Here is a 57,671-nt window from a genome sequence, read left to right on the forward strand (position 1 = left end):
GCAGGGCGGTAGGACCCGTTCAACACCCGTTCGGCCCAGCACCGATTCCCGAGCACGGCGGAGGTGAGACCCCATGAGCCCGATCCCGGCCCCGGTCGTCGGCCGCGTCCCCGTCAGGGACGTCCGCCCGTCCGTCGAGTGCGGCAGGCGTCCCGCGAAGGCGGTCGTCGGCGAGACCTTCGAGGTCACCGCGACGCTCTTCCGGGAGGGGCACGGCGTGGTCGCCGCCAACGTGGTGCTCAAGGACCCGGAGGGCCGCCCGGCCCCGTGGACCCCGATGCGTGAACTCGCCCCCGGCACCGACCGCTGGGGCGCCTGCGTCACCCCGACCGCCGAGGGCCGATGGACGTACCGCGTCGAGGCCTGGAGCGACCCGATCGCCACCTGGCGCCACATCGCCCACATCAAGGTCCCGGCCGGTATCGACACCGGACTCGTCCTGGAGGAGGGCGCCGAGCTGTACGCACGCGCCGCCGCCGGGGTGCCCGAGACAGACCTCCACGCAGCCCTGGTGACGGCCGTGCGGAAGCTCCGTGACGACACCCTTCCGGTCGCCGACCGGCTGGCGGCGGCGTTGGCGCCGGAGGTGGACGAGGTCCTGACCCGCCACCCCCTGCGCGAACTGGTCACGTCCTCCGAGCCGCTGCCGCTGCTGGTGGAACGGGAACGGGCCCTGTTCGGCTCCTGGTACGAGTTCTTCCCACGGTCCGAGGGCACCCCCGAGCAGCCCCACGGCACGTTCCGCACCGCCGCCCGCCGCCTGCCGGCCATCGCCCGGATGGGCTTCGACGTCGTCTACCTCCCCCCGATCCACCCGATCGGCACCACCTTCCGCAAAGGCCGCAACAACACCCTCTCCCCCACCCCCGACGACGTCGGCGTGCCCTGGGCGATCGGCTCCCCCGAGGGCGGCCACGACGCCGTCCACCCCGACCTGGGCACCCTCGAGGACTTCGACTTCTTCGTCGCCGAAGCCCGCGCCCTCGGCCTGGAAATCGCCCTGGACTTCGCCCTGCAGTGCTCACCCGACCACCCCTGGGTGCACAAACACCCCGAGTGGTTCCACCACCGCCCCGACGGCACGATCGCCTACGCGGAGAACCCGCCGAAGAAATACCAGGACATCTACCCCATCGCCTTCGACGCCGACCTGCCCGGCCTCGTCGCCGAGACCACCCGGATCCTGCGCCACTGGATGGACCACGGCGTACGGATCTTCCGCGTCGACAACCCCCACACCAAACCGGTGCTCTTCTGGGAACAGGTCATCGCCGACGTCAACACCACCGACCCCGACGTCATCTTCCTGGCCGAGGCCTTCACCCGCCCCGCCATGATGCACACCCTGGCCGCCACCGGCTTCCAGCAGTCCTACACCTACTTCACCTGGCGCACCACCAAACAGGAACTCACCGACTACGCCACCGAACTCGCCGGGGACGCCGCGAGCTACATGCGGCCCAACTTCTTCGTCAACACCCCCGACATCCTCCACGCCTTCCTCCAGGAAGGCGGCCGCCCCGCCTTCGAACTCCGCGCCGTCCTCGCCGCCACCCTCTCCCCCACCTGGGGCGTGTACTCCGGCTACGAACTCTGCGAGAACACACCCCTCAAGCCCGGCAGCGAGGAATACCTCGACTCCGAGAAATACCAACTCCGCCCCCGCGACTGGGACACAGCCGCACAAGACGGACGTACGATCGCACCCCTCATCACCGCGCTCAACGACATCAGACGGCGCCACCCCGCACTGCACGGGCTCAGGAACCTGCGCTTCCACCACACCGACAACAACGCGGTGATGGCCTACAGCAAGAGCGCGGGCCCGGACGCGGTCGTGGTGGTCGTGAACCTCGACCCCCACCGCGCCCAGGAGGCCACGGTCACGCTCGACATGGCTCAACTCGGCCTGGGCCCGGACGAGAACGTGCCGGTGCACGACGAGTTGACGGGGGAGACCTACCGCTGGGGAAGGACGAACTACGTGCGCCTGGACCCCGGGCGGGCGCCCGCGCACGTCCTCCACGTCCAACTCCCTGCCGGGAGCACGTCCTCCTCGTCGCAGATCGGAGGGTCAGGCACGCCATGACCATGAACAAACCCATCCCGGACACCTTCGAGGACACTCCGCAGAAGGACCGGGACCCCGACTGGTTCAAACGCGCCGTCTTCTACGAGGTCCTCGTCCGCTCCTTCCAGGACAGCAACGGCGACGGCATCGGCGACCTCAAGGGCCTCACCGCCAAACTGGACTACCTGCAGTGGCTGGGCATCGACTGCATCTGGCTCCCGCCCTTCTTCACATCGCCCCTGCGCGACGGCGGCTACGACGTCTCCGACTACACCGCCGTCCTCCCCGAGTTCGGCGACCTCGCCGACTTCGTCGAGTTCGTCGACGCCGCCCACCAACGCGGCATGCGCGTCATCATCGACTTCGTCATGAACCACACCAGCGACCAGCACCCGTGGTTCCAGGAATCCAGGAACGACCCCGACGGCCCCTACGGCGACTACTACGTCTGGGCCGACAAGGACGACCAGTTCCAGGACGCCCGCATCATCTTCGTCGACACCGAAGCCTCCAACTGGACCTTCGACCCCGTCCGCAAGCAATACTTCTGGCACCGCTTCTTCTCCCACCAACCGGACCTCAACTACGAGAACCCGGCGGTACAGGAGGAGATCATCTCAGCGCTGCGGTTCTGGCTGGACCTGGGCATCGACGGCTTCCGCCTGGACGCGGTGCCCTACCTCTACCAGCAGGAGGGCACCAACTGCGAAAACCTTCCCGCAACCCACCACTTCCTCAAGCGGGTACGGAAGGAGATCGACGCGCACTACCCCGACACCGTGCTGCTGGCCGAGGCGAACCAGTGGCCGGAGGACGTCGTCGACTACTTCGGCGACTTCCCCAGCGGCGGCGACGAATGCCACATGGCATTCCACTTCCCGGTGATGCCGAGAATCTTCATGGCGGTCCGCAGGGAATCCCGCTACCCCGTCTCCGAAATCCTCGCCAAGACCCCCGCCATCCCCTCCAGCTGCCAATGGGGCATCTTCCTGCGCAACCACGACGAGCTCACCCTCGAAATGGTCACCGACGAAGAACGCGACTACATGTACGCGGAGTACGCCAAAGACCCGCGCATGCGCGCCAACATCGGCATCCGCCGCCGGCTCGCCCCCCTCCTGGACAACGACCGCAACCAGATCGAACTCTTCACCGCCCTGCTGCTGTCCCTGCCCGGCTCGCCGATCCTCTACTACGGCGACGAGATCGGCATGGGCGACAACATCTGGCTCGGCGACCGCGACGCCGTACGCACCCCCATGCAGTGGACACCCGACCGCAACGCCGGCTTCTCCTCCTGCGACCCCGGCAGGCTGTCACTGCCCACGATCATGGACCCCGTCTACGGCTACCAGGTCACCAACGTCGAGGCGTCCATGTCGTCGCCGTCGTCACTGCTGCACTGGACCCGCCGCATGATCGAGATCCGCAAACAGAACCCCGCGTTCGGCCTCGGCACCTACACCGAACTGCAGTCGTCCAACCCGGCCGTCCTCGCCTTCCTCCGGGAGGCGCCCTCGACCGAGGGCGACGGGGACGACCTGGTGCTGTGCGTCAACAACTTCTCCCGTTTCGCACAGCCCACCGAACTCGACCTGCGCGCCTACGAAGGACGCCACCCCGTCGAACTCATCGGCGGAGTGCGCTTCCCCGCCATCGGTGAACTGCCCTATCTCCTCACCCTCGCGGGCCACGGCTTCTACTGGTTCCGGCTCTCCCGAGTCCTCTCCCGCACCGCCCGAGGGCGTTGAGGCGCGGGCCGGCGAAAGGACGCGTCACCATGTCGAAGACCGCAACCGCACTGCTCCGGCCGAGCAGCGCCGGGGTCGCCGCCGACCTCATGACCTCGCTCGCCGGGCTGCTGCGCAAGTGGCTGCCGCGGCAGCGCTGGTTCGCCGGCAAGGACCGCCCCGTCGCGGACCTGGCCCTGCTGTCGATGACCGAGCTGTATCCGGGCTGTCTGCACCTGCTCGTGCACACCGGCCAGCAGAGCCACACCGGCCACGGCGGGGTGCCCGCGCCCGGCGGCACTCCCCCGGCCGGTGACTGCTATCAGCTGCTGCTCGGTGTGCGCGAGCATCCGGTGCCGCACCTCGGCCGGGCGCTCATCGGACAGGCGCACGAAGGGCCGCTGGCGGGTCTGACCGTGTACGACGCGCTCTACGACCCCCGCTCGGCCCAGTTGCTGCTCGAACGACTGCGCCACCCCGGTACGGCCGGCCCTCTGTGCTTCGAGGCGGACCCGGACGTACGGGTACCGGCCGGGCTGGCTCCTCGGCTGCTGGACGCCGAGCAGTCCAACTCCTCGCTGGTGTACGGGGACGCGTTCATCCTGAAGGTCTTCCGGCGCATCCAGCCGGGGGTGAACCCCGATCTGGAGGTGCCCGGCGCGCTCGCCGGGCAGGGGTGCGGCAGGGTGCCTGCGCCGGTGGCCTGGTTCCGGACGACCTATCCCTTCGCGGCGACACTCGGCGTACTGCAGCCGTTCCTGCCCGACGCGTCCGACGGCTGGACGCTGGCGCTCGGCGCGCTCGCAGCCGGCCACGACTTCACGGCGCAGGCGCGCGAGCTGGGCCGGGCAACGGCGGAGGTGCACATGGCGCTGGCCTCGGCCTTCCCCTCCGGGGCCCATGACGAGAACGGACGGACGGCGGCCACGATGACCGAGCGGCTGGACGCCGCAGCGCGCTGTGTACCGGCGCTGCTGCCGTTCGTCCCCGGTCTGCGCACCGCCTTCCGTGCCCTGCTCTCCTGCGATGCCGGGCCGCCCGCCCAGCGCGTCCACGGCGATCTGCACCTGGGGCAAGTGCTGCGGGCCGGCCGGGAGTGGTTCGTCATCGACTTCGAGGGCGAGCCGTCCCGTCCGCTGGCCGAACGGTGCGGCACCCAGTCACCGGTGCGGGACATCGCCGGGATGCTGCGCTCCTTCGACTACGCCGCGCGGCAGCGCCGCCCCTGGCGCCCGGAGTGGGCACGCCGCTGCCGGGAGGCGTACTGCGCGGGTTATGCCGCCCACGCCGACTGGGACCCGCGCGAGAAGCACGGGCTGTTGCGCGCCTACGAGACGGACCGGGCCGTGTACGAGGTCCTCTACGAGGCCCGGCACCGCCCCGACTGGCTTCCCGTACCCATGGCGGCGATCGAGCGTCTCGCCGTGAGAGGAGACTGAGACCGTGGCCCTGCGCGACACCACTCCCCCCGAGGCGGCGGGTCCGCCCCCGCGCAGAGCACGGCTGACCGTGGCCGCCCCTCCGCTCGACCCTGGCGACCGTACGCGACTGCTCTCCGGCGCCCACCATGACCCGCACGCCCTGCTGGGCGCCCACCCGGCGCCGGGTGGGATCGCCGTACGGGCACTGCGTCCTTACGCCCACGCCGTGAGCGTCGTGATCGACGGCGAGCGTACATATCTCGCCTCGGAGGGCGACGGCCTCTTCTCCGTCCTGCTGCCGCTCGACACCGTCCCGGAGTACACGCTGCTCGTCTCCTACGAGGACACCGCCCAGGAGGTCCACGACCCGTACCGCTTCCTTCCCTCGCTCGGCGAGCTGGATCTGCATCTGATCCGGGAGGGGCGGCACGAGCAGCTGTGGAAGGCGCTCGGGGCCGAGCCGATGACCCACCAGGGCGTGACCGGCACCCGGTTCACCGTGTGGGCGCCGAACGCCCGGGGGGTGCGTGTCGTCGGAGACTTCGCCTGCTGGAACGGGACGGCGTTCCCGATGCGGTCCCTCGGTTCGTCCGGGGTCTGGGAGCTGTTCCTGCCGGGGGTGGGCGAGGGCGCCCACTACAAGTTCGAGATCACCTCGCGCCACGGCCACCGTCTCCTCAAGGCCGACCCGATGGCCCGCCAGGCGGAGGTGCCCCCCGCGACGGCGTCCATCGTGACGGTCTCGCGCTACGAGTGGGGCGACGCGAAGTGGATGGCCGGGCGCGGGGACATCCCGGTGCACGAGGCCCCGTTCTCCATCTACGAGATCCATCTACCCTCCTGGCGCCCGGGGCTGACGTACCGTCAACTCGCCGATGTGCTCCCGGAGTACGTCCGTGACCTCGGCTTCACCCACGTCGAGCTGATGCCTGTCGCCCAGCACCCCTTCAGCGGCTCCTGGGGCTACCAGGTCACCGGCTTCTACGCGCCCACCGCACGGCTCGGCACCCCCGACGACTTCAAGCACCTCGTCGACGCGCTGCACCGGGCGGGTATCGGCGTGATCGTGGACTGGGTGCCCGCCCATTTCCCCAAGGACGACTGGGCCCTCGGCCGCTTCGACGGGGAGCCCCTCTACGAACCCGGGGACAGCCGACGGGCCGAACATCCGGACTGGGGGACGTACGAGTTCGACTTCGGCCGCACCGAGGTGCGCAACTTCCTGGTGGCGAACGCCGTCTACTGGTGCGAGGAGTTCCATGTCGACGGGCTGCGGGTGGACGCGGTCGCGTCGATGCTCTACCTCGACTACTCACGTGACTCCGGGCAGTGGTCCCCCAATGTGTTCGGCGGGCGGGAGGACCTGGACGCGGTCGCCTTCCTTCAGGAGATGAACGCGACGGTGTACCGGCGCGCGCCGGGTGTGGTGACCATCGCGGAGGAATCCACGGCCTGGGACGGCGTGACCCGCCCGACCGACAGCGGTGGCCTGGGCTTCGGGCTGAAGTGGAACATGGGGTGGATGCACGACTCGCTGGGTTACATCCAGCACGAGCCGGTGCACCGCAAGTACCACCACGACGAGATGTCGTTCTCGATGGTGTACGCGTACAGCGAGAACTACGTGCTGCCCATCTCCCACGACGAGGTCGTGCACGGGAAGCAGGCGCTGGTGTCGAAGATGCCGGGCGACTGGTGGCAGCGGCGGGCGAACCATCGCGCGTATCTCGGGTTCATGTGGGCCCATCCCGGCAAGCAACTGCTCTTCATGGGGCAGGAGTTCGCGCAGGGGGCGGAGTGGTCGGAGCCGGACGGACCCGACTGGTGGCTGCTCGATCCCGCGTACGGTGCCGAGGCCGACCACCGGGGTGTGCGCGACCTCGTCCGTGACCTCAACACGGTCTATCGCCGTACGCCCGCCCTCTGGCAGCGGGACACCGATCCGGACGGTTTCCAGTGGGTGAGCGCGGATGCCGCGGAGGACAACGTGTTCGCGTTCCTGCGGCTCGACGCGGAGGGTGTGCCTCTGTTGGCGGTGTCCAACTTCACCCCTGTGGTTCGGGAGGATTACCGGCTGGGGGTGGCCGATGGCGTGTCGGCGTGGGGTGAGGTGCTGAACACCGACGCCGTGGTCTACGGGGGGAGCGGGGTTACCGGCTCGCGGCCCGTCGAACGCGAGCCGCATGCCTGGCACGGGCGAGCGTGCAGCATCCGGGTGACCTTGCCGCCGCTGGCGACGGTCTGGTTCCGCCCGGCATAGCTCTCCTCGCCCCCGCCGCCCCTACCCGTCCCATCCCCAGGGGCTGCGCCCCTTCGACCCCCACCCGCGGGTCCGTCGTGGTTGCTCGCGCAGTTCCCCGCGCCCCTTTCCAGGGGCGCGGGGAACTGCGCGAGAAGCCCCACCCACCCGCACCCGACAACGAACCCCCACGGGGTCGAAGGGGCAGCGCCCCTGGGGACGGGACGGGTAGGGGCGGCGGGGGCGAGAAAAGGCCGGCCCGGGCAACCCGTCAGGATCGGAGAAGCCACCCGGCCCTCCCGCGTCCTAGCGTTGACGGCAGATCCCAACGACCGGAAACAACCACCGAGGAGTACGCCATGACCGCCGGACTCAAGACCGTCATCTACCCCGTCAAGGACCTGGCCGCCGCGAAGGCCCTGTTCAGCGCCCTGTTGGAAGTCGAACCGTACGCGGACTCGGCGTACTACGTCGGATTCAAGGACGCGGGGCAGGACGTGGGCCTGGACCCGAACGGGCACGCGAAGGGGATGACCGGCCCGGTGCCGTACTGGCACGTCACCGACATCCGGTCGACGCTCGCGGGTCTGCTCGGGGCCGGCGCGGAGACGTTGGAGGACGTGCACGAGGTGGGCGGCGGCCGGCTCGTCGCCTCGGTGAAGGACACGGACGGGAACCTGGTCGGGCTCCTGCAGGACACGGCGGCCGAGTAGCGCGAGGGCGGTGGTTGCACCTGCACTAGTTGCACGGACAACGATCGTTTCGCTCTCTGTTACCGTGCACATATGGCAGCGAACACGACCGGTGTCCGGCTCGAGGACCAGTGGCGGGACATCCTGTCCGTGCACGCCCGCACGATGTGCGAGATCGACCGCGTACTGCATCCGCACGGGCTCGGCGCCAGCGACTTCGAGGTGCTCGACATCCTCGCGTCGGGGATGGCCGCGGCCACGGCGGCCGGCGACCTGTGCCGGGTGCAGAACATCGCGGAGAAGGTCCACCTCAGCCAGAGCGCGCTGTCCCGGCTGATCGGCCGCCTGGAGAAGGACGGCCTGGTGGAACGGTCCGTCTGCGCGGAGGACCGGCGCGGTGTGTGGGTCACCCTGACGGACAAGGGCCGCGACCTGCACGCGGAGGTCCTGCCGTTGCAGCGGGACGTCCTGGCCCGCATGTTGCAGCAGGGCTGACGCCCACCGCCGCTCCGCACACCGTTCCCTCAGCGCAGCAGGTCCCGTACGCCTTCGAAGGCGGCCTCCACCTCAGCCGGATCCGCGCCGGGGAGGGCGAGGGCACTCATCGGGATGGGGGTGACGGGCGGGAGTCCGTCGCACGGGACGAGCCCGTCGGGGGCGGCGCCGACCGCGGCCAGGAGGGTGGTGCAGTGCGACGGGGCGGGGGCCGCGGTCGAGGCCGAGACGGTCGCCCGGGCTGTCGCGCCACTGGCGGCGACGGTGGAGACGGCCGCCGACCCGGTCGAGGCGAGTCCCTGCCGGCCGCGCGGCGGCTGGCGCTGCCCGCGATGGAAGGGCTGGGGCGGCCTCTGATCGAGGACATCGCGGTGCCGCGCTCCCGCCTCGCGGAGGCGGTCCGGGAGATCCGGGCGATCTCCGTACGGCACGACGTGCCGGTGTTCACCGTCGCGCACGCGGCCGACGGCAACCTCCACCCGATCGTCGTCGTGGACCCGGCCCTGCCTGAGCTGCCGGACGCGGCCTGGGAGGCGGCGGGCGAGATCTTCGCGCTGGCCCTGCGGCTGGGCGGAACACTGACCGGGGAGCACGGGGTGAGGGTGCTGAAGCGGCAGTGGGTGGCGGAGGAGCTGGGTCCGGCCGCCCACGGGCTGCAGCGGTGGATCAAGGAGGTGTTCGACCCGCACGGGATCCTCAACCCGGGGAAGGGGTTGTGAAGCCGTGAGGGCCGTTCCCTCGGCTGTTGTCGGTGGATGTCTGCGGTTGTCCGTGGGTGTTCTGCGGCTGTTCTGCGGGTCAGATGCCGTGTCGTCCCAGGAGGGTGCCCACGTCGTGGGCGTCGAGGGTGAGGCCGTGCGGGGATCCGGCGTCGATGGTGAGGGAGAGGTCGACGTCGGCCGGCCACTGCGAGGCCAGGGCGCCCAGGGGTACCAGGCGGTAGCGCGACACATAGGGCAGGAGTTCGGCCATCGCGGGTTCCGAGGTGAAGACCGGCACGATCTGTTCGCCGCCCGGCTGCTCCAGGACGGGCAGCGCCACGGCCGTCGGGTCGCTCACGGCCGCCTCGTCGGCGTCGTCCGGCACGGGAATCAGCACATCGCTTTCGGCGAGCGTGTTCAGCGCGGCCGTGTCGTGGGTGTCGAAGGCGAGCACGGTCAGCGCGCGCTGGGCCGGCGAGGCGGCCTGGGGCGCGTGGTGGCCGTTGGAGGATATGTCCATGGAAGATCCCAGGTAGTGATGGAAAGGCCGCCCGGAACGGCGTCCGTTCCGGGCGCGTCGCCCCTCGCGTACCCGACAGGGGCGCGGGCATTCCTCTACGTCACTTCAGGTACGGCCGTAACTTCAGGTACGGGCCATCACTTCAGGTACGGGCCGTCACCGCCGATCTTGCCGGGGCCGTTGAGCACGTACACCCGCAGGTTGCCCTTGCCGGGTGCGCCGACGCTCAGGGTGCCGGTGGAGACGGTTCTCACGTCACCGGTGACGGCGTCGCGGTAGGTGCCGTTCGGGATGCCCGTGTAGGTGGCGCCGCCGGTGACGGTGACGAGAGCGAAGCTGTCGGTCGAGCCGCTGGTGTAGCGGCGTTTGAAGGCCATCTGGCCGCTGATGCCCTCGGTGGAGTACTGGCCCGTCTGCAGGGCGGGGACGGCGCGGCGGATCTGGTTGAGGCGTTGCAGATGCTTGACCAGCGGCTGGGAGAGTGTCGTGGCGACCTGTCCGCTCGCGGAGTCCGCCCTGCCGAAGTCGGAGGCGGTGACGGTTCCGGCGAGATGGTCGCCGTAGTAGGCGCGTCCGGTGGTGGCCAGTGGGCATGTCGGCCCGCAGTCGATCTTCCGGCCCGCCTGGAACTCGATCTCGGAGCCGTAGTACAGCGTGGGGATGCCGCGGAAGGTCCACATCAGGGCCATGCTCTCGGCCCAGGCGTCGGTGCCGCCGCTGTAGCGGTTGCTCGACTTGTTGGGCCCGTAGTCATGGCTGTCGACGTAGACCACGTTGTACGTGGCGTCGTTGACGCTGTCGTCGGAGTCCTTGCCGTTGCCGTAGGCGTTCTGCGCGTCGCCGAAGTTCATGTGCATGCGCATGTCGATGATGTTCATGCCGGAGAACCGGCTGTGGTCCGGTGCGTGGTAGCTGTTGCCGTTCAGGAAGGCGTTCGTGGACGTGGGCTGGTTGCCGGTGCCGAGGCCGTTCTCGTAGTCGAACTGTTCGAGTGCCGCCTTCTCGTCGTCGGCGCTGTACTCCTTGCGCTCCTTCCAGGTGTAGAACTGCGCCGAGTGGTTGACCGAGCCCCGGTTCCACTTGTCGTTGACGAAGGCAGCGACCTCGCCGAAGACGAAGAAGTTCCTGGCCGCCTCCGCGCCGAACCTCTGGGTGACCCGTTCCTGGATGGCGGGCAGGAAGCGGCGGTTCCAGGTGACGCGCGGGATGTGCACGGCCGTGTCGACGCGGAAGCCGTCGACGCCCATGTCGATGTACTTGTCGTAGGCCCCGATCAGATAGTTCTGGACCGTCGTGTTCTCGGTGTTGAAGTCGGCGAGGTCCTCGTGCAGCCAGCACGAACGTGCGTCCTCGCCCTCCCAGTTCCCGATCCAGCACTGGTGGTAGTACGCCTTGGGGAACATGCCCGACGTGGGGCTCGGCCACTGGCAGTTGTAGAGCGCGTAGCCCTCCGCACTCTTGCCGCCCGTGGGCTTGCCCCAGTTGACGCAGGTGTTGCCGGTGGGCTCGGCCGTGGACCACAGGTCGCCGTTGTAGTACGACTTCCCGGACTTGGGTTCGACGGTGAGGCCGTCGTACTCGAAGCCCTCGTTCTTCTCGTCGTAGTACCAACTCCACTGGGCGTCCCGGACGCCGTAGACCTTCGGCGTGGACAGGCCCTTGGCGCCCCAGCGGGAGCTGTGGTTGTAGACGACGTCCTGGTAGATCTTCATGCCCTTGGCGTGGGCCGCGTTGATCAGGTCCTGGTAGCTCGCGCCGGCCGATTCGAGGCGCGGATCCACCTTGTAGAAGTCGTAGCCGTGATAGCCGTGGTAGTCGTAGTCGGATCGATTCAGGACCACCGGTGTGATCCACACCGCCGAGAATCCGAGCGCCTTGATGTAGTCGAGTCTGTCGACCAGGCCCTTGAAGTCGCCCCGGAACATGGGGTCGTCGCCCGCCGCGTTGCCGGACTTGGTGTGCTGGCTCCCGCCCCGGTTGTTGGCACTGTCACCGTCGAAGAAGCGGGCGGTGAGGACGAAGTAGATGGGGTCCTTGCGGGGGTCGGTGCCAAGAGGGGTGCCGGAGGCGGGCTCGGGGGTCTTCTCGCCGGTGGTCGCCCCGGCCCCGGCGGAGGCGGGCGAGGTGTTGCCGGCCGCGTCCACCGCCTTCACCGTGTACGTGTAGGCGGTCCTCTCCTCGAGTCCCGTGTCGGAGAGGACGGTTGCCCCGACGTCCGTGACGGTCGTGCCCTTGGTGCCGCCGGTGCGGGTGACCTGGTACTTGGTCACGCCCTTGTTGTCGGTCGAGGCGTCCCAGCTCACCACGATCGAGGTGTGGGTGGCGCTCGCGGTGACCTTGGTGGGCGTGGTCGGTGCCTCGGTGTCGGGTTCCTCCGCCGCGCAGGGGTCCTTGGCGTCCCGGGTGACCGTGCGGTCCTTCACCGTCGTCGTCCCGGCCGGGATCGTGTAGTCGGCGCTGTTGTTGTTGTCCCAGACGCCGTTGCCGTTGTTGAAGGCCGCCTTGAGGGAGGTGGCCGTGCCGATGTCGAGGGTCTTCCTCCACCAGCCGGCGCAGGCGGACTCCATGCCCACGCCCGGCGCGGTCGTCCAGGAGCCGCCGGTGGGCTGGTAGTGGATGTTGGCGGTGGTCCAGCCGGTCGTCGCGGTCGAGTAGTAGACGGTGGCCCTGGTGCCCTCGACGGGGTCGGTGCCGGCGCAGGGGTCGCTGTGGGCGATCACGCCGTCCTTGACGGTGATGTTTCCCGTGCCGAGGGCGTAGTCGGCTCCGCCGTTGTTGTCCCAGGTGCCGCTGCCGTTGTTGAAGGTGGCCGCCAGTCCGGTGGCCGAGCCCAGGTCGACGGTCCTCTTCACCCAGTCCGTACAGGCGGTCTCCATCCTGGTGCCGGGGACGGTGGTCCAGGCGCCGCCGTCGGGGGCGTAGTGCAGGTAGGTGGAGGACCAGTTCTTGGTCTTCGTGTAGTAGAAGACGGTCGCCGTGTTCGCCTCGGCGGCGGTCCGCTCCATGGGGAGGGAGCCTGCCTCCGGGACCGCCGCGAGCGCCGCGAGCAGGCCGGTCGCGGCGAGGAACGCCACGAACGGGCGCCGTGGCCGGTCAGGGGGTGTACGTCTCATGAGCCGTCTCCAATGGGGGCCGGGGTGTGGGGAGTTGATCCGCCGGGCGATACGCGCGGCGATCTGCAAGCAGAACCGGCAATTTCCTGAAAGCCCTTGCAGCGCGGAAGCTACAGGGACATGACATCCGCGTAAAGGGATCGCGCGGCGAACGCATCGCCGAAGCGCCTCGGGGTGAAAACGAACCAGTACTGGTGACCGGCGCCCACGCGCCCGCCGGGGCCCGCCGCCTAGCGTGGCCGCATGACCATGCAACCCTGGTTTCCCGCCGCCAAACTGGGCATCTTCATCCACTACGGCATCTACGCCGTGGACGGGGTCCCGGAGTCCTGGTCCTTCTACTGGGGCGAGGTGACGCACGAGCAGTACATGAAACAGCTCGACGGCTTCACCGCGTCCGCGTACGACCCCGCGGCCTGGGCCGAGTTGTTCGCCCGGGTGGGCGCGAAGTACGCGGTGCTCACCGCACGCCACCACGACGGCGTCGCCCTGTGGGACACCGCCCGGGGTGACCTGGGAGTCGTCCGGCGCACCCCGGCGGGCCGGGACCTGATCGCCGGATACGTCGACGCGCTGCGCGAGCGGGGCCTCAAGGTCGGCCTCTACTACTCGCACTCCGACTGGAACCACCCGGACTACGCGAGCGTCCGCCACCCGGAGATCGACCAGTGGTCGAACACCCACCCGGGCGGCAACGATGCCAACCCCTACTCGCATGCCGCGCACGGCGAGGAGGACCCGGCGGCCTGGGACCGCTACCTGGCCTACCGTGACGGTCAGGTGAGCGAGCTGGTGGAGCGGTTCCGCCCCGATCTGCTGTGGTTCGACGGCGAGTGGGAGCGCACCGAACAGCAGTGGCGGATCCGGGAGTTGGCCGAGCTCATCCGCGCGGAGAACCCGGACACCGTCCTGAACGCCCGCATGCTCGGCCACGGCGACTACGCCACCCCCGAACAGGGGGTGCCGCTGGAAGCCCCGGACGGGCCCTGGGAGTTGTGTCTGACCATCAACGACTCATGGGGCTTCCAGCACGCGGACCACAACCACAAGTCGGTGCGCCAGCTGGTGCGTTACTTCGCCGAGACGATCGGCATGGGCGGCAATCTGCTGCTGGACGTCGGGCCGAGGGCGGACGGATCGATCCCCGCCGAGCAGGTCGAGCGGCTGGAGGGACTCGGCGCGTGGATCGGGCAGCATCGCGACGCCGTGTACGGGACGGTCGCCGGGCTGCCCGCCGGGCACCACTACGGCCCCAGCACCCTTTCCGCCGACCGGCGCACCCTGTATCTGATGTGCTTCGACGTGCCGCGCGAGTCCGTGGCGGTACGGGGGCTGCGCAACCCCGTCAGGAAGGTCACGGTCCTCGGCACGGGCACCGAGCTGGGCCACCGGGTGATCGGCGGCCTGGACGCCGTGCCCGGCGTGACCTGGATCGACGCCCCCGAGGAGACCGACCTCGACGCTTACGCGACCGTGCTCGCCCTGGAGTTGGACGGGGAGCTGGACCTCTACCGGGGTTCGGGCCGCGACTGAGCGAGGACCTCGTCGACGGTCACGACCCGGACCAGCGGCCGGTACAGGTCCAGTACGTACAGGGCCTTGGCGTGCGACTCGTCGTCCGCTCCCGCGCAGGCATCGGCGACCACCAGTACCTCGACGCCCGCGTCGGCCGCCGCGAGGGCGGTGGACAGCACACAGCAGTCGGTGCTGACCCCGGCCAGGACCAGCCGCCCGCCCGTTCCCAGGCGGGCGGACAGCTCCGGGCCCCACTTGCCGAAGGTCGGGGCGTCGACCACGTCCCGTGCCTCGCCGGAAAGTTCGTCGACCAGTCGCCACAGGCGCGCGTCGGGGGGCTGCAGCGCGAAGGGCGCCTGGGCGTAGTACGCCCGCCAGGCCCCCTCGGGCCGCTCCGGCGCGACGAAGCGGGTGAACACGGACCGTCCGGCGAACGCCGGCAACAGACGCCGTACGCCTGCCGCGGCCTCGGCGAAGCGCGGGGCCGCCCAGGGGCTCGCGGGCTCGGCGAACACGCGCTGCATGTCGATGACGGCGAGCAGGTCGGGCGGGCCGGACGCGCTCATGGGCGACCCTCCTGCGCCCGTACCCGCCCCCGCGACAGGAGCAGTGTGCCGAGGAAGCCGGCCGCCAGAGCCACCAGGACGCCCAGGTTGGCGTAGGCCCAGTCACCGTTCCTGCCGCCGAGGCCGAAGGGGCCGAGAAGGTAGCCCTGCCAGTCGAGCCAGCCCGCGGCGGAGTTGGTGACCAGGCCCCAGCCGAGGGCGGTGGCGGCGACGGTGAGGAGAAGGGGGAGCGGCGGGAGGTCGCCGTAGCGGCCGTCCGGGCGGAACAGGTCGGCCTCGGCGTAGTCGCGGCGGCGCAGCAGGAGGTCGGCGAGCATGACGCCGCACCAGGCGGCGATGGGGACGCCGAGGGTGGTGAGGAAGCCGATGAACGGGCCGAGGAAGTCGTCGGCGACGAAGACGATGTAGACGGCGCCCGCGATCATCAGCACACCGTCCACGAGTGCGGCCAGCGGGCGCGGCACGCGCAGGCCGGCCGCGAGCAGGGCGAGGCCGGAGGAGTAGATGTCGAGGACGGCGCCGCCGACCAGGCCCAGCACGGCGACGGCGGCGAACGGGACCAGGAACCAGGTGGGCAGGAGCGTGGTCAGCGCGCCGATGGGGTCGGCGGCGATGGCCTCGCCGAGGTCGGCGGACGAACCCGCGAGGAGCAGACCGAAGACCAGCAGCAGGAGCGGGGCGAGCGAGGCGCCGAAGGTGGTCCAGGCGACGACGCCCCGACCGGAGGAGTCACGCGGCAGATAGCGGGAGTAGTCGGCGGACGCGTTGACCCAGCCGAGGCCGAAGCCGGTCATCAGGAAGACGAGGGCCCCGATGAACTCCTGGGCGGATCCGGCCGGTACGGCACTGACGGCGGACCAGTGGACGTGGTCGGCGACCAGTGCGACGTAGACGACCGTCAGCACGCCGGTGACCACGGTGATGACGGTCTGGAATCTCATGATCAGGTCGAAGCCCATCACGCCGACGACCACGACCAGTGCGGCGACCAGGACGAGCGCCATCACCTTGGTCCCGGTGCCGCCGCCCGTGCCGAGCCGTCCGAAGACCGTGGCGGTGGCCATGGTGGCGAGCGCGCACAGCACGGTCTCCCAGCCGACCGTGAGCAGCCAGGAGACGACCGCGGGCAGCCGGTTGCCGCGCACCCCGTACGCGGCACGGCTGAGCACCATCGTCGGGGCCGAGCCGCGTTTGCCGGCGACCGCGACGAAGCCGCAGAGCAGGAACGAGAAGACGATGCCGATGACCCCGGCTGCCAGCGCCTGCCGGAAGGAGATGCCGAAGCCGAGCGCGAACGCGCCGTAACTCATGCCGAGAATGGAGACGTTGGCGCCGAACCAGGGCCAGAAGAGGGTGCGGGGGGTGCCTTTGCGGTCGGCGTCGCCGATCACGTCCAGGCCGTGGGTCTCCACCTGGAGCGGTCGGACGGCGGCGGGGCCGCCGGGGGTGTCGGAGTCCGTCATCGTCGACCTGCCTGTCTGATCGCGGACCTGTCCGTCCGATCATGCTGATCGCGTCGAGGGGAACCTAGGTGCGCCGGTCAGGGGCGTCAAGGTGGCACCACGACGGGCGCGGAGAGCGGACCGCCGACATGTCGGGACTACGTACAATCTTCGAGAATCGGCCGGAGGTTCGCGATCAGGAACCTGCGGATCGGCCCGGGACGGCCCGGGGCCGGCTTCGGGGGGAATCGCATTGCCGTGGGACGTGGCTCCGCTGGTGAGCCGGGAGACCGAGTTGGCGCGGCTCGCCGAGGTGCTCGACGGGCTGACGGGGACCGGCCGAGGACCGACGGAGTCCAGCCACGTGCCGACGGAGTCCGGCCACGTGCCGACGGTCGTCGATGTCACCGGCGCGGCCGGGATCGGCAAGAGCAGGCTGGTGTCGGAGTTCTGCGCGCGGGCGCGGGACCTGGGCATGACGGTGCTGCGCGGCCGGGCGACCGAGTACGAGCAGCATCTGCCCTACCAGCCCCTCGCCGACGCCCTCGCGGACCTCGACATCGAGACCGGGATCCCGTCCCCGTTCGCCGACGTCCACACCGTGGACCGTTTCGCCCTGCAACGCGCGGCGGCCGCCTTCCTGGCCCGGATCGCACGGACGGGCAACGGCCTCGTGGTGGCCCTGGACGACGTGCACTGGGCGGACCCGGCGTCCCTGGAACTGCTCGATCATCTCGTACGGCATCCGCCGCGGCGCGCCCCCGTGGTGATCGTGGTGGCGCGCCGCGAGCGGCAGACCTCACCCCGGCTCGTCGCCTCACTGACCCGGGGCGTGGAGACCGGGACGGTGCTGCGTCTCGAACTCGGGCCCCTGGACCGGAGCGCCTGTCTCGCGGCGCTCGCCCCCGACCGACCGGCCGGTCTCGCCGCCGAGCTGTACGCGGCCAGCGAGGGCAACCCCCTGTACTTCCTCGCCCTGCTCCAGGCGGGCAGGCCCGCGGGCCTCAGCTCACTGCTCCTGGACGAGCTGACGCCGCTCACCGACGGCCAGCGCCGGACGGTCCAGGCCGTGGCCGTGCTCGGCGACCACGCGGCACCCTCCCTGGTGGCGGCCGTCACCGGCCGCCACGAAGACGAACTCGACCCGGACTTGAGGGAGTTGACCGCCCGTGATCTCGCGCGGCCGGGGCCCGACGGCCGCTGGGCACTGCGGCATCCGGTGCTGCGGTCCCTCGTCCACGACACCACCGACCCCTTGCTGCGCACCCGCATGCACCATCTCGCCGCCGCCGAACTGGCCCGGGTCGGGGCGCCGGTCACCGAACGGGCGCACCACGTCGAGCGGTCGCTGACCGGCTGGGACCCGCACGCCGTGACCGTCCTGACCGAGGCCGCCCGGCAGGCCGCCGCGACGGCGCCCGCGAGCAGCGCCCACTGGCTGGGCGTCGCCCTCGCGCACCTGCCGGAGCGGCCGGAGCACGGGGCGCTGCGCCGCGACCTCATGCTGCGGCGGGCCGAGGCGCTCGGCGCCTGTGGCGGACTGTGGGAGAGCAGGGACCTGCTGCATGAGGTGATCAGCCTGTCGCCGCCGGGCACCGACGACGGTGTACGGGCGTCGGCCGTCACCCTGTGCGCGGCCATGGAGCGTCACCTCGGCAGGTACGCGGAGGCCGTGGCCCTGCTGCGCCGCGAACTGGCCCGGGGCCCCGACCTCTCCCCCGCCGAGACCATCGAACTCGGCCTCGAACTGGGCTCGTCCGCGCCGCACGCCACCGCCTACCCGGACGTACGCGACGACTTGGCCCGCACCCTGGAGCTGGCCCGGTCGCTGGGCGACGAGGTCGCGCAGGCGGGGGCGCTCGCCGTCACCGCGCTCGGGGAGGTGTACGAGGGCAACACGGTGGCCGCCGCCGAGGCCGCCGACCGGGCCACCGCGCTCATCGACTCCCTCACCGACCAGGATCTCGCGGGCCTGTGCGAACCGCTGGCCCGGCTGAGCTGGGCGGAGGCGTTCCTCGAACGTTACGCCGACGCCGAACGGCATGCCGAGCGCGGCCTCGCCATTGCCCGCAGGGGCGGCCTCCTCTATGTGGTGCCGCATCTGCTGCTGTGCATGTCGCACATCCAGGTCATGACGATGCGGCTCGGGCCGGCCGTCGATCTCGCCGAGGAGGCGGAGACGATCGCCCGGGGCATCGGCAGCGACGAGTTGCTCGCCTTCGTGCTGGCGTCCAAGGCCCAGGCGCTGATCCCCGCGCTCCCGCCCGGTGACGGCGGTGCGCTGGCCGTGGCCGAGGAAGCCGTCGCGCGGGCCGGTGCCGGCACTCGCTGGTGGGCGTCCATCGCCTGGTGCGTGCTCGGGTACGCCGCGCTCCACGCCGGTGATCCGGCGCGGGCCCGCGCCGCCGTGCTGCGGGCGGGCGGGGAGGACCTCGACGGCCTGCAGCCGAGCATGCGCCCCCTGTTCATGGAGATCCTCGTCACCGCCGCGGTCGCCACCGGGGAGCACGACGAGGCCCGGCAGTGGGCGGACCGTGCCCGCAAGGAGGCGGAGCGGCTCGATCTCGTGGTGCAGCGGGCGTCCGCTCTGCGCAGTTCGGCGTACGTGCCGCTGACCGACGGCGATGTGGTGGCCGCGGCCGACCTGTTCGAGCAGGCCGCCCAGGAGTCGGCCCGGAGCGGGGGCCGGCTGTGGGAGGCGCAGACCCTGCTGCTTGGAGCGCCGCTGACCGCGTCCGTGGGGCGTACGGCCCGTGCCCGCGCCATGTGGGAGCGCGCCCTGCGGCTGAGCACCGAGGGTGAGGCCCATCTGCTGACAGGGCTCGCGGAGGCGATACGTCCGGCCGTCTTCCTCGAACCGGAGCCGGACCCGGCCTCGACCGCGGACGCGAACGGGCAGGCCCTCCCGCGAACACCCGCGCAGGAACCGACGCCGGTGGAACTGACCGCGCTGTCCCCGCGTGAGCGCGAGATCGCCGCACTCGTCGCGGAGGGCCTGACGAGCCCCGCCATCGCCGAACGGCTCTTCCTCAGCCCACGCACCGTCGAGACCCACCTCTCCCGCATCTACCGCAAGACGGGCGTGACTTCGCGGGCCGCGCTGGCGGCCCTGCAGGTACGGGACGAACTGCGTGACGGGGCCAGGTGAGCTTCGTACGGGGCGTGCTTACGCAATCTCCCTGATACCGCCCCCGACCGCTGTCCGGAACGGGCTCTCGTGGTCGGCGGTGTCCTCCTCACCACCGGATGCGGCGCCGCCGCCGGCACCGAGGCCGAGAGCACTCCGTCGGTGACGGCGTCGAAGGCCGCCGCCGTACCGTCCCGTACGCCTCTGCCCCACCGGCCCGGATCGCGAAACTGCTGCAGAGCGAGCCCGGGTACGACGGCCCGCCGTGCGAACCGATCGACCGCACTTGTCCGGTCCGGCTGTGGAGCCGAGGACGGGCCGATGTGCCCCCCCTCGGTGCATCTCCTCCGAGCGAGGTGGTTAGCATATGAGCGCCGCCTAGCTCGAAAGATAAATCTGTGACTGTCAACGAGGACTCGTTCACCAACTGGAAGAACCGCGAGGAGATCGCGGAGTCGATGATCCCGATCATCGGGAAGCTGCACCGTGAGCGGGACGTGACGGTCCTGCTGCACAGCCGCTCCTTGGTGAACAAGTCGGTGGTCAGCATCCTGAAGACCCACCGGTTCGCCCGCCAGATCGCCGGTGTGGAGCTCTCGGTCACCGACACCCTGCCGTTCCTGCAGGCCCTCACCACACTCGATCTCGGCCCCTCCCAGATCGACATCGGCCTCCTCGCCGAAGCCCACCGGGCCGACGACCGAGGCCTGTCGATCGCGGAGTTCACCGCCGAGGCCGTCGCCGGCGCCACGGGTGCCAACAAGATCGAGGGCGCCGAGGGACGCGACGTCGTCCTCTACGGCTTCGGCCGCATCGGCCGTCTCGTGGCCCGCCTGCTGATCGAGAAGGCCGGCTCGGGCAACGGCCTGCGGCTGCGCGCGATCGTCGTGCGCGGGGGCGGCGAACAGGACATCGTCAAGCGCGCCTCGCTGCTGCGCCGGGACTCCATCCACGGCCAGTTCCAGGGCACGATCACCGTCGACGAGGCGGACAGCACGATCATCGCCAACGGCAACACCATCAAGGTGATCTACGCGAACGACCCGTCCGAGGTCGACTACACCGAGTACGGCATCAAGAACGCCATCCTCATCGACAACACCGGCAAGTGGCGCGACCGCGAGGGCCTGTCGACGCACCTGCGTCCCGGCATCGACAAGGTCGTCCTGACCGCGCCGGGCAAGGGCGACGTCCCGAACATCGTGCACGGCGTCAACCACGACACGATCAAGCCGGACGAGCAGATCCTGTCCTGCGCTTCCTGCACCACCAACGCGATAGTCCCCCCGCTGAAGGCGATGGACGACGAGTTCGGTGTGCTGCGCGGCCATGTGGAGACCGTCCACTCGTTCACCAACGACCAGAACCTGCTGGACAACTACCACAAGTCGGACCGTCGGGGCCGCTCCGCGCCGCTCAACATGGTCATCACCGAGACGGGTGCCGCCTCGGCCGTCGCCAAGGCACTGCCCGAGCTGAAGGCGCCGATCACCGGCAGCTCGATCCGCGTCCCCGTCCCGGACGTCTCGATCGCGATCCTGAGCCTGCGCCTCGGCCGCGAGACCGACCGCGAGGAGGTCCTCGACTACCTCCGCAACGTCTCGCTGACCTCACCGCTCAAGCGCCAGATCGACTTCACCAACGCCCCCGACTCGGTCTCCAGCGACTTCATCGGCTCCCGCCACGCCTCGATCGTCGACGCCGGCGCCACCAAGGTCGACGGCGACAACGCGATCCTCTACCTCTGGTACGACAACGAGTTCGGCTACTCCTGCCAGGTCATCCGGGTCGTCCAGCACGTCTCCGGGGTGGAGTACCCGACGTACCCGTCTCCGGCGGTCTGATCCACCGGGCCGTACACCCTCACCACCATGGGCCGGAGGAGCGGATCGCTCGTCCGGCCCTCGGTGTTCCGTCCGGCCCGCGGTGTTCCGTCCGGCCCGCGGTGTGCCGGAGCCGGCAGCCCGGGTCGCGGAGGAGTCCGACCACTGCATGCGGCGGGCCCGGACGCAGTGGATCGCGCTGTCAGTGGCCGGATCTACGGTTCGGCCATGCCCTTTCCTCTGCCTGACGGCCTGCCCGGCGGCCGGTTCACCACGCGCGGACCGTCGCACATCTGGATCTCGGGCGAATTCCCCCGCGCCCTTCCGGAGTTGTGGCCCCGGCTGCTGAGCGAGCACGAGGCGACGGGGCTGCTGCCCGTGCTGTACCGGGACGACGGCCTGGGCGAGCCCGTGGATCCAGGGCTGGTCGACGACGTCCGGCTGGAGGACGTGCTCCCGGCGGACTTCGCCGAGTACCGGCGCCGGCGGCTCCCGCTCTGGACGGATCCGACGCCGGAGCCGGTGCCCGAGGACGTCGAGCCGTGGCCGCACGATCCCGGCCCGCCCTTCGACCGGTGGCCGGGTCCGGCGCCCGCGATGCCGGTCGTGCCCGCCGACCCGACGCCGATGGAGGTGGCCTCCGGGGCACCGGCCCGGCTCGCCCGCACGGACCACGGGGTGCTCGACTGCAGTCTCGTGCTCGTCCCGGCCCGTCGCGGCAGCGACGCCCTGGCGTTGCTCGGCTGGAACTCCGATGCGCCCCTGCCTCTGCTCTGTGCCCTGCTGCGCAGTTGGGAGGAACGGTTCGGCGCCCATGTTGTGGCGGTGCACGGCGGCACGCTGAACGTCTCCGTCGCCCGGCCGCCGCGTACGGCGGAGCAGGCGAACCTGCTCGCCCTGGAGCATGTGCTCTCCACGGCGGACAACATCGTCGACGACCCGCCGACCCCGTTCCCCGTGTACGCGGCCGACCTCGTGGGACGGGACCACTGGTCCTTCTGGTGGGACTAGCTTTCGAGTCGTTCGCCCCGAGGGCGTTGTCAGTGGTGGGAGGCAGGATGGTGCCCATGACGACATCAGTTGCAGTGATCGTGGATGCCGCCGCCTACGCGCAGGCCGTCGAGGACGCGGTGCGGGCTTCGGCCGCCTACTACACGGGCGGAACCTCGGTGTTGGACGATGACGCGTACGACCGGCTCGTGCGGGGGATCGCGGAGTGGGAGGCCGCTCATCCCGAGCAGGTGCTGCCGGACTCGCCGACCGGAAAGGTGGCCGGCGGAGCGGTCGAGGGGGACGTGCCGCACACGGTGGCGATGCTGAGCCTGGACAACGTGTTCTCCGCCGAGGAGTTCACGGCGTGGACGGCCTCACTGGCCCGGCGGATCGGGCACGAGGTGGAGCGGTTCGGTGTGGAGCCGAAGCTCGACGGACTGGCGATCGCCGCCCGGTACACGCGGGGGCGGCTCACCCGGCTGATCACGCGGGGCGACGGGACGGCCGGGGAGGACGTCTCTCACGCCATCGGCACCGTCGAAGGGCTGCCGCGAGAGCTGGCCGAGCCGGTGACGGTGGAAGTTCGGGGCGAAGTCCTCATGACGAACGCCCAGTTCGAGCACGCCAACGAGGTGCGCACCGGGCACGGCGGGCAGCCGTTCGCGAACCCGCGCAACGCGGCGGCGGGCACCCTGCGCGCCAAGGAGCGGGCCTACACCGTGCCGATGACGTTCTTCGGGTACGGGCTGCTGCCGCTGCCCGGTACGGACGCCGAATCCGCCGCGCGGCTGGGCGAGCTGGCCCACAGCGAGCTGATGGCACGGGCCGCCGAACTGGGGGTGAACACCACATCGAGCACGGCCGTGCCCGGTGTCACCGCCGGCACGGTCGAGGAGGTCCTGGACCGGGTGAAGGAGATCGCCACGCTGCGGCCGGAGCTGCCGTTCGGGATCGACGGGATCGTCGTCAAGGCCGACCTGGCCGCCGACCAGCGGGCCGCCGGGTCCGGTTCACGCGCCCCGCGCTGGGCGATCGCCTACAAGCTGCCCGCCGTCGAGAAGATCACGCGGCTGCTGGAGGTGCAGTGGAACGTCGGCCGCACCGGGATCATCGCCCCGCGTGGTGTGCTGGAGCCCGTCGAGATCGACGGCTCCACGATCACGTACGCCACCCTCCACAACCCGGCCGACATCACCCGCCGCGACCTGCGGCTGGGCGACCACGTCATGGTGCACCGCGCCGGTGACGTCATCCCCCGCGTGGAGGCGCCCGTCGCCCATCTGCGCACGGGCGACGAACAGCCCATCGTCTTCCCCGAGGTATGCCCGAGATGCGGCTCCGGCATCGACACCGGGGAGCAGCGCTGGCGCTGCGAGAACGGCCGCAACTGCCACCTGGTGGCGTCCCTGTCGTATGCCGTCGGCCGCGATCAGCTCGACGTCGAAGGGCTCGGCCACACCCGGGTGGTCCAGCTCGTCGAGGCGGGCCTGGTGGCCGATCTCGCCGATCTGTTCGCCCTCACCCGCGAGCAGCTTCTCGGTCTTGAGCGCATGGGCGAGACCAGCACCGACAATCTCCTCGCCGCGCTCGACACAGCCAAGGGGCGGCCGCTGTCTCGGGTGTTGTGCGCGCTGGGTGTGCGGGGCACCGGACGCTCCATGTCCCGCCGTATCGCCCGGTACTTCGCCACCATGGACAACATCCGCGCCGCGGACGCCGAGGCGATCCAGCGGGTCGAGGGCATCGGCACCGAGAAGGCCCCGTCCATCGTCGCCGAACTCGCCGAACTCGCCCCGCTCATCGACAAGCTCGCGGCGGCCGGGGTGAACCTGACGGAGCCGGGCGCCACACCGCCCGCCCCGGCCCACGACTCCTCCGCCGACGCGGAGGAGGGCGCCGAGCCCGCGGGCGGGCCGCTCGCCGGGATGGCCGTGGTGGTCACGGGCGCGATGACCGGCGTACTGGAGAAGCTCAGCCGCAACCAGATGAACGAACTCATCGAACGCGCCGGCGGACGCGCCTCCTCCAGCGTCTCCAAGAAGACCTCCCTGGTCGTCGCGGGCGAGAACGCCGGCTCCAAGCGCGCCAAGGCCGAGACCCTCGGTGTCCGGCTGGCCGACCCGGACGAGTTCGCCGTCCTCGTCGCCGACTTCCTCGACTGAGCGCCGCCCGGATCACAGCCGGATGATGACGAGGGCCGCGTCGTCGGTGGCACGCCCGTCAGGGAGGAGATCGAGGAGGAGGGCGTCGGCGAGGGGCTCGGCGGTGGACCGGCGGTGGCGGTTCAGCGCATCGGCAAGGCGGGCGAGGCTGTGGTCGATGTCCTCGTCACGGCGTTCGACGAGGCCGTCCGTGTAGAGGACGAGCATGTCGCCCTCGGTGAAGCCGAGGGTGGCCTCGGGGCGGGGAGTGTGTTCGGGGCGGGCGCCGAGCGGCGGATCGGTGGCCTGGTCGAGGAAGACGACCTTGCCGTCACGGCACAGCAGAGCGGGCGGCAGATGCCCGGCGCTGCTGTAGGTGATGGTGTGGGTGTCCCAGTCGACGCAGGTCTGCACGGCGGTGGTGTTCTCGGCGCCGTCGACGGAGCGGGCGTACAGACCGAGCGCGTCCAGCGCCTGGGCGGGACCGTCCGCCACCAGGGACGCGGCGCTCAGCGCGCTGCGCAGCTTGCCCATGACGCAGGCGGCGGCCAGGCCGTGCCCGACCACGTCACCGACGGCGATCCCGATACGGTCGCCGCCGGACAGGCCGACCAGGTCGTACCAGTCGCCGCACACGTTCAGCGCGTCGGTCGCCGGCTGGTAGCGCACCGCCGCACGGTGGTGGCCCAGCGGGTTGGGCGCGGGCAGCATCGCCGTCTGCAGGGCGAGCGCGACCTCCCGTTCGTGGGCGTGTGCCTCGCGCAGTCGCTCGTTGACCTCCTGCAGCTCACGGGCGCGGGTGTACAGCTCGGCCTCCAGCACGCCGGCCCGGGCGCCGGGTGAGCGCTCTCGGGCCCGGATCAGCTCGGTGACCTCCTCCACCTTGTGGATCACCAGCACCACCTTCCCGTCGGGGCCGAGGATGGGCGCGTTCACCGGGCTCCAGTACCGCTCCTCCCACTCCCCCGGCCGCTGCACCGACTCCACGTCGTAGCGCTGCAGCGCCATCGCGTCCCGCTCGCCGGTCTCCACCACCCGGGTGAGAGAGGCCGCCAGGTTCCGCATGCCGTTCGCGGACGGGTCGGTGGGGTTGTCGGGGAACACGTCGAAGAGGTACCGGCCGACCACCTGCTCGCGGGTGCGGCCCGACAGCCGCAGAAACTCCTCGTTCGCGTCCGCGTACACCAGCCCGGGTGTCAGCAGCGCCACCATGCCCGGCAGCGCCTGGAACACCGCCGCGTAGTCGATCTCCGTGTCCGCCATGGTCGCCGCCTCAGCGTCCGTCGCCTTCCTGTGATCTCCACCATAGGAGCCGATGGCCGCCGGAGCGCGGTCCTGTTCCAGGAAAACGAGCAGGTCACGCACGGTTGTGCAATAGAGGACGCAGCGTCACGGCCCCGTCTCGCGCAGCGTCACGGTCCCGTGACGCTGCGCTGAGCAGAATGACCCGCGTGGAGCCCATGCCGTCCTTGCTCTCACGGCTGGACAGCTTCGCCACTTCGCGCAGGTGGGGCCTGTGTCGACGCCCGTCTGCCGCGCGTTCGCACAAGTCTCCGGCAGTTCTCCGGCGAACCGGGGACTCCGCAGCCGCGTCTCCTGGAACCGTGTCTCCTGGAGCCGCGTCTGCTGCAACCGCGGCGAGCGGCTCTCCGCGACGGCGGCCTCCGGCACTCGCGTGGTCCGGCTCGACTCGACCACCGGCATCGGCCACGTGGTGGCCCGGGCCCGACCGAGCGGCAAGTGCGGCTGACCGGGCCCGGCCGGGGTCAGCGGTCCGTCGGGCGTCCGCCCGGCGGACCGCTGACGGTCGCCGACCCGATCATGACCGCGACCGCTGTGGCGGCGAGGGCCGCGCTGACCCATACGGCGTCCCGGTAGTCGCCGGTCGACTCCGTCACGGCCCCGGCGAGCAACGGGCCGCAGAACGCACCGGCGTTGAGCGCGACCGTGGCGAACGACCCGCTCATGGCGGGCGCGTCGGACGCTGCGTGCATGACACGGCTGACGAGCGCCGATCCGATCCCGAACGACAGCCCGCCCTGAACGACCGCCACGATGAACATCGGCGCTGTCCGACCGCTGGTCGCCGCCATGACCGCCCACCCGGCCGGCAACACCCACAGTGCGAGAAGCATGCCTCGCCGGAGGTGCACCACGGCGGTACGTCCGGCGATGTTCACGCCGATGAAGGCGCCCGCGCCGAAGGCCGCGAGCAGCCCGGTGACGGCGGCCGCGGGGAGTCGGGTGACATCCGTGGCGATCACGGCCAGGTAGGCGAAGGTCGCGAAGGTCGCCCCGTTGACCACCGCCGCGAGGACCGACGCCGTGCGCACCGGCGGGGAGTTGAGAGTACGCAGTTCCCGGCGGACCGAGATGTCGTGGCCGTGGGCCGCGTCGGCGGGCGCCGACCGGAACACGAGTGCCAGCGCGGGCAGGCACAGGACGGCGACCGCCCAGAAGGCCGAACGCCAGCCGGCCCACTCACCGAGCAGCGCGCCGGCGGGTACTCCGACGACACACGACAGCGTGACCCCGGACAGCAGGACGGCGGTGGCCCGGCTCCGCCGGGCCGGTGCCACGAGGGTGGTCGCCGCGCTCATCGCGACCGCCAGGAAGCCGGCGTTGACGATCGCGGCGACGATCCGGGTGCCGAACAGCACAGCGAAGTCGGTCGTCATCGCACCGGCGACGTGCACGACGACGAACGCGGTGAGAAAGCCGGCCAGTGCGAGACGGCGTGGCCACCGTGCGCTCAGCGCGGCCATCACCGGCGCACCGACGATCATCCCGACGGCGTACGCGGACGTCAGGCTCGCGGCGGCGCCCACCGACACGGACAGATCACGGGCGATACCCGGCACGAGACCGGACAGCATGAACTCGGAGGTGCCTTGGGCAAAGACGGCAAGGCCCAGGACGTGGACGAACAGGGGCACGAAGTCGACTCCGGTGGTGACGAGGGCGGGCAGGAACATCCGCGCACCGGCCGTCGTACGGGGTCACCTGTGAAGGGACGATCCGCCGCCGACCGGCGGCTCCGTTCTGTCCGACTCGGGGCTCATCACCCCAGGCACCGTACGCATCACTTCCCCGGCCCTCAACCGGATTACGGGGTGGCGTCGGTCTTCGGGGCATGGCCGGGGGCGTGATGCTCGGTGAGTTCGCCGCCTCGGAGGTCGCCGGCTCCTCCGAGTACTGCCTGTCGGGCAGCGCCGGCCCGCCACGTTCACCGAGGTTCAGTGGGTGACCGCACAGCCGAAGGCCGACGCTGCCCGTTCTGCACCACGCGCGCCGATGCGGAGGGTGAGCGCGTCGGCCTTACGACATCCGGGATCGGTGACTGGCCGGTAATACGTACTCCGGTTACGTAGGTCTACGGATGCGGCGGCGTTCTCGCTTCGCTTGGCTTGCCGGACGCCGGAGGGATCGTCTCGTGCTGCCTGTTCGCCGTCGGGGTTCCCGGCGCGTCGAAGGGGACTTGTCGGGGGGCGCCCGCACCGATTGTCAGTGGCTGCCGCTAGCGTTCCGCACATGGTCGCACTTGGGCCGGGATTCCCCGGCTGAACTGTGCTTTCTTCTTGTGGAACTGACGCGGAGGGCTGTGTTTCGTGGGTTGGCTGTCGGCGGGTGACGGGTATGAAGTCGCCCTTGTGGAGGGGCGGGTGGCGGCGCGAGCCACCTCGGGCCGGGCGGCGGGACGGCAGTTGAAGTCGCTGCCGAAGGCTCTGAAGGACCACCCGGAGGTGGACCGGCTCCGGCGGTTCGCCGAGTGGCTGGATCGGCACGCGGCGGCGTGCGTCACACAGGTGGACGCCTGGATGGTGTCGTCACTGCCCGTACCCACCGGTCTGCTGGCCCGGGTGTGGCCGGACGAGGCCTGGCAGGCCGCGCTGCGCGACCTCGCGGTCGTCGGCGACGACCCGGACGAGGTCGGCTTCCTGCGGGGCGCCACCGACTCCGGCGAGCTGCGGATCGTGAACCTGGACGGGGAGACGGTCCGCCTCTCCCCGCGCACGGTGACCCTGCCGCACCCGGTGTTGCTGCCGGACCTCGACGACATCCGGGAGTTCGCGGCGGAGCTGGGCATAGTCCAGCGCGTCGAGCAGATACACCGGGCGACGTGGCGGCGGCCCGACGGCCTCGCCGCCAAGGCGACCCAGGTGCGGGACTTCACCGGGGGCAAGTTCCGCTCCCGCTTCGCCCTCGCCGCGCGCGCCACCTCACTGGGCTACCGCGTCTCCGGCGGTTACTGCACCGCCCGGGTGCGGGACGGCGAGCGCACCGTCGAGGCCTCCGTGTGGATCGGGGAGCCGTACTGGGACCACGAGGTGGAGACCGGCAGCCTCACCTGGCAGGACCAGGACGGCCGCGCACTGCCGCTGAGCGATGTGGGCCCGGTGGCCTGGTCGGAGGGGATGCGGATGGCCGCGGCGCTGTACGCCGGGCGCGTGATCGAGGAGGGCAAGGACGCATGAGCGGGGGGACGCGGGTGTCGTACGAGGAACTGCTGACGGCGGGCGGGGTGCTGCCGCCGGACACCGAGGGGGCCGGGGAGCGGGCGGTGCCGCTGACGGCGCGGACGTACCGTCATCCGGGCCTGGACGACCGGGTGGTGGTGCGGCTGGTCGCCGGGGAGCTGGGCGCGGCGGAGGATCTGGCCGCCGGGTTCCTGGGGCTGGAGCAGGATGCGGAGCCGGAGGTCGTGGGGCTGGGGCTGCGGCAGTCGCTGGGCTTCCCCGAGTGGGTGCTGGTGCACCACCCGGCGGACGGGCACCACGCGCTGGGCATCGTGCCGGACCTGGAGCGGGCGGCCCGGCAGGCGAAGTCCAAGCCGAAGATGGCCATGGACGCCTACCAGGAGCTCGGCGAGCGGCTTGCGGCATCGGTGCCGCACTTCCTGCCGACCTTCTACGAGCAGGCGGGGCGGGTGTTCCTCGCGGAGGAGAACGCCACGTACGCGGCCCAGTTGTTCACCCGCGCCCGTAAGGCCGAGGCCGAGCACGGGCTGACGGTCGAGGAGGAACGGCTCGACGCCGTGTTCCTGGAGTTCGCCCTGGCCGGGGCACTCCCGGTGAAGGTGCTGTCGGCGTACGCGAAGGAGCTGGCCGCGCGGGTCCCGGCCGAGGAGGCGCTGCGGCGCTTCACCAAACTGTGCCTGCGGCGTACGGCGGGCGGTCTGCCGCCGTCGGCGCAGATGGCGGGCGACCTGCGCAGGCTGGCACGGGCCGCCGGCCGGGACGCGGACCTGTCCGAACAGGACTATCTGGCCGAGCTGCTGGTCCTGCCGTCCACGCTGCGCGCCGCAGCCGGCTGGTGGAAGGGCCACCGTACGGCGCTGGTGGCGCTGGCGGCGCGCGAGCCGAAGGTGCGGGGCACCCTGCTGGACACGCTCCCTTCGTCCCACGACGACGAGATGCCCGCGCTGTGGCTGGACATACTGACGGTCTCCGGCGCCACGGCCGGACTGTGGGACGGCTCCCTGCCCGCAGAGCAGCGGCCGCACGACGGCACGGCGGGCTGGCTGGAGCGGTTCCTGACGTTCCGGGAGCGGGCGCGGTCCTGGCGCGGCTCCACCCGGATGCCTGAGCTGTACCCGCTGGTGGAGCGATCGGCGGACCGGTTGCGGGCCGAACTCACCACTGCCGGGCGTGAGTTGCAGGTCACGCACGACATCGATCTGATGGATCTGCTGCTGTCCCTCGACGTTCCCGTGGCCGCCCCGCAGAAGGACGGATCGCTGCCGCTGGAGCAGTGGGCCTCGGGTGAGGGACACCGTGAGCTGCTGTCGCTGACCGCGGACTCCCGTTTCCACGACGCCTTCCGGCGCGGCGCGGACCGGTTCGGTGACGACGACTCCGGGCGGCGCGCGATCCGGGTACTGGCCGCGTCGCCGGGCGGGCGCCCGCTGCTCGCGCGGTGGGTGAGCGCAGTGGTCCGGCGGTTCACCGCCGTGGGGCTGCCCCAGCTGCCCGACGCCCTCACCCGGCTGAAGTGGCTGCCCGCGGAGGCGCTGGCGCTCGCCGAGGACGAGGTGCGGGCGGCCGTCGCCACCGACCTGGCGCCGGTGCTGTCGCGGACCCTGCGCGCGGGGCTCTTCGACGAACTGGGCTGGCCCGCCTGGGAGGACGCGACCGCCACCCTCGTCCCGAAGGACGATGTCGAGGACATCATCGTCGCCGACGCCTGGCCGCATCTCGTGGTGGCGGGCGCCGCCCAGGCCCGCGTGATCGGCGCGCAGGGCACGCTCCTCACCCACGACCTGCGCATCCCGGCGAACGACAAGTGGGGCGACCCGGGCTTCCACCACGTGGACGGCGAGCTGCTCGTCTACTGGCGCTCCCGCAACGACGGCCTGCGCGGCTACTGGCACACCCGCGCCGACAGCCCCCGGACCATGGAGGGCCCCGGCGGCACCCGTGGCACGGAGATGGACTGGTACAAGGCCGACCTGAGGCTCACCCTGCCCCTGCCGGGCGGCGGCCGCACCACCGGCGCGGGCGTGCTGCACGTCGGGGACACCACGATCCCCGACGAGCGGTGGCTGGTCTTCGACGGCGCCTCGTACTGGGTGTGGATCGCGGAGGGCGAGCACGACACGCCCGGCTGGTACGAGTACGACCCGACCACCGACAGGCGCGGGCGTATGAGCATGCCCGCCTTCCTGGCCGACGCGCTGCGCGACGCCCCCGAGGGCAGCGCCTTCGACAGCGGCTGGCTCGGCCCCTCGCCGACCGTCGGCCGCGCGCCGGCCTCCGCACCCGTGGACGGCGTGGTCGGCATCCGCACGGTCAAGCTGCCCGACGGCTCCTGGCGCAGCCAGGACCTCGCCGGGCACACCGTCACCCTGCCCGCCGACAGGGGCAGGCCGTCCGCGCTCGTCGTGTTCCCGGGCGACGACCGGGCCCGTGCCGTCGTCCGCCACGGCTGGCAGCTCGAGATCGTCGACACGGACGGCGTCGTCACCTCCGTCGCGAAGACGGACCGCACCCCGGGTGTCTTCGGCGAGGGCACGCTGCTGCTGCCGCCGGTGCAGTTCTGGGAGTGCATGACCGCCCGCGACCCGGAGGGCTCCGCCGCGCTGCGGCGCATCGACGGGAAGACGTCGGCGGCCCTGCTGACCGCGGCCGCCCAGGACGACAAGGGGGCGCTGCCCGACGCGATCCGCACGCTGCTGCCGGTCACGCACGACGCGCTGGTCGCCGGCATCGCCGGAGTCGTGCGCCACGCCGCCGGCCAGCAGGCCGTCCTCGACGCGGCGGCCGCCCGGCTCACCCGGGCCCTCGACGGGGGCGTGGAGGAGGACGAGGGCCCGGCCGGGCCGGCGGACACCGTGCTCATCGACGCCATGAGCGGTCTCGGCATGGTCAGCGGCTACTGGTGGCGCCGGGACGAGGAGGACGACTCCGTCTTCCGTACCTTGCGGGCGATGGGCAGGGCCACCGGACTCTCCGCCGCCACCGTTCCGGAGAAGGCCGCCGCCCGGCTGCACCTCGATGGGCGCGAACTGCCGACCGGATACCTGAACGTGCAGACGCTGCTCGACCGGGCCGCGGCTCTCACGTTCCGGGCGGCGGCCGGGACCACCGCGGAGGAGCACCGGGAGGCGCTGCTCGCCCTGCTCGGCCGGTTCGACGCGCTGGGGCTGAGTGGCGGCTCCGGGTCCGAGCGGTGGCGCAAGGTGATCCTGCACCTGGCGGCCGACCGGTTGCGCACCCCGTCGGGCCAGTGGCGCGAGGGCTCGTGGAACGGACTCCTTCCCCTGGGCGGCGGCGCCTTCGTCGCGATCGTGGAGCGCCGCGCGCTGGACGACAACGGCGGTGTCTTCGCCGGGTTCTTCCACGACCCGGCGGGACGGTTCGACACACCGGAGCCCTACACCCTCCGTGAGTCCTCCCCGCTCGGCGAGGAGGGAGGGGCGCCGCCGCCCGGTGTGTTCCTCGCGGAACTGGCGGCGCGCGGACCGGCGCCCTGGTTCCCGGAGGCCGCCGAGGAGTTCGCCCGGCTCACGGGCGTCACCGGGACGATGGCCCGGCTGATCGTGGCCGGCCTGCCGCACATCGACGTCCACGAGCGCACGTTCCTCACTACGCAGGTGCGCACCACCATCGGGGTGAAGGCCGCCCCGGCGGCCGTCGCCAAGGACGAACTGCGCAGCGTCGACGGCAGGATCCGCGCGGCGGTGGTGGCCGCCCTGCTGCCCGCCGATCCCGCCCGGCTGTGGACCGAGGGGCCGGACGTGGCCGCCGCGGCCGAGGTCTGGAACAGCGAGGTCGGCAGGCGGACGGCTGTCCCCGAGGAACTGTTCGGCGACGCGCTCCGCGCGGTCAAGCACTCGCACTGGGAGGTTCGCCAGGCCCTGCCCGCGCTGTTGCACCCGGCCGGTGAGCCCCGGCTCACCCGTGACCTGGAGTGGGCGGTCAACGGCGACCGGGTCAAGCCCGTCGGCGACGCCGCGGCCGGGTTCACTGCGGACACGCTGGTCGGCTCGGTCGGCCTCGCCGCCTGGCTCGCCCACCGGCTGCCCGCCGGAGAGCCGCTCCGGGCCGCGCTGCCCGCCGCGCTCACCGCCGTACGCGAGCGGCTGTCCCACCCCGGGCTGGTGCTGGACCTCGGGCGGTACATCGGTCTCCCCGCGTTCCGGAAGACCGCGGGCACCCCGACCGAGGTCGGTGAGGGCTTCGAGCGGTACGGCGCCGTCATCCTGGCGACCCACGACGACCAGCCGGCGCCGGGCATCCGGGTCGCGCTGCTCGACGAGGCCGGCCAGGACCCGTACCTTCCCGCGCTGCGCGTCGAGGACCAGCAGCCCTTCGCGGCCGAGGTGGCGCTGCGTCTGGCCCGCGGCCCCCGGTACGCGGCTCTTCTCGCCGACCCGGGCGACCCGCTCGCCGGGGAGCGGGGCAAGGACGGCACCTGGTGGCCGCAGGACCCCAGCCGTTCCGTGCCCGAGCTGGTGACGGAGGTGGCCAAGGAGTACGGCATCGGCGAGGACACGGCCACGCTCTATCTGATGCTGCTCGCCATGCCCGATCCGACCGACCGTACGACGGCCCGCTGGACGGGGTGGAAGCCGGCCCGGCTCAAGGCGGCCCGTGCCGAACTGGCCGCGGGCGAGCTGGTGGTGGAGGCCAGCCGGACCAGGGCCGGACGTTCGCTCTTCCTGCCCGGCGCCTGGGTCGACCCGAAGGCGCCGCGCCTGCCTCTGGAGCGGTGGAAGCTGCCGCTGTACGGCGACCTGATGAGCGGCGAGCAGGCGACGTTCGGCGTGATCGTGCCGACCGAACCGGCCGCCGAGCTGTACCGCAGGGCCTGGCAGCGCGTGCAGGACGGCGACGCGCCCCGGTTCCAGGAGCTGAAGGTGCGGCGGGGCCGCCGCCGCTGAGGAGGCGGGGGCGCCGCCACCGGGGAGGCGGGCGTGCCTCCGCTGACGAGGCAGGGGCGCCCGACCGCCGGGCGCCCCCGGTCCCACCCCCTCATCTCCCGCTTCCCCCTCCCCCCCCGGAACGACAGACAGACCTGCCGACCCACTGAGCAAGGACATTCATGACCCCGACCGACACGGCGACGGCCCTTCCGGCCCGGCAGACCCTGCCCGCCGAGGAGCGCCACGCCACCGAACTCGACTTCCTCGCCGCCCATGACGAAGGCCCGCGCCCGCCCGGCTGGCGCCTGACCCCGCGTTCCGTGGTCACCTTCGTCTGCGGCAGCGGCGGCGAGACCCTGAAGCTGGCCAAGCCCCACGAGACGCTGCCCGACAAGCTGGTGATCGCGCCCAAGTTCGTCGGCGAACGCGCCCTGGTCGAGCGATGCGTGGTCACCCTCGCCGGTGAGCGCGGCCTGCTGCTCGTCGGCGAACCCGGTACGGCCAAGTCGATGCTCTCCGAGCTGTTGTCGGCCGCCGTGTGCGGCACCAGCGCGCTCACCGTGCAGGGCACCGCCGGCACCACCGAGGACGCCTTCCGCTACGGCTGGAACTACGCCCTGCTGCTCGCCCAGGGGCCGACCCCGCAGGCGCTGGTCGACTCGCCGGTGCTCGGTGCCATGCGCTCCGGCCGGGTGGCGCGGGTCGAGGAGATCACCCGCTGTCTGCCCGAGGTGCAGGACGCCCTGGTGTCGATCCTGTCCGACCGCCGGGTGAACGTGCCCGAGCTGTCCGGCACGGACGACTCCCAGGTCCCGGCCGCGCCCGGGTTCACCGTCATCGCCACGGCCAACCTGCGCGACCGGGGTGTCTCGGAGATGTCGGCCGCGCTCAAGCGGCGCTTCAACTTCGAGACCGTGCACCCGATCGCAGACGTGGACGCGGAGACGGCCCTGGTCCGGCGGCAGGCCGAGGCGGCCGTCCAGCGGGCGGGCGCGGCCTTCGGCGTGGACGACGCGGTGCTCGACGTGCTGGTCACCGTCTTCCGCGATCTGCGCGAAGGGCGCTCCGCCGAGGGCTGGGACGTGGAGCGGCCCGGCACGGTGATGTCCACCGCCGAGGCCGTGCAGGTCGCGGCCTCCCTCGGGGTGGCCGCCGCGTACCTGCCCGGCGGGGACGCCCTCGACCTCGTCCCCGGGCACCTGCTGGGCGTGGTCCGCAAGGACGACCCGGCCGACCACGCCCGGCTGCTCGGCTACTGGGACGGTCCGGTGCGCCGTCGCGCCGAGGACGGTTCGGCGACGTGGCGTCGCCTCTGGGACCTGCGGGAGAACCTTCGGTGACGATTGCTCAGGAACCGCGGACGGCCGTCACGGCCCTCGCCGACTCCGCCGCGCCGTACCTGCTGGGGGTACGGCACCACAGCCCGGCCCTCGCCGCGGCCGTGCCCGCCCTGCTGGACGCCTCCGGTGCCGAGGTCGTCTGCGTGGAGCTGCCCGCCGACTTCCAGTCCTGGCTTCCCCACCTCGCCGCTCCGGGCACCCTCGCCCCGGTCGCGCTGGCCGGGGCCGGTGAGGGCGGACGGCTCGGCTTCTACCCGTTCGCCGACTTCTCCCCCGAACTCGCCGCGCTGCGCTGGGCACGCGAGCGCGGGGTGGAGGTGATCTGCTGCGACCTGCCGATGTCGGATCCGGCATGGAGCGCGGACCGAGCGGAGTTCGACGCGGGCCGGCCGGGGACGGACCTGGACGGGCCGGGGACGGGCACGGACCGGTCGGCGCCGGGCCCGAACGGACCGGGGGCGGACACGAACCACCCGGGATCGGGCCCGGGCAGCGTGAGGACGAGACCGGGGGAAGCGGAGTCGGACGCGGGCCGCCCGCCGTCGGACGCGGATCGCCCGGAAGCGTCCGCTGACCGCCCGCAGCCAGGCGGGAGCGGCATCGCCACGGCCGAGGGGACTCGGAGCGTGGTCACCACAGGCACCACCGTCTCCACCCCCACCGCCTTCGCGGTCGCGCTCACGGCCGCCGGGACGGGACGGGACGGTGACGACCTGTGGGACCGCTGCGTGGAGGTGCTCGCCCCCGGCTGCGCCCCCGAGGCGATCCGTCGTGCCGCCCTCGGCGTGGGGTGGGCGCTGCGCAGCGATGCCGAGTCGGCGGGCGGCGTGCCGTCGGTGGATCTGGCCCGCGAGGCTCACATGCGTGACACGATCGCCCGCGCGGCGGCGGGCGGCCGCCGGGTCGCGGCTGTGATCGGCGCCTTTCACGCCCCGGCTCTGACGGACGGGTCCGGAACCGGTGGGTCCGCGGCCGACCGTGCGGGGGCGGAGAGTGCGGTGCCTGCCCCGCGCGTGGTCGGCGGCACGGCCGGGGCCCGGGGAGCGGATCTCGTCGGGGAGCACCCGCCCGTCGTCACCTCACTCGTCCCGTACGCCTTCGACCTGCTGGACTCCCGTTCCGGGTACCCGGCGGGCATCCGGGACCCGCGCTGGCAGCAGGCGGTGTTCACGGCCGGGGGCGATCCCGGGCTGCTGCAGGGCGCCGCCGCGCGGGCGATCACCGATGTGTGCCGGGAACTGCGAGCGGCCGGGCACACCGCGGGCACGGGCGAGGCCACCGAGACCCTGCGGATGGCGTGCGACCTGGCCAGTCTTCGGGGACTCGCGGCCCCCGGCCGGGGCGAGGTTTTGGAGGCCCTGACGGCGGTGATGGGCCAGGGCGAGCCTCTCGGCCGGGGCCGGGCCCTCGCTCGGGCCCTCGAAGTGGTCCTGGTCGGCACGGACCGGGGCCGGATCGCGCCGGGCACACCGCGTTCCGGTCTCGGCCCGTCCGTGGAGGCGGAGTTGGCCGCACTGCGGCTGCCCGGCCCGGACGATCCCGCCTCGCGCGAGCTCCGGCTCGACCCGCTCCGCTCCGCCCTCGACGGCCGCCGCGAGACCCTGCTCCAGCGCCTCGCGGCTTGCGGCGCGGGTTACGGCGAGGCCGTGGAGGTGGCGGGCACGGGCGACGGTACGGCGCTCACCACCCGATGGCGGCTGTCGTGGACGCCAGCCGTTCCCGTACGGCTCGACCTGGCCGGGATACGGGGCGTGACCGCGGCTCTGGCCGCCGAGGGCACCCTGCGGGAGACCTTCCGCAGGGAGTCGGCGGACGGCGGGCCCACCTGCGCCCTGGTTCTCTCCGGGCTGCGCGCGGCAGCTCGCTGCGACCTGCCCGCGCTGGTCGCCGACCGTCTGGCCGACGCCGCCGCCGTGCTTCCCGCGGCGGCCACGCTCCCCGAACTCCTCGAAGCACTCGACCTGTTGGAGGCACTGCGCCGCGGCCATCTGCCCGGCACCACGGCCGAGGGCAGGCTGTCGGCAGCCGAACTGGCCGTCGACCTCCTGGAGGCAGCCGTCCGCGCACTGCCCGGCCTCGCGGGCAGCGACCAGCCGGAGGACGCCGCCGCGCTCGTCGCACTCGCCTCGCGGGCCGGCGAACACCGCCTCGGCCTGCGCATGGACGACGCACTGGGCACCCTCGCACGCACCGGTTCCCCGTTGATCCAGGGTGCGGCCCTGGCCGCCCGGGTCCTGCTCGACCTGGACGCCGCCGACACCCTCGGGGCGCGGGGCGCCGGCTGGATCGACACGGCCACCGGCCCCGACGGCCGCCTCGCGCTGGCCCGCCGTCTCACCGGCCTGCTCAGCGGCGCGGCCCCGCTCCTGCAGTCCGCGCCGACCGCGCTGGACCCGCTGCTCGACCGTGTCGACACGCTCACCGACCAGGCTTTCCTGGACCGGCTGCCCGCCCTCCGGGGCGGCTTCGACACGCTCACCCCGGCCGGCCGCGACCATCTCCTCGACACCGTGACCGAACGCCTCGGCGACCGCCTCGACCTGTCGCTCAGCGCCTCACCGGCACTCCTCGCGCTGTGGACGGCGGCGGACAGGGCGGGCCTGGCGGCGGTCGACTCCCTGCGGCTGCCGACCGGTACGGACACGGTGGGGCCGCTCAAGGGCGCGGACGCCACCGGCGTCTCGCAGACCCCCGCGCACTCCGCCGGACCGAGAGCCTCCGTCGGCCGCGCGGCCACCAGGACTGCCGAAGCCCCAGCGCCCGCCACCCCGCTCCCCGGCCTCCTCCACCTCACCCCCACCGACCGATGGCGGCTGCTCCTCGGCCGGGAGAGCGAGAAACTGCCGCAGGACGCACGCCGATACGCGCACGCGCTCGACGAGCTGTACGGCACCGGCCGGGGCGAGGGCTCCTCGGATCTCGGCCGGGGTACCGGCAAGGGTCGGGGCGGCGGTCAGGACGCGTCGTTCCCCACGGCCCGGGAGTGGGCCGAGGAGCTGGACGCGCTGTTCGGCGCGGAGGTCCGCGAGGAGGTGCTGGCTCGGGCGGCCGACCAGGGCCGTACGGACGTACTGGCCGAGCTGGACCCCAAGGCCGTCCGCCCCTCGGTCGACCTGCTGACGTCCGTGCTGTCCCTCGCCGGAGGGATGCCCGAGCAGCAACTGGCCAGGCTGCGCCCGCTGGTACGGCGTCTGGTCGACGAACTGGCCAAGGAACTCGCCACCCGGATGCGCCCCGCGCTCACGGGTCTGGCGACCCCGCGTCCGACCCGCCGCCCCGGCGGCCGGCTCGACCTGCCACGCACGCTGCGGGCCAACCTGGCCCACGCGCGCCGCACGGCGGACGGCCGGACCGTGGTCGTGCCGGAGCGGCCGGTGTTCAGCACCCGGTCCCGCAAGGAGGCGGACTGGCGGCTGGTCCTCGTCGTCGACGTGTCCGGGTCGATGGAGGCTTCCGTCATCTGGTCGGCGCTGACCGCCGCCGTCCTGGGCGGGGTGCCCACACTGTCGACGCACTTCCTGGCGTTCTCGACCGACGTGATCGATCTGACCGACCGGGTGGACGACCCGCTGTCCCTGCTCCTGGAGGTACGGGTCGGCGGTGGCACCCACATCGCGGCGGGGCTGGCCCATGCCCGTTCCCTGGTGACCGTGCCCAGCCGGACCCTCGTGGTGGTGGTGAGCGACTTCGAGGAGGGCTACCCGCTGGGCGGGCTCCTCGGCGAGGTACGGGCGCTCGCGGGTTCCGGGGTGCATCTGATGGGCTGTGCCGCCCTGGACGACACCGGCACCCCGCGCTACTCGGTGCCTGTCGCCCAGCAGCTCGTCGCGGCCGGGATGCCGGTCGCCGCCCTCAGTCCCCTCGCCCTCGCCCGCTGGGTGGGCGACCGCCTCCGCGGAGAGAACCGATGAACGCCGAACTGCCCCCGGTGGCACCCGACGTGGTGGCCGCCGCCGTCGAGAGCCTGACCTCACGGCTGCGCAAGAAGCTGGATGCCGCCATCGAGACGTACGCGGCAGTGCCCGTCACGGTCGACGGCGGTGCCCTGCGCGTCCGGTGCGGCGAGGACGCCGAAGTGACGCTCACGCCCGGACCCTCGGGCGCGGTGACCGACGCGGAGCGAGCGGTGTGCAGTTGTCTGCTCGCACCCCGGTGTCTGCACCGCGCCGCCGTCCTGAGCGCCTGCCCGGTGGCCGACTCCGACGCGACGGCCGACGCGGAGCCGGAGGTCGGCCCTTCCTGTACGTCAAAAGCCCTCCACGAAAGCGAAAGCCAGAGTGAGGCTCCGTCAACCGGCGACCCGCAGGCCGCACGCACCACGGACCCACCGACAACCGATGAACCCATCGGCGCCGCCGGCCCGACCGCCACCGGCGATCCCCGCAGCGCGGGAAGAGCCGAAGGCACCGGCGCCGCCGAGAGCACCACGGGTACGCCACGCCCTGCCGAAGCGAACGCCCCCACCCCCGCCCAGGTCGCCGCCGCGGCCGGCCTCTGGGCGGCCACCGCGGCCGTGCTCGCCGCCGGGGTCCCCTCAGCGGGAGCGGTGCCGCAGGCGGAGTTGTTGCGGGCCGCGCACACCGCCCGGCTCGCCGGGCTGCACCGCGCCGAGGCGGCCGCCCTGCGGGTCGTGCGCGGGCTGCGCGGCGCCCGTGCGCGGCACGACGGCCACCGGCTGGCCGACCTGGTCGCCAACGTACGGGAACTGCTGCTCACCACCGGCCTGTTGTCGGCGGCGGACCCGGATCCCGCCCTCGTCGGCACGGCCCGCCGCGCCTACCGGCCGGGCGGCGGTCTGCGGGTGCACGGTGTGTGCCGGGAGCCGGTGATCTCGGCCACCGGCTACGGCGGTGTCGTCACCCATCTCGTCTCCGACGACGGGCGCTGGTTCTCCGTCGCCGACATCAAACCGGGCGGCCCGGCCCGCGCCCGGGGTGCCGCCACGGCCACCGTCGCTCTCGGCTCCGGCGCCCTCGACCACGCCCAGCTCTCCCGTGGCGGGCTGCTGATCTCCGGCGCCACGCTCTCCCCGGACGGCCGACTCGGTTCCGGCAAGGGCGTGCGGGCCACTCCGCTCGCCGGTCTTTCCTGGACGTCGGAGCCGCTCGCTTCCCTCTTCACCCGTCCCTTGGCTGAGGCGGTCGCCGAACGGCTCACCGGCAGCCCCGGCGCCGACCCCGAACAGGCCGAGCAGGCCGCGCGCACGCTGATCGGCTGCGACCTGGTCCTCGTCGGCGCGGCGGGCGACCACCTGCTCGCCCGCGAGCTGTCCACCGCCGGGCATTCGGCAGCCGAGGGCCTCCTCGTCCGGCTGACGCCGGCCAACGGTCACCCCGACCTCGCGCACACCGCCAACTTCCGTCAGCTCGCCGCCCGGCCCGGCCTGCGGCTGCGCGTGCTCGGCCGCCTCGAACCCGATCGCGCCGCCACACTCCGCCCTCTCGCGATCGGCCCGGTCCCGGACACGGACGCGACGCTGCGGCTGCCGGACGGCTGGCAGGGCCACGCCGATCTGGGTTACGACCGGCTCCAGGGCGCGCACTTCCCGCCACCGGGCGACCTGCCCACCATGGACGGCCTCGTCGGTGTCCCGCCCGACCCACTCGCCGAGGCCCCGTTGTGGCGGCTGCGCCGACTGGTCGAGGTCGCCGTGTCCGGGGGCCGCCGCGCGGTCGCCGAGCCGGCCCGCGACGGCGACCGGAACGGAGGCGTAGCCGCCCTGCGGCGCAGCGGGTTCCGTGCGGCCGCCGACCTGTCGACCGCGCTCACCGCGGAGGCCGACCGCCGCTCCCGCGATGTCTTCGGCCGCATCACCGACCCCGACCCGGACCGCTACGCCCGCGCCTGGCTCGCCACCGCGGTCTACCTGGCCGGCACCGAACGGGCCCTGGTCCAGGCCACCTGGCAGCCACCGGCCTCCGGCAGCTGACCGTCGGCGACCTCCGCACGACGCGTCCGGCCCCGCCTCCGCCGGCCGGGTCGGACGCGTCACCGCCACCCGCTTCCCTCTCCCTGCAGGGCAGTCAGGGTGATCCGACGGATCTCGGTGCGGTACTGATCGCGGTGGGGGTGCGGGAGGGACCCTCGGGGCCACGCTGCTCACCCAGCCCGGTACCGAACGGGCCGAGACGGATTCCCCTATTCAGTTCCGGCCCGAGGGCTGCGGAACCGGCTCCTCCGCCTCCCTGCGCCGGGAGGGCTCCTCGTGCCGGGACGGCAAGCCCTGGCGGAGGCTCGATTCGAGGGCGTCGAGGGCCTCTCGGGCGGCCAGGATCCGGACGCGCAGTTCGTCCTCGGCGGCAGCGGTGCACCCGCCTGTCGCCGGCCGGGCAGCACCCGGCGCACGGCCCCTCTCCTGGTGTCCCGGCTCCCTCTCCTGCTCTCCCGGTTCCGTCTCCTGTCTCCCCGGTTCCGTCTCCCGCTGTTCCCGTTCCGCCATCTCCTGTTCCCGCTCCTGTTCCCGTTCCATCTCGCGGGCCTCGTCGAGGGAGCTGATGACGACACCGATGAGGACGTTGACGAGGACGAAGGAGGCGAACAGGACGTAGGAGGCGTAGTAGACGATGCTCCAGCGGGAGATCTCCAGGCCTGCGCGGACCGCGTCGCCGAGGCCGTCCAGGGTCATCAGGAGGAAGAGGGTGAGGACGGCGCGGCCGAGGGAGCCGAAGTGCTCGGGGTCGTGGTCGGCGAAGAAGACCCAGCCGACCATGGCGTAGACGTACAGGAGCAGGGCGCCGACGAGCAGGAAGCTGAAGGTGCCGGGCAGGCTGCGGCCCACGGCGACCATGAAGACACGGAGTTGGGGCAGGAAGCGGGCGGTGCGCAGGACACGGGCCAGACGCAGCAGCCGCAGGACGGTGCCGTTCTCGCGGGCTACGGGCAGGAACGCGGAGACCACGACGGTCAGGTCGAACAGGTTCCACGGGTCGCGGAGGAAGTCGCGAGGGCGGTCGGCGTGCGCACAGGCACGCAGGAGTATCTCGACCGTGAAGGCGACCAGGAAGGCGTGCTCGGCGAGGCGTAACCACACGCCCCAGCCCGCCACCAGCGCGCTGTACGTCTCCACGCCCAGCAGCGCCGCGTTGGAGAGGATCAGGGCGAACACGGTGACGCCGAACCAGCGGGCCTCCGTGACGGCGCGGGCCCATTCCGCGAGCGCCCGGCGCAGGGGCCGCCGGTCCGTGGACGTACGGTCGTGCTGGTCGTGCTCATCGGTCATCCTGCTGTACCTGCTCCTTCGCGCAGCGCGATGTCCCGCCGACCGGGGCGGTCGGCGGGACCGGTTGAGCGATCACGCTCCAGGAGACTTCTACCGCACTGTCGATGCGGGGTGTGTCGAGGGCGGCCGGTCAGGCCGCCCGGGGTTGCAGATAGCGGGCCAGCAGGTCGTCCAGGCTGACCAGCCCGGTGAGGCGGCCCGTGTCGTCGCGGACGACGGCGAGGGTGGCACGATGCCGGCGCAGGACGTCGATCGCGTCGGCCACGGTCGCGTCGTCCGGCAGTTCCGGTACCGGGCGGGCGAGGGCACGGGCCGTGACCGCGCGGCCCTTCGTCCGGGCGACCAGGGCGTCGCGGGCGTGGATCGAGCCGAGGACGGTGGTGTCTTCGGCGCGGACGAGGAGGCGGGTGCGGTCGTGTGCGGTGGCGGCGCGCAGGACGGTCTCGACGTCGGCGTCCGCGTCGACGGCGGTGATCTCGGCGACCGGGACCGCGAGGTCGCGCACCGGGGTCCCCGGCTCCGTCAGCGAGCGGGTGATCAGCTGGGAGTCGGCCTCGCTGATCAGGCCGAGGCGCTGCGACTCCTCGACGAGATGGGTGAGCTGCTCGCGGTTGTGGACGGAGGCCAGCTCGTCGCGCGGGGTGACCCTGCACAGTCGTACCAGGGCGTTGCTGACCTGGTTGAGCACCCCGATGAGCGGTCGTACGGATCTGACCACGGCCCGGAAGGGCGGGGACAGCAGCATGGCCGAGCGCTCGGGGTGGGCGATGGCCCACGACTTGGGCGCCATCTCCCCGACCACCATGTGCAGGAAGACCACGACCACCATGGCGACGGCGAACGCGACGCCGTAGCTGAGCGCGCTGGGCAGGCCCAGGTCGTGCAGCAGGGGGTCGAGTTCGTGCGAGATGGCGGGCTTGGAGACCGAGCCGAGTCCCAGGGTGCAGACGGTGATGCCGAGTTGGGCGCCGGCCAGCATCAGGGACAGCTCCCGCATACCGGCGAGGGCCGCCCTGGCGCCGCGTCGGCCGGTGGCGGCGGCCTGTTCCATGCGGTGGCGTTTGGCGGCGACGAGCGCGAACTCGGCGGCGACGAAGAACCCGCTGCCGATCAGCAGCAGGACCGTGACGAAGAGCGCCATGGGGAAGCTCATGCCTGTTCCTCCTCGCGTTCGCGCACGGGCTGCCGCTCCAGGCGGACCCGATCCGGTACATGCCGGTCGAGGGTGCGTACGTCGATGACCGCGAGCCCGCCGTCGGGCAGGTCCACGGTGAGCCGGTCGCCGATGGCCGGGAAGCGGCCGAGGCGGTCCACGACCAGACCGGCGACGGTGTCGTAGTCCTCCTCCTCGGGCAGTTCGACACCCGTGGCGTCGGCGACCTCGTCGAGGCGGCGCCCGGCGTCCACCAGCCAGCCCACCCCGTCGGCGACGGCGAGTTCGGTGACGGTGTCGGACTCGTCGGCGATGTCGCCCACCAGTTCCTCGGCGATGTCCTCGTACGTGACGATGCCGGCTACTCCGCCGTGTTCGTCCAGGACCACGGCGAACTCGTCGTCCTGCTCCCGCATCCGCGTCACCGCGTCGGGCAGCGGCAGGGTGTCCGGCAGGAGCAGCGGGCGGCGGGCGAGAGCACCCGCGGTGGTGGCGGTGAGGGGTTCGGCGGGCAGCCGCATCAGTTCGCGGACGCCCAGCACGCCGGTGACGTCGTCCGGGTGGTCGCCGAGCACCGGGTAGTTCGAGTGGCCGTACTTCGCGATCAGCTCGACCGCCTCGGCGGCGGAGGCGTCCGCGCGGACGAAGACGGCGGCCACGCGCGGCACCATCACCTCGTCGAGTGTCCGCTCGGAGAACTCCAGGGCGTGGTCGAGCAGTTCGGCGGTGTCCTTGGGCAGCTCGCCCTGTTCGTGGGACTCGCCGATGAGGTGGCCCAGCTCCTCCAGGGTGGCACCGTGGTGCAGTTCCTCGACGGGCTCGATGCCCACCTTGCGCAGCAGTCTGTTGGCCACGCCGTCGAAGATGTGCACCACCGGGCCCACGACCTTCAGATACACGAGTGTGGAGCCGGCCAGCGACTTGGCCAGCCGCTCCGGGACGGCCAGCGCGAGGTTCTTCGGGGCCAGCTCGCCCAGCACCATCTGGACGACGGTGGCCGCGACGAAGGCCAGGGCGACGGAGATCCCGCCGACCGCGCCCTGCGGGACGCCGACGCCGGTCAGGGCCGGTTCGAGCAGCGCGGAGACGGACGGCTCGGCGATGAAGCCGACGACCAGGCCCGTGACGGTGATGCCCAGCTGGGCGCCGGACAGCATGAACGACAGCCGCTCCAGCACCGTCAGGGCACGGGCCGCCCGCCGGTCGCCCGCCTCCGCCTCGCGCGCGAGGGCGAGCCGGTCCACGGAGACGTACGCGAACTCCTGGGCGACGAAATAGCCCGTACCGGCGGTCAGGACGAGGACGGCCAGCAGGCCGAGTACGGCGTTCACGGCACTCATCGAGCACCACCCCGTCGCGTGCCGCGATCGAGACCGGCGTCCAAGGTCTGGCGGGGTGGTCGGGGACTGTGTCCCGGGGGGTCCGTCGGTCTGGCGGACACGGGCTTGCTCCTTCAGTTGATGTGCAGCACGTGAACGATTCCGACCCGATCTTCGTTCCCCACCGCGATCACGCCCGTCCGGGCGCGGCGGTCCCCCGCTGTCTCAGGAGTCCCTGGCTCTGACCAGTCCCTTCTCATACGCGATCACGACGGCCTGGGCGCGGTCGCGCAGGTTGAGCTTGGAGAAGATGCGGGCCACGTGGGACTTCACGGTGGCTTCGCTCAGGGTGAGCCGGGCGGCGAGTTCCGTGTTGGACAGGCCGCGGCCGAGGAGGGTCAGGACCTCCAGTTCGCGGGGGGGTTCAGGGCGGCGAGGTCGGCGTGCGCGGCGGAAGGGTGAGCGGCTTCCGTGGCGAAGCGTTCCACCAGCCGTCGGGTGATGGTGGGGGCCAGCAGGGCGTCACCGGTGTCGACCAGCCGTACGGCGGCCAGTCCAGAGCGGCGCCGCCCTCTCAGCCATCGGCAAGACACTCCGCACCTGGCTCGACGAGGCCGACCGGGTTCTGGTCGCGGCCGGTGCGGGGCCGAGCCTGGCCGCCGGGTACGACTACGGCGACGCCGACCGCTTCAAAGAGCTGCTCCCCGCGCTGTACGGGCTCGGTCCGCGCTCGGGCTGTCAGCGGCGCGGGCGCCCTGTCCGCCAGCAGTCCGCGACGATCGAGGAGGCGTTCGCCTCGCGCGCCTCCTACAACGCCCCGCCATGGCAGCTCGACGCCCGGGTCTCCACCTGCACGGCCGTCTCGACGGGCGGGCTCGACGGCGTCAGCAGCGCCGCCCCCGAGCCCGCCGGCCACCCCGCCCGCTCGCTCGCCGACGTCCTCCGGCCCCTGTCGCGACGATGCCGCGCACCCCCTACGACGGCTCGTCCGGGCGCGGCGCCCAGCCTTCGGCGTTGCCCTGGCCACCTACCGCGCCCCGAGGATCCTGGACGAACCGGTCGATCGGACCGCGCCCGCCGCCGAACCTCCGCCGGGCGACTGGACGCAGCGTACGCGCGGCGCTGAACCTGTTCGGCACCGAAGTGGCACGAACCGGCCCGGCGGTCTCACTTCCGGCCGGGCGCTCCCGTGCGCAGGCCGCGCATGACGAGGTCAAAGAGACCGGCTACCCGCCGCTGCCAGTCGCCCTGCGGGTCGATCTGCCAGATGCCGGCGATGGCGAGGACGAAGTCGTCGGCGCTCACTCCCGGACGGATGGTGCCGGCTTCGTGGTTGGCATTGAGCAGGAGTTCGATCGCTGCCACCAGGAGCGGGTATCCGGGTTTCGCCGGGGCTCCCGTCGCGGCGGTGGCCCGGCGCAGCGCGTCCGCCAGGCCCGCCTTGGCCGTGGCGTAGCGGGCGAGGCCGTCCATCCACTCCCGCAGGGCCTGGTCGGGCTCCCGGTTCCGCAGCAACTCGGCGGCACTGTCGATGAGTTGCTGAACCTCCTGGCGGTGGACCTCCAGGACCAGCGCCTCACGGCTGGGGAAGTTGCGGTAGAACGTGGCCTGCCCGACGCCCGCCTTCTTGGCGATCACGCTGATCGGGACGTCGGCGGAACGCGACAGTTCGGCCAGCGCCACCTCCAGGATGCGCTCACGATTCCGCAGTGCGTCGGACCGCTGGGGCACCTCACTCGTCGACACCACTCGCCCTCCGCCCTGACACACGTTCGGCACTGACGGACAGATATCCACTTAGGGCTACCTTACCGCGATTTACGGCCAGTACGAACGTCTGTCCGCCACCCCGCCACCGTCATGACGATCGCCATGGAGCGGCGTGCCATCCCGCTACAACGATCACCACAGGAGGAACCCGCGACCGTGAACACCGCGAACACCGCGCAGGGCTGTCCGAGCCTGGAGCAGCGCCGGGCGTCCGCCGGGACACTGACGGACGCCGTGCTCATGCCCGAGGTCGGCCGGTTCGCCCCGGCCGCGCGGGCCGGATTCCAGGCGCACTTCGGACTGGCGCCAGGGCGTCAGGGCGTCAGGGCGTCAGGGCGTCAGGCCATCGAGCGGGTCCTGGCCGCGCCGGCCGAGCCGGCTGCATTCCGCAGCCCGCGCCGACGTGGTGGGTCGATCTCCGGGGCGAAGACGAGGCCAGCTGGGGTTCCGGCGGCGGAGTCCTCTCGGTCCTCTCGGCCCTCTCGCTTCTCGACAGCGGTGTGTTCACCGAGGAGAAGGCCGACGCGATCCGCACGGCCGTCGGCACCCGAGGCCCCGGCCGCAGGGGGTCGGCCCCGCCTGAGACGCCGGCCGCTCCGTCACGCGGCCGGCAGGGCCCGCCGCAGGATTCCGTCCAGGTCGGCGGAGCCCGGGAGGGTGCCGTAGGCGTACCCCCAGTCGCCGTCGAGCCGGGTCGCGCAGAAGGCGTCGGCGACCGCGGCCGGGGCATGGCGGACCAGCAGGGCGGCCTGCAGGGTCAGAGCCATCCGCTCCACCAGACGCCGGGCACCGGCCTGGTCGGCCTCGCGGACCGCGTCCTTGAGCCGGGTGGTGGCCGCGTCGAGCCGGGCGTTCGCGCCCCGGGCCAGGGCGAGTTCGGCGAACAGCGCCTCCGCGGTGCCGGGGTTCCGGGTCAACGCCCGCAGCACGTCGAGGGCGTTGACGTTGCCCGAGCCCTCCCAGATCGACAGCAGGGGTGCCTCGCGGTAGTGGCGGGGCATGCCCGAGTCCTCGACGTAGCCGTTGCCGCCCAGGCACTCCAGCGCCTCCGCGGTGAAGGCCGGGCCCCGCTTGGTCACCCAGTACTTGCCGACGGCGGTGGCGATCCGGCGGAACATCCGCTCGCCCTCGTCCCCGCGCACCGCCCGGTCTGCGGCGCCGGCCAGCCGCAGGGTGAGGGTGGTGGCCGCCTCGGACTCCAGCGCGAGATCGGCCAGGACGTTGCGCATGAGGGGCTGGTCGAGCAGTCTCGCGCCGAACGCGCTTCGGTGGCGTGCGTGGTGACCCGCCTCGACGAGCGTCCTGCGCATCAGCGTCGCCGAGCCCATCACGCAGTCGAGGCGGGTGCAGTTGACCATCTCGATGATGGTCTTCACCCCCTGCCCCTCGGGCCCGACCCGCCAGGCCACGGTGCCGTCGAACTCCGGCTCCGAGGACGCGTTGGAGCGGTTGCCCAGTTTGTCCTTGAGCCGCTGGATGCGGAAGGTGTTGCGGCTGCCGTCGGGCAGGACGCGCGGCACCAGGAAACAGGTCAGCCCGTCCGGCGCCTGGGCCAGCACCAGGAACAGGTCGCACATCGGCGCCGACGTGAACCACTTGTGCCCGCGCAGGGTGTAGACACCGGGCTCGGCACCGGGCGTCGCCGTCGTCGTGTTCGCGCGTACGTCGCTGCCGCCCTGCTTCTCGGTCATCCCCATCCCGGCGAGCAGTCCGCGCTTGTCGGTGGGCACCCGCAGGCCCGGCTCGTACTCCCGGCCGGTCAGCAGCGGTTCGTACACGGCGGCCAGTTCCGGCTGCCGACGCAGCGCGGGCACGACCGCGTACGTCATCGAGGTCGGACAGGTGTGCCCGGCCTCCGTGTGGCCCCACACCAGGGCGCCCGCGATGCGCGCGACATGGGCGCCGGGCCGGTCGTCCGCCCAGGCCGCGCCCGCCAGGCCCTCGCCCACCGCGGTCCGCATCAGGTGGTGCCAGCCGGGGTGGAAGTCGGCCTCGTCGACGCGGTTGCCGTAACGGTCGTGGGTACGCAGTTCCGGCGTGTACCGGTTGGCCTGCTCGGCCCACTCCTGCGCCTCCACGCCACCGGCGGTGAGCCCCAGCCGCCGGACGTCCTTCTCGGCCCACTCCGCACCCTCCCGGCGCAGCCCCTCCAGCAGCGCCACGTCCTCGGAGGCGTCGTACGGGGCGAGGGGCGGCGGCTGGTTGGTGACGTCGTGCGTGGCGTACTGCGGCTGTGTGTGCGCGAGTATCGAGACCATGCGGCGAGTATTGCACTATCTCTGCGGTCGCAGCCATTCTGCAACAGTGATCGAGTGCCCCGTACAGTACGGGGTCATGCAGACGAACGCGCCGGGGCGGCCCACCGAGCTCGAACTGCGGCCGCTGTCGGCGCGGTCGGTCGTCCTCAGCCTGCTGCTGGGCATGCATCCGCCGGAGCTGCCCGTGAAGGACCTGGTACGCCACGTCGAGGCGTTCGGGGTCTCCGGGTCCACGCTGCGGGCCGCGCTCAGCCGAATGGTGTCGGCCGGGGACCTGCGGCGCGCGGACGCCGTGTACCGCCTCAGCGACCGGCTCCTCGACCGGCAACGCCGCCAGGACGAGTCGGTGCACCCCGGGACCCGGCCGTGGAACGGCGACTGGGAGATGGTCGTCGTCACCACGGCCGGCCGCCGCCCCGCCGACCGAGCCGACCTCCGCACTCGCCTGACGGCCCTACGACTCGCCGAGCTACGGGAGGGCGTGTGGCTGCGCCCTGCCAACCTGCGGCGCACCCGGCCGCCGGAACTCGGCCCGACGGTGCAGTACTTCACCGGCCGCCCGGAGCAGCCAGCCCGGAATCCGACCGCCGGAGACTCGAAGGCCGAGGACCTGGCCGCGGGGGACGGCCACCTGCCCGCCGGGAACTTGGCGGCGAGCCTGTGGCCGCTGGACGCCTGGGCCGCCACCGCCGAGGCACTGCTCGCCCATATCGAGCGGACCCGACGGCCCGCCGACCGCTTCACCGCCCTCGCGGCTGCCGTACGGCATCTGCTCGCCGACCCCGTCCTGCCCCCCGAACTCCTGCCGGAGGGCTGGCCCGGACCCGAGCTGCGGGCCGCGTACACGACGTACCGGCGGGAGCTGGTCGAGACGGTACTGCGACGCGTGGACTGAGAGACGCACGCCGTTGCCACGCCGTGCGACGTGCCGCCAGGAGCACCGTGCACCGAACCACGGTCGGCAGGGGCGCCGGCCACGGGTGACTCCGAGGACCGAACACGCCCCGCGCGCGCTCGGCGACGCCCCGCCCACCCGGCTCTTCCCGGCCGGCCCCGGCGATCGACTCTTGTACGTCGGCCCCGACCCTCCACACCGCGGTCGGGCGAGGCTTCGGCTCCCGTACCGCCGAGGCGATCGAGCCCGTACCGCACGGCTTCGAGCTCGCCGTCGAGGCCACCGGCCGCGTCGGCCGACTGACCCTCGCCGTCCGGTCCCTCGCCCCGGAGGGTGTGTGCGAGTCGGGCGGGCCACCGCTTCCTGCCGGGCGAACCGCCCCTGCTCGACATGCCCCTCACCGGCGTCACCCTGCGCTCCCCGAGAAGCGCCCATAGCCGGTCTTCGTACGCGCCGACGACTGGCAGAGCTCGAACACCGACGGGCGGCGACGGCCGGGCCGGGCCATGAACTGCGCGGCACGGCATGGCGAACCCCCGCGCGAGTGTCGCCGGTCACGCAAGCCGACGCACCCCTGTGATCCACATGTGACCGGCGCACCGTAATCTCCACCTCGGCCAACGGAGTTCACGGGGACACGGTCGATCGGGGGACGGCACATGACATATCGGCGTGCGGCGATACCGGCGGTGGTCGGCGGGCTGCTGCTCACGGCGCTGTTGTGGTGGGCGGGGGCGAGCGAGAGCGCGCTGCGGCTGCAGGGCTCCACCGACGTGCTGGGCGCGCAGGCCGCCGCCGACCTCGAACGCTGGCTCGCCCCGTGGTCGTACGACCCGCCGGCCTCGTCGCAACTCGGCGCCGCGGTGGGCGGGGTCGGGGACACCTTCCGGAGCGACAGCTCCCGTTACCTCTCGCTGTACTCGACCGCGCTGCAGATCCGCTTCGCCGCCGTCCTCGCCTTCTTCGTGCCCGGGGCGCTGCTCCTGGTCCGCAGACTGCCGCCGGTGCGCGGGCGGCTGACGGCGGCCCTGCTCGCGGTGTGGGCCTGGGGTGTCGTGGCGGGCACGCTGGCGGTCACCGTCTCCGCGCCGTGGCTGATCGCCTCGCAGGGACACGGCAGTTACCGCTTCCTGCCCCAGCTCGCGGGCGTGATCTCCTCGGGGCGGCAGGTCCTGGTGGCGACGGCGCTGGTCGCCGCCGTGGCGACGGTTCTGGTGGCGCGGGTCACCGCCAAGGGCGCCGGTCCGCTGCCGCAGGAGGTCGTCCCGGCACGCGCCGCACGCCTGGCCGCGACCGCCGGAACCGCGGTGATCGCACTGTCCCTCGTGGTCCTCTCCTACCAGTCGGTCGCCGCCACCCTCCAGACGGCCTTCTCGGGCGGCGGACTGCTCTCCGAACCCGGCGACCTCCTGCGCCAGTGGCTGCTGCTCGGCGCCTGGGCGGGCCCGGCGGGCACACCGCTCGGCGACTGGCTCCTGTACCGCGCCCTCGACGTCGCGCTGCTCGCCGTGGTGTGGTGGTCTCTGCGCCTGCTGCCCGGCCTGCTCACCCGGGCCGGCGTTCCCGCTCTCGCGGTCGGCGCCGTCTGCGCGACCGTCCTCGGCCTGCTGACGAGCCAGTTCCTGCGGATGCTGGTCGACGGGACGCAGCTTCGCTGGGACCTGACCGTGGCCGCCGGCTTCGGCGACGGCATCCCGGCAGCCCTGACCTGGGGCCTGGTGGCGGGAGTCACGACCGCCCTCACCCTCCGGATGGCCGTGGCCCGCACGCGGACCACGGACCCCTCATGACGACCTCGGCGGCGAGGTCATAGGAGACCTGCGCGGAGCGAGGGCCCACCCACGCCGGTTCGGCCTCAGACCATGGGGTCGAACCAGGTGACCGTGTCGGACATCGTCTGCTTGATGCGGAAGAGCGCGAACTCGCTCAGGTCCGGCAGAGCGTCCAGCGAGAACCAGCCGACGTCGAGGGACTCGTCGTCGTTGACGCGCGCCTCGCCGCCGACGGCACGGCAGCGGAACGTGGTGTCCATGTACTGGCAGACGTCCCCGTTGTCGTACCGCACCGGGTCCAACGCCTGGACGAGGACGACCCGTTCGGGCACGCACCGGACCGCCGTCTCCTCGTAGACCTCCCGCACGGCACAGGCCGCCGGCTGCTCCCCCGGGTCCGGGATGCCGCCGATGAGCGACCACTTGCCGTTGTCGGACCGACGGTTGAGCAGCACTCTGCCCTCGTCGTCGAGGACGAGGGCGGTGACTCCGGGGAGCCAGAGCAGCTGGGTGCCGGCGGAGGCACGGAGTGTGCGGATGAAATCAGGGGTAGCCATGGAGCCGACCCTAACGGGCCGGTTCCGTCACCCCCGCCCTTCCGGGACGCGCACGCGAGGCGTACGGCTACACGCCACCGGCGCGCCTCCCGCGCACACCGGCCCCGATCGCCCAGCCGAGCCCACCGGCCGCGACCAGCACCAACAGCATCTCGGGCGCGATGCCGAGCCGGGTGGCGGGCGTCTCGGAGGAGCGCAGCGGCACCTTCTGGACCAGCGAGTCCGGGACGAACATGCCCGTCTTCTGGGTGATCTTCCCGTCCGGCATGATGATCGCGCTGACGCCGCTGGTCACCGGCACGGTGACGGTGCGGCTGTGTTCGACGGCGCGGACCCGGGACATGGCGAGCTGCTGGTAGGTCATCTCGCTGCGGTCGAAGGTCGCGTTGTTGCTCGGCACCGAGATCAGCTGCGCGCCGTCGGTGACCTCGGAGCGCACGGCCCAGTCGAAGGCCGCCTCGTAGCAGGTGACGAGGCCGACCTTCGCCCCGTCCATGGTGAACACACCCGGCTCGGAACCCCGGCTGAAGTCCTTGCGGACCATGGACGTCCACTCGCTGTTGATGGCGCCGATGAGCGACCGCAGGGGAAGGTACTCTCCGAACGGCTGGATCTGCCGCTTGTCGTACGTGTCGACGGGGCCCTTCTCCGGGTCCCAGAGGATCTGCTCGTTGTAGAGCCTGCCGTCCCGCTCGACGACACCGCCGACGGAGATGGGGGCGCCGATGGCGGCGGCCGCCTTGTCGATCACCGCGCGGGCGTCGGGGTTGGCGAAGGGGTCGATGTCGGAGGAGTTCTCCGGCCAGAGCACGAAGTCGGGCCGGTCGACCTTGCCGGCCTTGACCTCGGCGGCCAGCCGCTCGGTCTCCTTGGCGTGGTAGTCGAGCACGGCCCGCCGCTGGGCGTTGAAGTCGAGTCCCAGGCGTGGCACGTTGCCCTGGATGACCGCCACGGTCGCGGTGCCGTCCTCGGCCTCGTCGCTCACCAGGGCACGGGAGGCGAGGGCGCCGACCAGGGGGACGGCCACGGACAGCGCCGCCACGGCCGCGGTGCCGCGGCGTACGGCCGCACCGGTCCGCCGGTTCTCGACTACCAGCCGCACCAGTTCATACAGGCCGAAGCCGCACAGGACGACCGCGAAGCCGAGCACCGGAGTGCCGCCGAGCGCGGCCAGCGGCAGGAAGACGCCGTCCGCCTGACCGAAGGCGATCTTGCCCCAGGGGAAACCGCTGAACGGGGCCCGCGCGCGTGCCGCCTCACCGGCGACCCACAGCGCGGCGGCCCACACCGGCCAGCCCGGCAGCTTCGACACGACGGCGACACCCGCGCCGACGAGGGCCACGAACACCGCTTCGATCACGACGAGCGCGAGCCACGGTCCGGGGCCCACCTCCACGCCGGTCCACACCAGCAGCGGCAGCAGGAATCCGAGGCCGAAGAGGTAGCCGAGGCCGAGGCCCGCCTTCCAGCCGCGTCCGCGCAGCACCCAGCCGAAGACCGCGAAGGCCGGCAGGGCCAGCCACCACAGGGTCCGGGGCGGGAAGCTGACGTAGAGCAGCACCCCGGAGAGCGCCGCGGCGGCGGCCGGAAGGAGTCGGCCGACCCATCGGGACACCCGGGAAACGGGCGCGGCCTGGGGTTCGAGCTGTTCCGGCTCGTCTACGGGAGTGGCGGTGACGGTCACTCGGGGAGTGTACGGCGCGTCGCCCCGGCGCCGACAGCGCGGCCCGTACGTCCCGGGTGAGGCTTTTGTCGCACACCAGGCGCAACGTTCCTGCGCAACTCGTCCACAAACCGGCGCATCACCCGTTACGGTGTGCGCGAGCCTCTGACGTGCGGCCGGACGGGGTCCGGGCGGTCGAGGCCCGTCACAGGTGAGAGGCGTCGGGGGGCGACGGGTTGGGGTCCACGGGGGCGCGGTCCACGGCCGGAGCGCCGGCCGCTCCGGAGAGACGGAACGTCTCCGATGTCACCGGCGTGCTCATGCTCGGCGCGTGCGCGGCCTGGTCGTTGACCACGGCGGCGGCGCGGGGCGGCCGCCCGGAGGGGGTGCTGCTGGCGGTGCTCGCGGTGGCGGCCGGTTACGCGGCGGGCCGGATCTGCGGGGCGCTGCTGCCGGTGCTGGCTCCGTCCGCCGGAGCGCTGGCCGGTCTCGGTCTGGCGATCACCGCCCCGCACGACATCGCCGGCTCACCGCTGCTCTCGCCGCTCGGGCACACCGGTGCGACCGCCGCGCTGCTGGCCCTGTCCGCGGGCGCCGCCTGCTGTGCCGCCTGGGCGGCCCGCTCGCCCGGCCCTCGGCTGGCCCTACGGCTGTTGACCTGCGGCATCGCGGTGACGGCGGCCGTGCTCGGCTCGACCACCGGCCTCGCCGCGTGTGTCGGGGTGCTGCTGTGCTCGCTCGCGGCGGCCCGGATGCGCCACCGGGGCCTGGGGCTCGCGGGGCTGGCGCTCGCCACGGCCCTGGTGACGGCGACGGTCTGGGCGATCGCCGAGGACGCACTGCCGGCCGGGCTGACCGACTCTCTGGAGGGACAGCTCACCCCGCACCGGGTCCTGCTGTGGCACGACGCCCTCGGCCTGGCCCACGACGAGCCGCTGCTGGGCACGGGGCCAGGCCGCTTCGGGGAACTCAGCCCGACGGTCGCCCTGTCGCTGCCGTCCGACGACAAACCCCACTCGGCACCGTTGCAGCTGGCGGCGGAGCAGGGGCTCATCGGTGTCGCCCTGCTCGCGGCGGTGTTCGGCTGGATCCTGTACGTCCTGTGGCGCGCCCCGCGCTCCACTCCGGTCGTCCTCACCGCGGGCGCGGCCCTGACCGCGCTGGCCGCGATCGCGGCGGTCGGCAACGCGCTGAGCTTCACGACGGTGACGGCGGGCGCGGGCCTCCTCGCGGGGATGGCCACGGCCCGGCCCCTGACGGACGGGGACGACGGCATCGGGGCGCGGGACCCCGACGACCGCTAGACGCAGGCGCCGGCCGGGACGAAGGGCGTCAGCGTGGGGCGCCGGACGCCTTCGGGGTCAGGCGGGCGCGGATGACGCTCACAGCCGTCTCCGCGTTGTCCACGGTGATCGTGAACGTGTGACCGTCCCAGAGGCGCAGCACCACGGCCTCTCCCCGTCGTACGACTACGGCGGTGCCTTTCTCGGGTCGCCAGCGGTAGCCCCAGCCGCCCCACTGGTGGGGGGTGACGCACGGGGCGAAGACGGCGTCGGCGACCTGGGACAGAGGGATGCGGCGGCGCGGCACGCCGATGTGCCCGCAGCGGACTTCGAGGCACTCCTCGTCGACCTTCACGGAGACATGCACGAACGCGAGCGTGCCGAAGAGGACGAGCAGCCCTGCCGCGATGCAGCCGACGACCGCCATGACGAGCGGGGCGGTACCGGACGTCCACGCGGAGTCGACCGCGAGTTCGATGCCCAGTGCCATGCAGGCGGCGCCGCCGAGTGCCAGCAGCCATTGGCCGCGGTTGGTGGCGCGGCCGGTCCATACCTCGGGGTGCGGGCCTGCGGGGGCGCCCGTCTCGCCGTGGGGGTGGTCCCTCATGGCTCTGAGACTACTCTCAGGTTCCACAGCGCGGGCACCTGGTTGCGGAACGTTACTGCTCCGGGGCGACGGCCAGCGCGGGACTGGCCGTCCGGAGCAGTCTGCCCTCCTCGTAGGCCAGTGCCGGGGCGGGCAGCGAGCCCTCGCGGCCGCTGAGGATGATGGTCAGTGTCGACTCGGTCCAGTCGGCCTCGGGCTTCGGCAGCTCGCCGATGCGGCGCAGCATCTGGGCGGCCACGGCGCCGGCGGAACCGTGCAGGACGAGGGGCGGGCGGCCGGGCTTCTGGACAGCCGCGCGGATGCGTTCGGCGACCAGTTCGTAATGGGTGCAGCCCAGGACGACGGTCGTCACATCGTCGGGGGTCAGTGCGGCGGCCGCGGCGATCGCGGCGTCGATCGCGGCGTCGTCGGCGTGCTCCACCGCTTCGGCCAGTCCCCAGCAGGGCACTTCGGTGACCGGTACACCGTCGGCGAACTCCTCGATGAGGCCGCGCTGGTAGGGGCTGCCGGTGGTGGCGGGCGTCGCCCAGATGGTGAAGGGGCCACCGCCGGACGCCGCCGGCTTGATCGCCGGGACGGTGCCGATGACCGGCAGACCGGGTTCGAGGAGGGCGCGCAGGGCGGGCAGGGCGTGGACGGACGCGGTGTTGCAGCCGACGATCAGGGCGTCGGGCGAGTGGGCGGCCGCCGCCTCGGCGACGGCGAGCGCGCGCTCCGTGAGGTCCTGCGGAGTGCGCGGGCCCCAGGGCATGCCGTCGGGGTCCGAGGAGATCACGAGATCCGCGTCGGGTCGCAGCCGCCGTACCGCGGCAGCAGCGGGGAGCAGACCGATACCGGAGTCCATGAGCGCGATCTTCACCCCGCCACGATAGACGATGGCCTCGGTACGGCCGCTCCGGTGGGGCAGACTGCGGGCGTGAGCGCCATCGCATGGATCGCCGCCGGATCACTCGCCGCCTGGCTGTGGCTGCTGCTCGGCCAGGGCTTCTTCTGGCGCACCGATGTGCGCCTGCCACCCCGCCGGGACCCGGACGAATGGCCGTACGTCTGCGTCGTCGTCCCCGCCCGTGACGAGGCCGCCGTACTGCCCGAGAGCCTGCCGTCGCTGCTGGCCCAGGACTACCCCGGCCGGGCGGAGGTCTTCCTGGTCGACGACGGCAGCTCGGACGGCACCGGTGACCTGGCCCGTGAGCTGTCCCGACGCTTCGGCGGGCTGCCCCTGACCGTGTCCTCACCCGGGGAGCCGCCCGCCGGCTGGACGGGCAAGCTCTGGGCCGTACGGCACGGAATGGAGCTGGCACACGCGCGTGGACCCGAGTTCCTGCTGCTGACGGACGCCGACATCGCGCATCGGCCGGACAGCCTGCGCGCATTGGCGGCGTCCGCGCGCACCGGCGGCTTCGACCTCGTCTCCCAGATGGCCCGGCTGCGTACCGAGAGCGTCTGGGAGCGGCTCGTCGTGCCCGCTTTCGTCTACTTCTTCGCCCAGCTGTATCCGTTCCGCCGGATCGGCGTGCGGGGTTCACGCACGGCGGCAGCGGCGGGGGGCTGTGTGCTGCTGAGCGCCGAGGCAGCCGAGCGGGCGCGGATCCCGGAGGCGATCCGGCAGGCGGTCATCGACGACGTGGCCCTGGCCAGGGCGGTCAAGAGGAGCGGCGGCCACATCTGGCTGGGGCTTGCGGAGCGGGTGGACAGCGTGCGGCCCTACCCCCGGCTGCACGACCTGTGGCGCATGGTCTCGCGCAGCGCCTACGCCCAGCTGCTGCACAGTCCGCTGCTGCTCACCGGCACGGTCCTCGGTCTGGCGCTGGTGTACCTCGTGCCGCCCGTCGCGCTCCTGGCGGGAACGGCCACGGGAGACCCGGCGACGGCGCTCCTCGGC

Annotated in this window: 39 protein-coding genes and 2 pseudogenes (2 of these 41 running past the window's edge); 24 read left to right on the plus strand and 17 right to left on the minus strand. The window is 72.5% G+C overall.

Annotated features, from left to right (window positions below):
- From OG858_RS04030 to OG858_RS04060, 7 genes are all read left to right on the plus strand, one after another.
- Positions 1 to 12: the final stretch of a DUF5133 domain-containing protein gene (locus OG858_RS04030; protein WP_086749413.1), read on the plus strand. 372 nt of this gene lie to the left of the window's left edge; the window shows 12 of its 384 coding nt (coding positions 373-384); its start codon lies beyond the left edge, outside the window; it ends in the stop codon at positions 10 to 12.
- Between the two features lie 61 nt (positions 13 to 73).
- Positions 74 to 2,089 (plus strand): alpha-1,4-glucan--maltose-1-phosphate maltosyltransferase, encoded by a 2,016-nt coding sequence (locus OG858_RS04035; protein ID WP_330346559.1) that lies wholly within the window; start codon positions 74 to 76, stop codon positions 2,087 to 2,089.
- Complete coding sequence (gene treS / locus OG858_RS04040; RefSeq protein ID WP_319065240.1) at positions 2,086 to 3,822, plus strand: maltose alpha-D-glucosyltransferase; 1,737 nt, start codon at positions 2,086 to 2,088, stop codon at positions 3,820 to 3,822. The genes OG858_RS04035 and treS overlap by 4 nt, the downstream gene beginning before the upstream one ends.
- 29 nt (positions 3,823 to 3,851) lie before the next feature.
- Positions 3,852 to 5,240, plus strand: coding sequence for a maltokinase N-terminal cap-like domain-containing protein (locus tag OG858_RS04045; RefSeq protein WP_328545133.1), 1,389 nt, complete (start codon positions 3,852 to 3,854; stop codon positions 5,238 to 5,240).
- A 4-nt stretch (positions 5,241 to 5,244) separates the two neighbouring features.
- On the plus strand, positions 5,245 to 7,482 hold the full coding sequence (gene glgB, locus OG858_RS04050) for a 1,4-alpha-glucan branching enzyme (protein ID WP_328545132.1): 2,238 nt from the start codon (positions 5,245 to 5,247) through the stop codon (positions 7,480 to 7,482).
- Positions 7,483 to 7,820: 338 nt separating this feature from the next.
- Positions 7,821 to 8,174, plus strand: coding sequence for a VOC family protein (locus tag OG858_RS04055; RefSeq protein ID WP_328545131.1), 354 nt, complete (start codon positions 7,821 to 7,823; stop codon positions 8,172 to 8,174).
- Positions 8,175 to 8,246: 72 nt separating this feature from the next.
- Positions 8,247 to 8,648, plus strand: coding sequence for a MarR family winged helix-turn-helix transcriptional regulator (locus tag OG858_RS04060; RefSeq protein ID WP_086753346.1), 402 nt, complete (start codon positions 8,247 to 8,249; stop codon positions 8,646 to 8,648).
- A gap of 29 nt (positions 8,649 to 8,677) precedes the next feature.
- Here the strand turns inward: OG858_RS04060 and OG858_RS04065 are convergent, their stop codons facing one another.
- Positions 8,678 to 9,106: a hypothetical protein gene (locus tag OG858_RS04065; RefSeq protein ID WP_330346596.1), complete on the minus strand. Its 429-nt coding sequence runs from the start codon at positions 9,104 to 9,106 to the stop codon at positions 8,678 to 8,680.
- Here OG858_RS04065 and OG858_RS04070 point away from each other — a divergent pair.
- Positions 8,990 to 9,367, plus strand: a complete 378-nt coding sequence (locus OG858_RS04070) for an FAD-linked oxidase C-terminal domain-containing protein (RefSeq protein ID WP_330346585.1) — start codon at positions 8,990 to 8,992, stop codon at positions 9,365 to 9,367. The genes OG858_RS04065 and OG858_RS04070 overlap by 117 nt on opposite strands.
- Positions 9,368 to 9,446: 79 nt before the next feature.
- Here OG858_RS04070 and OG858_RS04075 read toward each other — a convergent pair whose 3' ends face one another.
- Both OG858_RS04075 and OG858_RS04080 read right to left on the minus strand, forming a co-directional pair.
- Complete coding sequence (locus OG858_RS04075; RefSeq protein ID WP_086749689.1) at positions 9,447 to 9,869, minus strand: SseB family protein; 423 nt, start codon at positions 9,867 to 9,869, stop codon at positions 9,447 to 9,449.
- Positions 9,870 to 10,006: 137 nt separating this feature from the next.
- Positions 10,007 to 12,982: a carbohydrate binding domain-containing protein gene (locus tag OG858_RS04080; RefSeq protein WP_086749688.1), complete on the minus strand. Its 2,976-nt coding sequence runs from the start codon at positions 12,980 to 12,982 to the stop codon at positions 10,007 to 10,009.
- A gap of 243 nt (positions 12,983 to 13,225) precedes the next feature.
- Here OG858_RS04080 and OG858_RS04085 point away from each other — a divergent pair, with 243 nt between their 5' ends.
- Entirely contained in the window at positions 13,226 to 14,515 is a 1,290-nt protein-coding gene (locus OG858_RS04085; RefSeq protein ID WP_086749687.1) for an alpha-L-fucosidase, read from the plus strand.
- Here OG858_RS04085 and OG858_RS04090 read toward each other — a convergent pair.
- Positions 14,491 to 15,063: a cysteine hydrolase family protein gene (locus OG858_RS04090; RefSeq protein ID WP_086749686.1), complete on the minus strand. Its 573-nt coding sequence runs from the start codon at positions 15,061 to 15,063 to the stop codon at positions 14,491 to 14,493. The two genes, OG858_RS04085 and OG858_RS04090, sit on opposite strands and share 25 nt — an antisense overlap.
- On the minus strand, positions 15,060 to 16,526 hold the full coding sequence (locus tag OG858_RS04095) for a purine-cytosine permease family protein (RefSeq protein ID WP_328545130.1): 1,467 nt from the start codon (positions 16,524 to 16,526) through the stop codon (positions 15,060 to 15,062). The genes OG858_RS04090 and OG858_RS04095 overlap by 4 nt, the downstream gene beginning before the upstream one ends.
- A gap of 232 nt (positions 16,527 to 16,758) precedes the next feature.
- Between OG858_RS04095 and OG858_RS04100 the strand changes: the two genes are divergently transcribed.
- The 4 genes from OG858_RS04100 to ligA all read left to right on the plus strand — a co-directional run bounded on the left by OG858_RS04100 (position 16,759) and on the right by ligA (position 24,610).
- Complete coding sequence (locus tag OG858_RS04100; protein ID WP_408059374.1) at positions 16,759 to 19,653, plus strand: helix-turn-helix transcriptional regulator; 2,895 nt, start codon at positions 16,759 to 16,761, stop codon at positions 19,651 to 19,653.
- A gap of 377 nt (positions 19,654 to 20,030) precedes the next feature.
- Complete coding sequence (locus tag OG858_RS04105) at positions 20,031 to 21,476, plus strand: glyceraldehyde-3-phosphate dehydrogenase (protein ID WP_086751033.1); 1,446 nt, start codon at positions 20,031 to 20,033, stop codon at positions 21,474 to 21,476.
- A 207-nt stretch (positions 21,477 to 21,683) separates the two neighbouring features.
- Positions 21,684 to 22,466 (plus strand): DUF4253 domain-containing protein, encoded by a 783-nt coding sequence (locus tag OG858_RS04110; protein WP_328545129.1) that lies wholly within the window; start codon positions 21,684 to 21,686, stop codon positions 22,464 to 22,466.
- 56 nt (positions 22,467 to 22,522) lie between these two features.
- Positions 22,523 to 24,610 carry an NAD-dependent DNA ligase LigA gene (gene ligA, locus OG858_RS04115; RefSeq protein WP_319065230.1) on the plus strand — a complete coding sequence of 696 codons (2,088 nt, stop codon included), beginning with the start codon at positions 22,523 to 22,525 and terminating at the stop codon, positions 24,608 to 24,610.
- 12 nt (positions 24,611 to 24,622) lie between these two features.
- On the opposite strand, the gene OG858_RS04120 is transcribed toward ligA, so the two are convergent.
- Entirely contained in the window at positions 24,623 to 25,852 is a 1,230-nt protein-coding gene (locus tag OG858_RS04120; RefSeq protein ID WP_319065253.1) for a PP2C family protein-serine/threonine phosphatase, read from the minus strand.
- Positions 25,853 to 26,105: 253 nt separating this feature from the next.
- Between OG858_RS04120 and OG858_RS04125 the strand changes: the two genes are divergently transcribed.
- Positions 26,106 to 26,339, plus strand: coding sequence for a hypothetical protein (locus tag OG858_RS04125; protein ID WP_086747446.1), 234 nt, complete (start codon positions 26,106 to 26,108; stop codon positions 26,337 to 26,339).
- Between the two features lie 16 nt (positions 26,340 to 26,355).
- Here OG858_RS04125 and OG858_RS04130 read toward each other — a convergent pair whose 3' ends face one another.
- Complete coding sequence (locus OG858_RS04130; protein ID WP_086747447.1) at positions 26,356 to 27,525, minus strand: Cmx/CmrA family chloramphenicol efflux MFS transporter; 1,170 nt, start codon at positions 27,523 to 27,525, stop codon at positions 26,356 to 26,358.
- A gap of 672 nt (positions 27,526 to 28,197) precedes the next feature.
- Between OG858_RS04130 and OG858_RS04135 the strand changes: the two genes are divergently transcribed.
- The 5 genes from OG858_RS04135 to OG858_RS04155 all read left to right on the plus strand — a co-directional run bounded on the left by OG858_RS04135 (position 28,198) and on the right by OG858_RS04155 (position 41,222).
- The gene (locus OG858_RS04135) at positions 28,198 to 29,064 is read left to right on the plus strand and encodes a DUF4132 domain-containing protein (RefSeq protein ID WP_086747445.1); all 867 of its coding nucleotides are present in this window, start codon (positions 28,198 to 28,200) and stop codon (positions 29,062 to 29,064) included.
- Positions 29,061 to 33,971, plus strand: coding sequence for a DNA-binding protein (locus tag OG858_RS04140; protein WP_328545128.1), 4,911 nt, complete (start codon positions 29,061 to 29,063; stop codon positions 33,969 to 33,971). The genes OG858_RS04135 and OG858_RS04140 overlap by 4 nt, the downstream gene beginning before the upstream one ends.
- Positions 33,972 to 34,132: 161 nt before the next feature.
- Entirely contained in the window at positions 34,133 to 35,293 is a 1,161-nt protein-coding gene (locus tag OG858_RS04145; protein ID WP_327743102.1) for an ATP-binding protein, read from the plus strand.
- Positions 35,290 to 39,204, plus strand: a complete 3,915-nt coding sequence (locus OG858_RS04150) for a vWA domain-containing protein (protein WP_328545127.1) — start codon at positions 35,290 to 35,292, stop codon at positions 39,202 to 39,204. Before OG858_RS04145 ends, OG858_RS04150 begins: the two co-directional genes overlap by 4 nt.
- Positions 39,201 to 41,222 carry an SWIM zinc finger family protein gene (locus tag OG858_RS04155; protein ID WP_319261894.1) on the plus strand — a complete coding sequence of 674 codons (2,022 nt, stop codon included), beginning with the start codon at positions 39,201 to 39,203 and terminating at the stop codon, positions 41,220 to 41,222. Before OG858_RS04150 ends, OG858_RS04155 begins: the two co-directional genes overlap by 4 nt.
- A gap of 213 nt (positions 41,223 to 41,435) precedes the next feature.
- On the opposite strand, the gene OG858_RS04160 is transcribed toward OG858_RS04155, so the two are convergent.
- From OG858_RS04160 to OG858_RS04180, 5 genes and pseudogenes are all read right to left on the minus strand, one after another.
- Complete coding sequence (locus OG858_RS04160) at positions 41,436 to 42,512, minus strand: ion transporter (protein ID WP_319065223.1); 1,077 nt, start codon at positions 42,510 to 42,512, stop codon at positions 41,436 to 41,438.
- 130 nt (positions 42,513 to 42,642) lie between these two features.
- Positions 42,643 to 43,665 carry a hemolysin family protein gene (locus tag OG858_RS04165; RefSeq protein ID WP_086753567.1) on the minus strand — a complete coding sequence of 341 codons (1,023 nt, stop codon included), beginning with the start codon at positions 43,663 to 43,665 and terminating at the stop codon, positions 42,643 to 42,645.
- The gene (locus tag OG858_RS04170) at positions 43,662 to 45,005 is read right to left on the minus strand and encodes a hemolysin family protein (protein ID WP_327749320.1); all 1,344 of its coding nucleotides are present in this window, start codon (positions 45,003 to 45,005) and stop codon (positions 43,662 to 43,664) included. The genes OG858_RS04165 and OG858_RS04170 overlap by 4 nt, the downstream gene beginning before the upstream one ends.
- Before the next feature lie 204 nt (positions 45,006 to 45,209).
- Positions 45,210 to 45,535: pseudogene (locus OG858_RS04175) on the minus strand (response regulator transcription factor); the annotation flags it as partial.
- Between the two features lie 616 nt (positions 45,536 to 46,151).
- Positions 46,152 to 46,733, minus strand: a complete 582-nt coding sequence (locus tag OG858_RS04180; protein ID WP_319261900.1) for a TetR/AcrR family transcriptional regulator — start codon at positions 46,731 to 46,733, stop codon at positions 46,152 to 46,154.
- Positions 46,734 to 46,856: 123 nt separating this feature from the next.
- Here OG858_RS04180 and OG858_RS48075 point away from each other — a divergent pair.
- A pseudogene (locus tag OG858_RS48075) lies at positions 46,857 to 47,299 on the plus strand (hypothetical protein); the annotation flags it as partial.
- Between the two features lie 54 nt (positions 47,300 to 47,353).
- On the opposite strand, the gene OG858_RS04185 reads toward OG858_RS48075, so the two are convergent.
- Entirely contained in the window at positions 47,354 to 49,012 is a 1,659-nt protein-coding gene (locus OG858_RS04185; protein WP_319261903.1) for an acyl-CoA dehydrogenase family protein, read from the minus strand.
- Between the two features lie 76 nt (positions 49,013 to 49,088).
- Between OG858_RS04185 and OG858_RS04190 the strand changes: the two genes are divergently transcribed.
- Together OG858_RS04190 and OG858_RS04200 are read left to right on the plus strand one after the other, a co-directional pair.
- On the plus strand, positions 49,089 to 49,907 hold the full coding sequence (locus OG858_RS04190) for a PaaX family transcriptional regulator C-terminal domain-containing protein (protein WP_319065219.1): 819 nt from the start codon (positions 49,089 to 49,091) through the stop codon (positions 49,905 to 49,907).
- A gap of 659 nt (positions 49,908 to 50,566) precedes the next feature.
- On the plus strand, positions 50,567 to 51,697 hold the full coding sequence (locus OG858_RS04200) for a hypothetical protein (protein ID WP_086753544.1): 1,131 nt from the start codon (positions 50,567 to 50,569) through the stop codon (positions 51,695 to 51,697).
- A 65-nt stretch (positions 51,698 to 51,762) separates the two neighbouring features.
- Here OG858_RS04200 and OG858_RS04205 read toward each other — a convergent pair whose 3' ends face one another.
- Together OG858_RS04205 and lnt are read right to left on the minus strand one after the other, a co-directional pair.
- Positions 51,763 to 52,236 carry an NUDIX hydrolase gene (locus OG858_RS04205; RefSeq protein WP_086753542.1) on the minus strand — a complete coding sequence of 158 codons (474 nt, stop codon included), beginning with the start codon at positions 52,234 to 52,236 and terminating at the stop codon, positions 51,763 to 51,765.
- 67 nt (positions 52,237 to 52,303) lie between these two features.
- Entirely contained in the window at positions 52,304 to 53,920 is a 1,617-nt protein-coding gene (gene lnt, locus OG858_RS04210; protein ID WP_319065218.1) for an apolipoprotein N-acyltransferase, read from the minus strand.
- 293 nt (positions 53,921 to 54,213) lie between these two features.
- On the opposite strand from lnt, the gene OG858_RS04215 reads away from it, so the two are divergent.
- Complete coding sequence (locus OG858_RS04215; RefSeq protein ID WP_319065217.1) at positions 54,214 to 55,203, plus strand: O-antigen ligase family protein; 990 nt, start codon at positions 54,214 to 54,216, stop codon at positions 55,201 to 55,203.
- A 28-nt stretch (positions 55,204 to 55,231) separates the two neighbouring features.
- On the opposite strand, the gene OG858_RS04220 is transcribed toward OG858_RS04215, so the two are convergent.
- Both OG858_RS04220 and OG858_RS04225 read right to left on the minus strand, forming a co-directional pair.
- Positions 55,232 to 55,789, minus strand: a complete 558-nt coding sequence (locus OG858_RS04220) for a hypothetical protein (protein ID WP_086753812.1) — start codon at positions 55,787 to 55,789, stop codon at positions 55,232 to 55,234.
- 52 nt (positions 55,790 to 55,841) lie between these two features.
- Positions 55,842 to 56,648 carry a glutamate racemase gene (locus tag OG858_RS04225; protein ID WP_319065216.1) on the minus strand — a complete coding sequence of 269 codons (807 nt, stop codon included), beginning with the start codon at positions 56,646 to 56,648 and terminating at the stop codon, positions 55,842 to 55,844.
- Positions 56,649 to 56,705: 57 nt separating this feature from the next.
- Between OG858_RS04225 and OG858_RS04230 the strand changes: the two genes are divergently transcribed.
- On the plus strand, positions 56,706 to 57,671 hold the 5' portion of the coding sequence (locus OG858_RS04230; protein ID WP_179201458.1) for a glycosyltransferase. It continues 210 nt past the right edge of the window; 966 of the gene's 1,176 nt are visible here — the first part of the coding sequence; its start codon is at positions 56,706 to 56,708; its stop codon lies beyond the right edge, outside the window.

Source organism: Streptomyces europaeiscabiei (assembly GCF_036346855.1).
Lineage (GTDB): Bacteria > Actinomycetota > Actinomycetes > Streptomycetales > Streptomycetaceae > Streptomyces > Streptomyces europaeiscabiei.

What these genes read in the sequence shown, in the direction of transcription:
- OG858_RS04035 (WP_330346559.1), top strand. Translation starts at nt 74, where the DNA reads ATGAGCCCGATCCCGGCCCCGGTCGTCGGCCGCGTCCCCGTCAGGGAC.
- treS (WP_319065240.1), top strand. Translation starts at nt 2,086, where the DNA reads ATGACCATGAACAAACCCATCCCGGACACCTTCGAGGACACTCCGCAG.
- OG858_RS04045 (WP_328545133.1), top strand. Translation starts at nt 3,852, where the DNA reads ATGTCGAAGACCGCAACCGCACTGCTCCGGCCGAGCAGCGCCGGGGTC.
- OG858_RS04055 (WP_328545131.1), top strand. Translation starts at nt 7,821, where the DNA reads ATGACCGCCGGACTCAAGACCGTCATCTACCCCGTCAAGGACCTGGCC.
- OG858_RS04060 (WP_086753346.1), top strand. Translation starts at nt 8,247, where the DNA reads ATGGCAGCGAACACGACCGGTGTCCGGCTCGAGGACCAGTGGCGGGAC.
- OG858_RS04075 (WP_086749689.1), bottom strand. Translation starts at nt 9,869, where the DNA reads ATGGACATATCCTCCAACGGCCACCACGCGCCCCAGGCCGCCTCGCCG.
- OG858_RS04080 (WP_086749688.1), bottom strand. Translation starts at nt 12,982, where the DNA reads ATGAGACGTACACCCCCTGACCGGCCACGGCGCCCGTTCGTGGCGTTC.
- OG858_RS04085 (WP_086749687.1), top strand. Translation starts at nt 13,226, where the DNA reads ATGACCATGCAACCCTGGTTTCCCGCCGCCAAACTGGGCATCTTCATC.
- OG858_RS04090 (WP_086749686.1), bottom strand. Translation starts at nt 15,063, where the DNA reads ATGAGCGCGTCCGGCCCGCCCGACCTGCTCGCCGTCATCGACATGCAG.
- OG858_RS04095 (WP_328545130.1), bottom strand. Translation starts at nt 16,526, where the DNA reads ATGACGGACTCCGACACCCCCGGCGGCCCCGCCGCCGTCCGACCGCTC.
- OG858_RS04110 (WP_328545129.1), top strand. Translation starts at nt 21,684, where the DNA reads ATGCCCTTTCCTCTGCCTGACGGCCTGCCCGGCGGCCGGTTCACCACG.
- ligA (WP_319065230.1), top strand. Translation starts at nt 22,523, where the DNA reads ATGACGACATCAGTTGCAGTGATCGTGGATGCCGCCGCCTACGCGCAG.
- OG858_RS04120 (WP_319065253.1), bottom strand. Translation starts at nt 25,852, where the DNA reads ATGGCGGACACGGAGATCGACTACGCGGCGGTGTTCCAGGCGCTGCCG.
- OG858_RS04140 (WP_328545128.1), top strand. Translation starts at nt 29,061, where the DNA reads ATGAGCGGGGGGACGCGGGTGTCGTACGAGGAACTGCTGACGGCGGGC.
- OG858_RS04145 (WP_327743102.1), top strand. Translation starts at nt 34,133, where the DNA reads ATGACCCCGACCGACACGGCGACGGCCCTTCCGGCCCGGCAGACCCTG.
- OG858_RS04155 (WP_319261894.1), top strand. Translation starts at nt 39,201, where the DNA reads ATGAACGCCGAACTGCCCCCGGTGGCACCCGACGTGGTGGCCGCCGCC.
- OG858_RS04160 (WP_319065223.1), bottom strand. Translation starts at nt 42,512, where the DNA reads ATGACCGATGAGCACGACCAGCACGACCGTACGTCCACGGACCGGCGG.
- OG858_RS04165 (WP_086753567.1), bottom strand. Translation starts at nt 43,665, where the DNA reads ATGAGCTTCCCCATGGCGCTCTTCGTCACGGTCCTGCTGCTGATCGGC.
- OG858_RS04170 (WP_327749320.1), bottom strand. Translation starts at nt 45,005, where the DNA reads ATGAGTGCCGTGAACGCCGTACTCGGCCTGCTGGCCGTCCTCGTCCTG.
- OG858_RS04185 (WP_319261903.1), bottom strand. Translation starts at nt 49,012, where the DNA reads ATGGTCTCGATACTCGCGCACACACAGCCGCAGTACGCCACGCACGAC.
- OG858_RS04190 (WP_319065219.1), top strand. Translation starts at nt 49,089, where the DNA reads ATGCAGACGAACGCGCCGGGGCGGCCCACCGAGCTCGAACTGCGGCCG.
- OG858_RS04200 (WP_086753544.1), top strand. Translation starts at nt 50,567, where the DNA reads ATGACATATCGGCGTGCGGCGATACCGGCGGTGGTCGGCGGGCTGCTG.
- OG858_RS04205 (WP_086753542.1), bottom strand. Translation starts at nt 52,236, where the DNA reads ATGGCTACCCCTGATTTCATCCGCACACTCCGTGCCTCCGCCGGCACC.
- OG858_RS04220 (WP_086753812.1), bottom strand. Translation starts at nt 55,789, where the DNA reads ATGAGGGACCACCCCCACGGCGAGACGGGCGCCCCCGCAGGCCCGCAC.